Genomic DNA, 56,768 nt, shown 5'->3' with positions numbered 1-56,768 from the left:
GCTGAACAGGATCCGGTCCCACGGGGTGTCGGGGTGCTCGGCGAGCAGTTCGGCGATGCGCTTCTGCTCTGCGGGGAGGGCGATGACCTCGAAGACGCCCTCGGGGAGGGGGAGGGCGGGCTCGGCGTCGATGCCGAGGGAGACGACGTCGCCCGCGCGGGCGACGGCGGCGCCGCGGAACCCGGCGCAGTGGGTGAGGCTGCCGACCACGCCGTCGGGCCAGCCGGGGGCGCCGCGCAGGCCGGGGACGAGGGCGCGGTAGGGGAAGCCGAGGCGGCCCAGGGCGAGACGGGCACAGTGGCGGACGGTGGTGAACTCGCGCCGCCGGGAGTCGACGGCGCGGGCGATGACGGCCTCTTCCTCCGGTTCGAGCCGGGCCTGCGGCGGGTCGTCGTACGCGACCTCCACCACGACGGTCTCGGGCAGCAGTTCGCCGATCACAGGTCCCCCCTGAGTGTGTGCCGTGCGGACGGGACGAGCCTAACCCGGCCGGCCCTGGGTGCGGGGGCCGGCCGGGTGAGCGGCTGCAGAGCGGCCGGGTGTGCGGCGGGGTGTGCGGCGGGGTGTGCGGTGGGCGTGTGTGGGGCTACTCGAAGGCCGCGGCCGCCTCGCGCAGGGCCCGGGCGACCGTCTCGGGGTCGTACGGGGCGGGCTCGCCGGGAAGGTAGGTGACGGCGCGCAGCCCGCCGGTGTACCGGAAGGAGCGGTGGCGCTCGTACACCGGCCAGGAGACGGGGGACTTGCGGTCGACGCCGACGCTGATGCCCTGGAAGGGGGCCATGCCGATCAGCTGGTGGACGGGGCCGAGCCGGCCTCCCTCGGCGCCGTCGACCAGGACGCGGAACTCCCACTTGAGGTCGGCCACCGCCGTGGCCTCCAGGGTGATCCGGCGGGCGCCGGGGGCGAGCGGGCCGGCGTCGGCTTCGAAGAGGTCGCCGTACTGGTTGTAGGCGAAGCGGAGCCGGCCGTCCTCGACGTAGAGGCTGTAGCCGCCGCCCTGGTCGCCGTGGGAGACGAGGACGCCCTGGTCGTCGGCTCCGTGGGCGTCCAGCTCCACCTCGACGGCGAAGGAGCGGAACGAGATCAGGCGGGAGGAGCGGTACCGCTCCAGCTCGGGCGTGCCGGCCAGCAGGGTGACCGGGCGGCGTAGCCGGTCGGCCTCCGGGCCGCGCAGGGCGAGCGCGCCGCTCCCGTCGGCCAGCGGGAAGACGCCGTCGCGCCAGGCGGAGGCCTCCCATGCGGCGGCCAACTCCTTTACCAGGCCAGGGTGTTCGGCGCTGACGTCGCGGATCTCGGTAGGGTCGGTGCGCAGGTCGTACAGGGCCCACTCGCTGTCGTCGTAGGGTGCGCCGAAGCGGTGCAGGGTGACGAGCTTCCAGCCGTCGCGGTAGTAGCTGCGGTTGCCGGTCATCTCGCAGTACTGCTCGGGGTGGGTGGAGGCGGCGTCCGGTGTCCGCAGGACGGGGGCGAAGCTGGTGCCGTCGAGCGACTGCACCGGCTGCCCGGCGCGGTCCGACGGCCGTTCCACGCCGGCGAGTTCGAGCAGGGTGGGCAGGATGTCGGTGACGTACTGGTACTGCGGGCGGACGCCGGCGTCGCCCTCGGCGCGCGGCAGACCGGCCGGCCAGGAGAGGACGAAGGGCACCCGGACGCCGCCCGCGTAGGTCTGGCCCTTGTAGAAGCGGAACGGGGTGTTGGAGGCCATGCCCCAGCCGCGCGGGTAGTGGACCAGGCTCTGCGGGCCGCCGATCAGCCCGATCTCGCGCTCGACGTCGGGGTTCCAGTCCTCGGGCAGGCCGGGGTGGTGGACGAAGCGGCTGAAGTAGCTGCGGGTGCCCTCGGCGCCGCCCTCGCCGGTGCCGCCGTTGTCGGAGGTGAACACGATGATGGTGTTGTCGAGTTCGCCGAGCGCGGCGAGGGTGTCGGTGAGCCGGCCGAGGTTCTGGTCGACGTTGTCGACCATCGCCGCGTACACCTCCATGTAGCGGGCGTACAGCTTCTTCTGCACGTCGGTGAGTTCGTCCCACGGGCCGACGTCGTAGCCGGTCTCGCCGTTGCGCTCGGGCAGTTCGGTGCCGGGCGGGAAGTGGCCGGCGGCGAGCTGGCGGGCGAAGCGGGCGGCGCGGAGCTCGTCCCAGCCGCCGTCGTAGCGGCCCCGGTGGCGGGCGAGGTCGGCCGGTTTGGCCTGGAGCGGGCCGTGGACGGCGTTGTGCGCGAGGTAGAGGAGGAAGGGCTTCTCGGCGTCGTGTGCGCGCAGCGACTTCACCATGGCGATGGCCTGGTCGGTGATGTCGTCGGTGTAGTAGTAGTCGTCCGGGAACTCGTCGATGTCCAGGGGGCTGTTGTCGCGGACGAGTTGGTGCGGGTGGAAGAGGCTGGTGAGGCCTTCGAGGACGCCGTAGTACTGGTCGAAGCCCTTCTGCAGGGGCCAGTTGGCGCGGCTGTCGGCGGCGTTGGAGGCGGAGTCGCGGGTGAGGTGCCACTTGCCGACGGCGTAGGTGGCGTAGCCCTGGTCGTGCAGCAGTTCGGCGAGGGTGGGGATGTCGCCGGCCACCTCCATGCCGTAACCGGGGAATCCGGGGTCGGCGTTGGCCACGAAGGAGTAGCCGACCCGGTGCGGGTTGAGGCCGGTGAGCAGCGCCGCGCGGGCGGGGGAGCAGAGCGGCATGGTGTGGTAGTTGGCCAGCCTGACGCCGTCGGCCGCGAGCCGGTCGAGGGTGGGCGTGGGGATCTCGGAGCCGAACGGGCCGATGTCGCTGTAGCCCATGTCGTCGATCAGGACGACGACGATGTTGGGCGCGCCCTCGCGCGGGCGCACGCGCGCCGGCCAGGCGGGCGTGGAGGCGCCGAAGGTGCGGCCGACGGTGCCGGCGAACCCGGCGTACGGGTCGCGGCGGTGCGGGTCGTGCGGCTCGGGATCGGGCGTGCCGGTCATACGGTGCTCCGGGTGGTGAGGCGGGAGGCGGACTCCAGGCGCGGTACGGCGGCCAGGAGTTCGGCGGTGTAGGGGTCTTCGGGCGCGGTGACGACACGGTCGGCCGGGCCGGTCTCGACGATCCGGCCGCGGTGCATCACCGCGATCCGGTGGCTGACCCGGCGGACCACCGCGAGGTCGTGGGCGATGAAGAGGACGGCGAGGCCGAGTTCGCGTTGCAGGTGGGCGAGAAGCTCGATCACCTGGGCCTGGACGGAGACGTCCAGTGCGGAGACCGGCTCGTCGCAGATCAGCACGCGCGGCTCGGGCGCCAGCGCCCGGGCGATGCCGATGCGTTGGCGCTGTCCGCCGGAGAAGGAGCGCGGGTGCCGGCCGGCCATGGCGGGCTCCAGCCCGACCTGGCGGAGCAGTTCGGCGACCCGCCGCTCCCGGGCGGCGCGGTCACCGAGGCCGTGGGCGACGAGCGGTTCGGCGATGATCTGGCCGGCGGTCATCCGCGGGTTGAGCGAGGCGTACGGGTCCTGGAAGACCATCTGCACCTCGCGGCGGGCCGCGCGCTCCCCGCCGAGCCCGAACTCCTCGCCGCGGTAGCGGATCGAGCCCGACGAGGGCGCGTGCACCTGGACCAGGGCGCGCGCCAGCGTCGACTTGCCGGAGCCGGACTCGCCGACCAGCCCGAGCGTCTCGCCGGGGTGCAGCTCCAGGTCGATGCCGTCCAGGGCGGTGACCGCCCGCCGGCGCGGACCGTACGTCTTGCCCAGGCCGGTGACGGTGAGCAGTGGTTCGGACCCAGGGGTGCTGTTGGCGGCGGCACCGGAGGGCTCCTCCAGCCGTGGCACGGCGGCCAGCAGCCGCTTGGTGTAGGGGTGTCGGGGTGCGGCGAGGACGTCGGCGGTCTCGCCCTCCTCGACCACCTGGCCGCCGCGCATCACCAGGATCCGGCGGCAGGTCTGCGCGATCACGCCGAGGTCGTGGCTGATCACCACCAGCGCGGTGCCGGTCTCCCGGTTGATGCGGGCGAGCAGCCGCAGGATCTGCTGCTGGACGGTCGGGTCGAGGGCGGTGGTCGGCTCGTCGGCGACCAGCACCTCGGCCCTGTTGGCGAGCGCGAGCGCGATCATGATGCGCTGGCGCTGGCCGCCCGAGAACTGGTGCGGGTGGTCGCGCAGCCGTCCGGCGGCGGAGGGGATGCCGACCAGGTCGAGCAGCTCGACGGCCCGGGCGGCCCGTTCGGCCTTGCCCGCGCCGCCGTGCGCCCGCAGGGCCTCGTCGAGCTGCCTGCCGACGGTGAGCACCGGGTTGAGCGAGGACATCGGGTCCTGGAAGATCATCGCGATCCGCCGGCCGCGCAGCCCGCGCAGGTCGCTCTCGGGCAGCGTGGCGAGGTCCTGCCCGGCCAGCTCGACCGAGCCGCCGGTGATCCGCCCGCCGGCCGGCAGCATCCGCAGCAGTGCCAGCGCGGTGGTGGACTTGCCGGAGCCGGACTCGCCGACCAGCCCGAGGGTGGCTCCGGCGGCCACCTCGAAGCCGAGCCCGTCGACGGCCTTGGTGCCGTCGAACTCGACGGTGAGGTCACGGACGTGGAGGACGGGGCGGCTCATCGGCGGATCCCCTTGTTCAGGGCCTCGGCGATCAGGGTGAAGCCGAGGACCAGGGCGGTGGTGGCGGCCAGCGGGGCCGCCGCGAAGGTGGGGTGGGTGGAGAGGTAGGCGACGGACTGGCTGAGGATCGAGCCGAGGGTGGGCTCCGGCGGCCGGACACCGAGGCCGAGGAAGCTCATCGCGCCCTCGATGAAGACGCCGATGGAGAGGGCGACGGCGGTCTGCACGATCAGCGGGTCGGCGGCGTTGGGGACGACGTGGCGCAGCAGTACCCGCAGCCGGGAGGCGCCGCCGACCCGGGCGGCGAGCGCGTACTCGCGCTCCCGCTGGACCAGGATCCCGGCCCGCAACTGGCGCCCGAAGCCAGGGATTTCGGCGAGGCCGATGACGATGAGGACCGGCCAGCGGCCGGGGCCGAGGACGGCGGTGACGGCGAGCGCGAGGATGAGGCCGGGGAAGGCGAGCAGCAGGTCGAAGACGCGCTGCACGGTGAGGTCGGCCCAGCGGGAGGAGGCGGCGAGCAGGGCGAGGGAGCAGCCGAGGAGGGCGCCGACCGGAACGGCGCCGAAGGTGATCGCCAGGTCGGTGCCGATCCCGTGCAGCACCCGGCTGAACAGGTCGCGGCCCATGTCGTCCGTACCGAAGGGGTGTTCGGTGCTGGGGCCGGCCAGGGCGAGCGCGCTCTGGGCGTTCGGGTCGACGTCGGTGAGCAGCGGGGCGAGGAGGGCGGCGAGTGCGACCACGCCGACGAGGGCGAGGCCGGTGAGGCCGCGGCCGGTCAGCAGCCCGGCCAGGTAGCGGTTGCGGGGCCGGGCGGCGGCGTGCGGCGGGTGGGCGGTCAGCGCGGTCATCGGGTTACTCCCACCGGATCCGGGGGTCCAGCCACGCGTACACCAGGTCGGTGAGCAACTGGACGGTGACGTAGACGGCGACGATCAGCAGCAGGAGGTCCTGTACGACGGGGTAGTCGCGGCGGATCACGCCCTGCTCGATCAGCTGGCCGAGCCCGGGCCAGGCGAAGATCCGTTCCACCAGGACGGCGCCGGCGATGAGTTGGCCGATCTGCAGGCCGAGCACGGTGATCGCGGGCGGCAGCGCGTTGGGCAGCGCGTGCTGCCAGACGATCCGCCGGCGGGAGACGCCGAGCGCGGTGGCGGTGCGGACGTAGTCCTCCGCGAGGGCGCGTTCCATGCCGTCCTTGAGGTAGCGGGCGAGCACGGCGGCGCTCGGCAGGGCCAGGCAGACGGCGGGCATCAGCAGGTACTGGACGGCGAGGTCGGGCTGGTCGAGCAGCGACTCGTGGCCGCCCGCCGGCAGCAGCCCGAGGGTGACGGCGAAGAGCAGCACCAGCAGGACGCCGGTGACGAACGGCGGGACGGCCAGGACGGCGGTGGTGAAGGCGTGGACGGCGGCGGCGACCGGGCGGCGCCTGGTGGTCGCGCCGAGCACCCCCAGCGGCAGCGCGATGACGATCACCAGCAGCAGGGCGCCGAGGGTGAGTTGGATGGTGGCGCCGAGGCCGTTGCCGATCAGGTCGGCGACCTGCCCGCCGATCGCGTAGCTGGGGCCGAGGTCGCCCGTGACGAGGTGGCCGAGCCAGCCGGCGTACTGGGAGAGCAGCGGCTGGTCGAGGCCGAGCCGGGCGCGGACGGCGCCGACGGCCTCCGGCCCGGCGTCGGGACCGGCAAGCGAGGTGGCCGGGTCGCCGGGGATCAGCCGGAGGATGAGGAAGACCACGAAGGAGGCGAGGGCGAGGACGAGCAGCCCGGAGGGGAGCCGTTTGAACAGGAAGGTACGCATCGGTCAGGCCGTGAGGTAGGCGTCGTCGAGGTTGAGGTAGCCGAACTTGTTGAGGTCGGTGCCGCGGACCTTGCTGCCGGCGACCTCCACCAGCCCGGCGATGGCGAGGTCGATCACGAACTCCTCGTCCAGCAGCACGTCGGTGATCTGCTGGTAGAGGGCCCTGGCCTCGGCGCTGTCGCTGTCCGGGCGCTGCCAGGCCTTCCGGACGACGTCGGTGTAGGCGGGCGAGCCGAAGTGCGAACTGTTCCTGGCCTCGTTGAACGGGTAGGCGCTCACCGCGAGGGTGGCGGGGTGGAGTTGGGCGAAGCCGTGGCTCAGCGTCCAGAGCGCGGGCATGGACTGGGAGATGAGCTGCTTCTGCATGGTGGGCGAGTCGGTGGGCTGGAGCACCGTCTCGATGCCGACCTGCTTGAGGTCGTACTGCAGGATCTGGGCGACCGCGGTCGCGCCGGGCTCGTTGGAGTGCGCGAACGGCAGGGTGATCGTGGCCAGTCCGGCCTCCTTGAGCAGCGCCCGGGCCTTGTCCGGGTCGTGCGTGTAGCGGGTGGCGTTGGCGTCGCTGTAGGCGGGCGACGACTTGGGCCAGGGCGCGGAGGAGACGGTGCCGTAGCCGCCGAGTGCCTGCTGTACCAGCCGGTCGCGGTCCACCGCCCAGGCGATGGCCTGCCGGACGCGCCTGTCGTTCACGTGCTCGGCGGTGAGGTCGGCGCCGATGTAGTAGGCGCCGGAGCCGGTGTCGTACTGCTTGACCAGGAACTGCGGGTCGTTCTTGAGGGTGGCCACGTCCTTGCCGCGGACGGTGTAGGAGAGGTGGGTCTGGCCGGTCCTGAGCGAGGAGAGCAGCGACTCGGCCTGCGGGATGATCCGGATCTCGACCCCGTCGAGGTAGGGGCGGCCGGGGTTCCAGTACTTCTCGTTGCGGGCGAAGGTGATCGAGCTGCCGGGCTTGCGGTCGGTGAGGGTGAACGGGCCGGTGCCGACCAGCCCGGTGCCGGCGACGGCGTTCTCGACGGTGGCCGAGTCGGGGATGATCATGAATTCGAAGAGGTCGAAGAGGTTGCTGACCGGGTGGGCGAGGACGAGGGTCAGCTCGAAGTCGCCGTTCTTGCGGAAGTCGGTGACGGCTGCCGCGGTGGAACGCAGCTGGGCCGAACGGGCCGGGTTCTGCAGGTTCTTGACGGCGAACACCACGTCGTCGGCGGTGAACCTGCGGCCGCTGTGGAAGAGCACGTCCTCGCGCAGCTTGAGGGTGACGCTGGTGCCGTCGGCGCCGAGCTGCCAGGAGGTGGCCAGCTCGGGCTGCGGCCGGAGCCTGTCGTCGTATCTGGTGAGGGTGTTGAAGACCAGGCGCTGGACGAGGGTGTTGGCGCTCTGGGCGAAGAGCAGGCTCGGGGTGAAGTCGATGCCGGTGCCCACCGTGAGGACGCCGCCGCGGCGTGGGGCCGCCGGGCCGCTCGCGGCGGAGGAGGCGGTGTCCGCGGCCGAGCGGCAGGCCGCCAGCGTCAGCAGACCGGCTCCGGCGAGGCCCCCGCGCAGCAGGGCGCGGCGGGAGAGGCCGGGGGCGGAGGGAGTGGTGAACGCGGTCAAGGCGGGTCCTTCGCAGGGGTGGTGGGTTGCGGTCGTGCGGGAGGGTCGTGATGAGGGCGGTCAGAGCAGCCACCCCGGTCGGACCGGCGGTTCCTGGCGAGTGACGGGCGGGCCGGCTCAGGCCTGGAGTGAGGCCTCCAGCTCCTCGGCCGGGACGAGGCCGGCCACCTTCGGTGGCTCGACCGGCTCCAGCAGCCGGCTCGGGGCGCCGTCCACGCCCACCGGCAGGTCGCCGTCCAGGGTGATCCGGCGGACCAGGCGCGGCTCGTCGCCGTAGTCGTTGACGGCGTAGTGCTGGGTCGCCCGGTTGTCCCAGATCGCCACGTCGCCGACCTGCCACTCCCAGCGCACGGTGTTCTCCAGGCGCTCGATGTAGCGCTGGAACAGCGCGATCAGAGCCCGGCTGTCGGTGCCGGACACGCCCTGGATCCTCTGCGCGAACGCACCCAGCAGAAGGGACTTCTCGCCGGTCACCGGGTGGACGCGGACCAGCGGGTGCTCGGTCTTGAACGCGGTGGAGACGAACACCTGGCGGAACAGCCTGGCGATCTCCGCGTTGTCGGCCAGCTCGGGCTTGAGTGCCAGGCTCGCCGCATAGTCGTAGTCGTTGGTGTGAACGGCCCGCAGGCTCTCGGCCAGCACCTTCAGCGGCTGCGGGAGGTCCTGGTAGGCGGCGACGGTGTTGGCCCAGACCGTGGAGCCGCCGGCCGGCGGCAGCTCCAGTGAGCGGAGGATGGACGCCTTCGGGTAGGACGGCACGAAGGTGACGTCGGTGTGCCAGTTGTTGGCGCGCACGCCCTTGGTGGCGTCCAGCTCGAAGATGTACCGGCCGTCGGCGCTGGGCACCGTCGGGTGGCCGACCGGCTGGCCCAACAGGCGGGCGAACGCCTCGTGTTCGGCGTCGTCCAGGTGCTCCTGGCCGCGGAAGAAGAGCACCTTGTGCTCGTACAGGGCGGCCTCGACGGCGGCGACCGTCTCGGCGGGAAGGTCGCCGCCGAGGCGGACGTCGTGCACGATCGCGCCGATCCGGCCGGCGGCCGGGGTGAGGCGGAGCTCGGTGAGGGCGGTGGTCATGGCGGTACCTCGGCTTTCGCGTGATGTCGCGTGGATTCGTGGGGCTTCGAGTAGGGCTTCGGGTGGGGCGGGACAGGTGGAAGGGCGGGGGGTGCAGGCCGTGGGGAGTGGGGCAGGGTGCCGGCGTGCACGGAGTGCGCGGTGCAGCAGTGCAGCGGTGCAGCGGCTCGTGGGTTCGCGGCTTCGTGGCTTCGCGGGGAGAACGGGTGGCGCTGGACGTGAGGGCTCGGCGCCGCGCCCTGGACGGAGCCCGTCCGGCGAGCCCGTCCGTCCGGTCGGGCCGTCAGGGGCTCAGAGCTTGAGGCCTCGGAGGTTCAGCCGTTCAGCAGGTGAGCGTTTCAGCGACAACAGAGGCTGCGGCGACGGCCGCGGCAGAGGCGGGGACAGGCAGGGCACGGGACGTGGCGAACGGTGGTCATCGGCCCTCCTTCCGGCGTGCTGCGAGTGGGTTCGGCGCTCATCGTGCTGAACGCCGAGGCCCGCTGTCAATCGCCATCTTGCCTGCTGAGCAGGGGTGTTGCCGCGGTGTGGCAGCCCTGTTGCGGCCGATGGCCGGACGATGGCGGGAGTGCTTCGCGGTGCCGATCGGCCTTGTAGCGGGCCTGCCGGAGTTACTAACTCTCGGAGCGGAAGAAACCCCGGAGACGCTCCGCGGCGCTGCCGGGCACGCCCCGGGCCCGAGCGAGGGGGACGGTACCGAGTCTGGAACTGCTGCACGCCCGCGAAGGCGGCGGACCCCGGCACGGTGCCGAACGCGTGCGAGGAGGCGAGGTGCGCGATGGCGCCGGGGTCCGGCGTCACCAAGGCCGCGCCGCCGGCGCTCACCCGCACCGCCGCCGTTCGAGCGGAACCACGTAGGGTGCGGTGCAACGCCGTTGCGCCGGGATTCGTCCCGGTGGAGCGTCACCGGCACGTCTGGACCGACCCGGAGCCGAGCACGCGGCCCTGCTGCCCGCGGCCCTGCTGCCTTGAGATCCCGTTGAGATCCCGTTGACATCCCCGAGGAGAAACCCGATGCGTGCCGAACCCGTTGCCGAGACCCCGCGACTCGCCCTCGGCGAGGGCCCGCGCTGGGACGCCTCCCAGGGCCGCCTCCACTGGATCGGGATCCGCGACCGCCGCGTCCTCACCCTGGACGCGTCGAGCGGTCGGGTCGCCGTCACCGAACTCGCCGTCACCCCCGGTGCGTTGATGTTCCGCCCGGACGGCCGTCCGGTGCTGGCCACCGAACGCGGCTTCGAGCTGCTGGACCCCGCTACCGGGCGCACCGAGCTGCTCGCCCCGGTCGAGGCCGACCGGCCGGAGCGCCGGATGAACGACGGCGCCTGTGACCCGTACGGCCGCCCGGTCGCCGGCACCATGCAGCGGGCCGAGCCCTGGCAGCCCGGCCCGCTCTACCGGTTGGAGGACGACGGCGGCGCGCGGGCCGTCCTGGACGGGCTGTCCGTCCCCAACGGCCTGGCCTGGCCGGAGCCGGACCGGCTCTGGCACATCGACACCCCGACCCGCCGGATCGACCTCTACGAGTACCCCGAGCAGGGCCCGGTCGGCCGCCGGATCCGCTCGCTGGACATCTCCCACCTGCCGGGCCTGCCCGACGGCATGACCCTCGACGCGTCCGGGAACCTCTGGGTGGCGTTCTGGGACGGCGCCGCCGTCCACTGCCTCTCGCCGGAGGGACACCTGCTCGCCACCGTGGAGCTCCCGGTGCCGCGCGTGACCAGCTGTGCGTTCGGCGGCCCGGACCTGCGCACGCTCTACATCACCACCGCCCGGACCGCCGAACACCCGCTCTCCGGCGCCTTGTTCGCGCTCGGCCAGGTCTGACGCCGTCAACGGCCGCCGCTCCGGCGGGGCGGGCGGGGTCGTGGCGGGCGGAGTCGGGGCGGGCGGAGTCGGGGCGGAGTGGCGCCCGCGTGGGGCGCCTCATGTGCCGAGCAGGCGGGCGAAGTCCAGTCCGAGGCTGCCGAGGACGGGCAGCGCGCCGAGGTCGGTCACCCCGCCGACCGGGATGCTGTACCCCTGGTTGACCTCCCGCGGTGCGGCGGTGGTCGCGGCGGCCGGGATGGCGCCGGCCAGCAGGGCGGCGCCGAGGAGCGCGGCGGTGAGAGCGGTGCGAAGCGTGGGGTGCACGGGGCCTCCTGGGGTGCGGAACGTGCCCTGACAACGCGCCACCCCGTGCTGCGGTCACGTATCGTCCCGCCTTCGGCCGCGTTCGTAAAGCATCTTGCCTTGTGTTCATGACAACACATCAAAGGTCTGGACCTCGTCGGCCGGCCCGGCATAGCGTCCCTTTCCGGGAGGGTCGGACGTGCTCGAACTCCTCTGCTTCGCCGCTGAATTGGCCTGATCCGGCGAGTGTGGGGGAGGCCCCGGCCCCGCCCGTGCTCGGTATGCCGTCCGCACCAAGAATCGGAGGGGAACCCATGCGAATCGCCAACATCAGGAGTGCCCGGATCCTGGCCGGCGCGCCGCTCGCCGCCGCCGCGCTGATCGCACTGACCGCAGGCTCGGCCAGTGCCGCGATCCCGATCAACAAGCCGATGAACGGCAAGGCCACCTACTACAACGACGCCGGCTACGGCGCCTGCGGCACCCGGATCAACGCCGCCACCCAGCTGCTGGTGGCCGTCTCGCACACCTGGTGGACCACCGCCAACCCGAACAACGACCCTGTCTGCAAGGGCATTTCGGTCAAGGTGACCTACCAGGGCAAGACCGTCACCGTGCCCGTCAAGGACCAGTGTCCGTCCTGCGACTCCACCCACATCGACCTCAGCCAGCCCGCCTTCGCCCGGCTCGCGCCGCTCGACAAGGGCGTGATCACCGGCCTCACCTGGCAGTTCGTCAAGACCGGTTTCGCCGGCGAGACCATCCCGCTCTCCGCACCCGTCGAGGGCTCGACGATCGGCTAGTGTCCTGATTCCTTGATCTGTCGTTGATCGGTGCATTGGACGTCCTGGGCCGAGGCTGGCCGAACTGGTGTTGTCGGATCACGAGCGGCAGGTGCTCGGTGCCTGGGTACGGGGCTAATCCACCCCGCAAGCCCTGGCGTTGAGAGCCCGGATCGTCCTGGCGTGGGCCGAGGTCGAGCCTGACGGGCTTCCCCGTTCAGCCAGTTCGGTGGCCGTTGCCGCCGGGGTGACCACGGAGAGGTTTCCAAGTGGCGGAGCCGTTTTCTCAAGGACCGCCTGGACGGCCTCGGCGACGCACCCCGCCCCGGCCGGGTCCGGACGGTCATCGACGAGCAGGTCGCCGAACTGGTCCGGGTGACTCTGGAAACGAAGCCGAAGAACGCCACGCACTGGTCGACCCGCTCGATGGCCGAGCGGGTCGACCTGTCGCAGTCCACGGTCTCGCGGGTCTGGCGGGCGTTCGGCCTTTCACCGGCGTCACCGCACGGCCGAGTTCAAGAAGTTCCTGGGCGAAGCTGGGACCGGGAGGTGCCGGCCGGCCTGGACGTGCACCTGATCTGCGACAACCATGCAACCCACATGACCGAGACGGTCAAGAAGTGGCTGCTGGCGCACCCCGTTTCCAGCTGCATTTCACTCCGACCGGCGCGTCCTGGCTGAACCTGGTCGAGCGGTGGTTCGCCCGTCTCGCCAGTGCGGCGGCCACCACTGAATGACGACGGTTCCCCACGACGCCCTCCCCGAAAGATCAATTGGTGTGTCGTACCAGGATCGCGGAGCACAGTCAGGCTCGCCGGTCCCAGTGAGTTGCCGAGAGCGCTGAAGATACCGTCTCAAGATCGCCAGGACGGTGCCCAGGCGGAACCGGCCGGGCAAGAGCGGCCACCGGAGGGCGGCCGGGCAACGGTGACCCGGCCGTCCTCGGGGCGCCGTCCCTCGCAGCCCCTCCCGGCGGTCGCGGTGGGCGGGTACCCGCCCAGGCCCGGCGCCGGTGCCAGGCGAACCGCCGTCCGGCGTCCGCATCGGCGTGCCGAGGCGCGGGACGGCGAGCCCGCCCGGGAAGCCTGACAGGGTGCAGGGCGCGGCGGCCGGATCCTGGCAGCGTGGTGGTGGTCCGCACGGGAGGACGCGGCGTAGCGTCCCCGCAGATCACCGAACGAAAGCAGGTTCCCGTGGCCCGCAACGGCGACGACACCCCGGCCGTCAACGGCGGCGTCTCCTTCTGGTACGCGCGCAGCGGCCTGCCCGAACCCCGGCCGGCGCTGCCGGGCGACGCGGACGCCGACGTGTGCATCGTCGGCGGCGGGTACACCGGGCTGTGGGCGGCGTACTACCTGAAGAAGGCCGAGCCCGGGCTGCGGATCACCCTGCTCGAACAGCGCTTCTGCGGGTACGGCGCTTCGGGGCGCAACGGAGGCTGGCTCTACAACGGCTTCGCCGGGCGGTCCGCCTTCGCCCGCCGGTACGGGCCCGGGCCGGCCGCCGCGATGCAGCGCGCGATGGACGCCGCGGTCGGCGAGGTGGCCGACACCGCCGCCGCCGAGGGCATCGAGGCGGACATCGTCCGCGGCGGCGTCCTGGAAGTCGCCCGCACCCCCGCCCAGCTCGCCCGGCTCCAGGCCTTCGCCGCGGCCGAGGCCGCCTACGGTCCGGACCGCATCCACCTGCTGACCGGCCGCGAGACCGCCGGCCGGGTCCGTGTCGCCGGCGCGCTCGGCGGCACCTGGACGCCGTACGGCGCGCGCATCCAGCCCGCCGAACTGGCCCGCGGCCTCGCCCGGGTGGTCGGGGCGCTCGGCGTGCGCATCCACGAAGAGACGCCGGTCACGGCCGTCCACCCCGCCGGACCGGGCCGCCGCGCCCGGGCCGTCACCCCGTACGGCACCGTGACCGCCGACCACGTGCTGCGTGCCACCGAGGGTTTCACCGCCGGGCTGAGCGGCGAACGGCGCACCTGGCTGCCGATGAACTCCGCGATGATCGCCACCGAACCGCTGCCGCCCTCCTTCTGGGCCGCGGCCGGCTGGGAGGGGCGCGAAGTCCTCGGGGACTTCGCCCACGCCTACATGTACGCCCAGCGCACCGCCGACGACCGGATCGCCCTCGGCGGGCGCGGCGTCCCCTACCGCTACGGCTCGCGCACCGACTCCGACGGCACCACCCAGCCGGCCACCGTCCGCCAGCTCCGCGCGATCCTCGACAGCTTCTTCCCCGCCGCCGCCGACGCCCGGATCGACCACGCCTGGGCGGGCGTGCTCGGCGTCCCCCGCGACTGGTGCGCCACCGTCGAGCTCGACCGCGCCACCGGCCTCGGCTGGGCCGGCGGCTACGTCGGCAGCGGCGTCACCACCGCCAACCTGGCCGGCCGCACCCTGCGCGACCTCGTCCTCGGCCACGACACCGGACTCACCCGCCTGCCCTGGGTCGGCCACACCGTCCGCCGCTGGGAGCCCGAACCGCTGCGCTGGCTCGGCGTCCACGCCCTCTACGCGGCCTACCATGCCGCCGACCACCAGGAGTCCACCGGCCGCCCCACCACCTCCCCGCTCGCCCGCCTGGCGGACGCGATCTCGGGGCGCGGGTAGCGGGCGCCTGGCGTCGGCCCGTCAGTCGGGCGAGCGGGCGTCCTGCGTCGGTCGGTCGGGCGAGCGGGCGTCCTGCGTCGGTCGGTCGGGCGAGCGGGCGTCCTGCGTCGGCCCGTCAGCGGGTGGCGGTGAGGCCGTCGATCAGGGCCCGGAGCCCGTCCGCGTAGGTGTCCTCCGCGGTCAGCGGCGCCCAGCGGCCGGCGACCTGCGCCAGGCGGGGGAGCTCGTCCGGGTCGAGCTCGGCGAAGACCCGCTCGCGGTAGGTCGTACGGTCGTCGTCCGCGCGCCGCCGGGCCGCCGCCGCCCGGACCACGATCTCTCCGGCGGTGTAGTACCAGATCGCACGGTATCCGTGCACGGCCTGCTCGGGGGAGAGTCCGCAGGCGACCAGGCCGTCGACGATCTGCTCGACGAACCAGAGCGCGGACGCGGACATCAGGTCGTCGGCGGTCAGCACCTCCACGATCCAGGGGCAGGCGGCGAGCGCCTCGTGGATCGTGGTGGCGGCCGCGACGATCCGCTCGCGGGGCGGGGCGGGCAGTTCGGTCCGGCGCAGCGTCCGTGAGGCGTAGTCGTCGAGGAGCAGGACGAGCAGCTCCTCCTTGTTGCGGACGTGGTGGTAGAGCGCCATCGGCGTACTGCCGACCTCCGTGGCCAGCCGACGCATGGTCAGCCGGTGCACGCCCTCCTCGGTGACGATCCGACGGGCCGTCCCGATGACCTCCTCGCGGGAGATGCGGGGAGGGCGGCCGGGGGATCTGCGCGGTGCGGGCGGTTGCGGCATGCCCCCCATCATCCCCGAACGCGCCGACAGCCCCGGGGCGCTCGCAGTCCCGAGGCGCTGACAGTCCCCAGGGCGCCGGCGACCCGAGGCACCGACGACCCGAGGAGTCGACAACGGCGGCCGCCCGCGCTAATTTCCTTACATGTATAAAAACTTACGAGGGCACCCGGGAGCGGTGCTGGTGGCGGCTTGCGTCGCCCAGTTCGTCTTCGCCCTGGACATGTCGGTGGTCAATGTCGCCCTGCCTGCGATCCGCACCGCGCTGGGCTTCTCGGCGCTCGACCTGTCCTGGGTCGTGCACGTCTACGCGCTCACCTTCGGCGGGCTCCTGCTGCTGGGCGGCCGCGCCTGCGACCTCTACGGCCGGAGGCGGCTGCTCCTGGTCGGCCTGGCCGTCTTCGGGCTCTGCTCCCTGGCGGGCGGCCTGGCCCGCGAGCCCTGGCAGCTGGTCGCCGCCCGCGCCGGCCAGGGGCTGGGCGCCGCCGCGGCCGCGCCGGCCGCGCTCGCGCTGCTCACCACCACCTTCCCCGAAGGCCCCCGGCGGGTTCGTGCGCTCGGGGTGTGGAGCGCGGTCAACGCCGCCGGGGGAGCGCTCGGCGTACTGGCGGGCGGACTGCTCACCGAGTACGCGGGCTGGCGCTGGGTGATGCTGGTCAACCTGCCCATCGTGGCCGCTGCTCTCGCCCTGGTCCTGGCGGGCGTACCCGCCGGAGCACGGCCCGGCCGGCGCGAACGGCTGGACGTGCCCGGCGCCGTCCTGGCGACCGGCGGAGTCGGGTTGCTGGTGTTCGGTGTCGTCCGTACGGACGCCCGGGGGTGGGCCTCCCCGGCCACGGTGGCGACCCTCGCCGCCGCCGCCCTTCTCCTGGCCGCCTTCGTCCTCGTCGAATCCAGGGCGCCCGCGCCTCTGCTGCGGCTCGGCCTGCTGCGCAGCCGCTGGGTCGCCGGGGCCAACCTGCTGGTGTTCCTGGCCGCGGCCGGGCAGTTCACCGCCTTCTACCTCGTCTCCCTCTACCTGCAGCAGGTCCTGGGCCTGGGCGCTGCGGCGACCGGCGCCGCGTTCCTGCCCTTCTCGGCGGGCCTGGTGGCGGGCACCGTCGTCGCGACCCGCGTCACCGCGGCCCGCTCCCCGCGCGCCTCCCTGGTGCCCGGCGCCCTGCTGGCGGCCGCGGGCCTGGCCTGGTTCGCCTTCATCAGCCCCGACGGCGGCTTCCTCACCGACGTCCTCGGCCCGTCCCTCGTCACCAGCGTCGGCACCGGGCTGGTCCTGGCCCCGGTCGCCGCCGCCGCGACCACCGGCATCGCCCCCCACGAGGCCGGCACGGCCTCCGGTGTCCTCAACAGCTCCCGCCAACTCGGCGGCTGCGTCGGCCTGGCCGCCCTGGCCACCGTCGCCGCCCAGCGCACCGGCACGGCCACCGGCCCCGCCGCACTCAACGACGGCTACGCCCTGGGCCTGGCCGTCACCGCCGGCCTCTTCGTCCTCGCGGCGGCCGTGGCGATCGGCGTGCTCCCCGGCCGCCGGGCCGGAGCACCTGACCCGCGACCCGCCGTCCGGGCGGAGAACCGACTGGAAGGAACGCGATCATGACCACCACGACCCCCGTCGACCTGTTCGCCTCGGCGCTGCACATCCACCCCGACGGCGACGTCCGGGCCGCCGAGCGGCGGATGGTGAACGGCGACCCCGGCGCCTGGCAGATCGCGACGTTCCACGCGGAGACCGACGCCGACGTCCACGCCGACCACTGGGAGATGCACCCGGAGGCCGAGGAGGCGGTGTGCTGCCTGACCGGCGGCATCCGCCTCCACCTCCGTCCCACCGCTCCCGGCGGCGAGGAGTCCCTGGTGCGGTTGCGGGCGGGCACCGCCGCGATCGTCCCCCGAGGCCGCTGGCACCGCCTGGAGCTGGACGCCCCCAGCGACCTGATGTCGATCACCCTCCGCCACGGCACCCGCCTCGAGAGGCGCACCGGCCCTCGCTGACCGGACTACGGGCAGGCGCGGGTGCAGGCGCAGGCGCTGCCGGGCCGCCGCCGCGGTCCGTCCTCCGGGAGCCGAGGACGGCGCCCGCGCCGTTCCCGTCCTCCGCGGCGGTCGGCGCCGCTCAACCGCCCACGCGCACCACGTACTTGCCGGTCGCCCGGCCGGCGGCCATGGCGTCGTGGGCGGCGGGGACGTCGGCGAGGCCGGCCAGCTCGGTGACGGGCAGGGCGAGCCGGCCGTCGGCGAGCAGGCCGACGACCCGGGCGATGGCCCGGCCCAGTCGCTCGGGGGCGGTGGCGGCCAGGCCGCGGTGGCTGAAGCCGGTGACGGTGAGGTTGCCGGCGAGCAGCCGGCCGACCGGGGGCAGCGCGCCGATGTCGCCGCCGCCCGCGTTGCCGAACAGGACGATCCGGCCGCCCACCGCGGCCAGGTCGAGGTCCAGCTCCAGGGCCTCGGTGCCCAGCGGGTCGAGGACGAGGTCGACGCCCCGCCCGCCGGTGGCCTCCCGGACGGCCTCGCGGAGCCGCTCGTCACGGGCGTACGCGTGGTGGTAGCCGGACGCCTCGGCGGCCGCGGCCTTCTCGGGGCGCCCCACGGTGCCGATCAGCAGGCCGCCGCCGAGCAGCGGCACGAGCTGGGCGATCGCGCTGCCGATCCCGCCGCCCGCCGAGTGCACGAGGACGGTGTCCCCGGCGGTGAAGCGGCCCGCGTCGGTCAGTAGCAGCATGGCGGTGGCCAGGCCGAGCGGGGCGGCCGCGGCCTCGCTCAGTGCGAGCCCGTCCGGTACCGGCACGGTCAGGGCGGCCTCGGTGACGACCACCTCGGCGAGGCCGCCGCCGGGCGGCGCGGCGACCACCCGGTCGCCCACCTCCAGCCCGGTGACCCCTTCGCCCACGGCCCGGACCGTGCCGGCGACCTCCTTGCCCGGCAGGTACGGCCAGCCGGAGTCGTAGGCGGTGTCGCCGCGACGGGTCATCACGTCGACGAAGTTCAGCCCGGCGTAGGCGACGTCGACGGTCACCTGGCCGGGGCCGGGGTGCGGCGCCCCGACCTCCTGGATCTGCGAGTTCTCGGCTCCACCGGGTGCGGTCATCACCAGTGCGCGCATGTCGGGCCCCTCAGCTACGATGTTCGACGAATGACGAAATTGCTGTGTGACATTGGTAGCACGCAATTTCGATGATTGTCGAACATGACTGACAGGGAGGGCCGTCCGTGCCCCGCAGCAGCACCCGGCGCAAGGCGCCGCTCGCGCACCCCGAGACCGGGGAGATCGACCTGTTCGACGTGCTGCACGCGCTCGCCGACCCCACCCGGATGACCATCGTGCGCGTCCTGCGCGCCGAAACCGAACGCGCCTGCGGCACCTTCCCGGTCGACGTCGCGCCCTCGACCCTCAGTCACCACTTCAAGGTGCTGCGCGAGTCCGGCGTGGTCCGCCAGCGCGAGGAGGCCAACCGCCGCCTGACCGCCCTGCGCGCCGCCGACCTGGAGCAGCGCTTCCCCGGCCTCCTCGACACCGTCCTCGCCGCCCACGCCCGCACCGAGGCCGGTGCCGGCTAGGGCGATCGCCGCAAGTCCGGCCCGGTCTCCCGGTCCGGGCGTTCCCGCGTCGAGCCGGATCCGTCGGCCGTCCGGGCGTGCCCGCTGGCAGGCCGGGCCGCCGCCCCGCACGGCGGTGCCCGAAGGCCGGACGGCGGAGGGGCGGGGTGCGTGCGCGGGATGCGGGCGGTACTGGTGGGGCTGATGCTGCTCGGTCTCGGGGTCCCGGCCGGGGCGGCCGGCGCCGTGCGGGGTGGGCGGTCGTGGTGGTGGACCAGGCCTCGCGGAACGTCCTCGTGCTGCAGAGCGCCGAGGAGCTGATGGCCTACCAGCGGCCGGACCGGCTGCCGGTGGTGTGGTCGTGGAGCGCGGACCGGGCGCCGGACCTCGCCGACCTCGCCCCGGCCCACAGCTGGGCGCTGCCCGACGAGGAGAAGAGCCGCACGAGCCGGCACCGGGCGGCTGCTGACCGCGGCCCCCGACCGTGCCGGGCCCTGTTCCTGGTGCACCTCGGTGGTCACCTTCCACTGCCCTGACGGCGTCCGCGTCCTGTCCGGCACGCACCTGTACAAGGCGCGTCGGTGGGCCAGTTGGACGGGCTGACCCGCGGGGCCCGGCCGGTCCCGTGGTGACGCCGGGTGACGGGCTGGGAGGCATTCGGATGATGCGGCAGATTTTATGCCCCCGCAAACTACTCCAATGGTGGGCAGTTTCCCGTGGGCATCCGTAATCCTGTGACGGCGTGGCCGGGCTGGGATAGCGTCCGTTCCACCGGGGGGTTGCGCGATCCGCGCCTGAACCGCTCCGGTGTATTCGAACGCATCAGACAATGCAGTATATTTTCGGGAGAAAACCGTGCGCAATTGCCTTTCGGAAATCCGGTCGGACGCCGTCGACGAGCTGCGGCTCGCCGTGGACTCCCTCGCGGCGTTCCCGGCCCGGGGCGGGGCCGGCGGCGTCGACGTGGACGTTCCCGACCGCCTGGCCGCGGTGGCCGAGCTCTGCCGCGCCGTGGACGGGGTGCTCGACAGCCTGGTCGTCCAGGCCGCCGCCGAGGCCGCGGAGGAGGGGTGGACCGCCGCCCGGATGGCTTCGGAACACGCCGTCTACTACGCCAGGTTGCAGCGGGCGCTGCTGCCCGCCGGGGCTGGCGGCCAGGGCGACGCCGGGCTGAAGAAGCAGTGAGCGCGCCGCACCCAAACGCGCATGTCCTGACCTGTCCCACCCGGTGGAGCGACGTCGACGAGAACGGGCACATCAACAACGCCCGGCTGGTCTCCTATGTCCAGGAGGGGATCTACGACCTCTTCCGCCACCACGCGGTCGCCGTCCGGGAATCCCTTTTCCCGTCCGGATTCCTGATCGCGCGCCATGAGATCGATTACCTGGAGCAGCTCCACCACGCGTCGGAACCATTGCTGGTCCGGCTGACCGTGGCACGGCTGGGCCGCAGTTCCGCGCATGTCGAGGTGAATGTCTGCCGCGATCCGCTGACGTATATGCGGGCGCGCACCGTGGTGGTCGCGCGGGACCGGGACTCCGGTCGTTCCCGCCAACTCAGCCAGTCCGAGCGCCGGTTTCTCGAGGCGTTCGTGCCGGGCGGGGCCGCGGCCGATCCGCTGCCTACGGCGCCGCCCCAGCGGGTGCCGGTGAAGGCCTCGCGCGCCACGGTCACGGCACACCGGCCGCGCAGACGCTGCCGCGCCTCGGCGCGCTGACGGCGTCCTGCCGGCACCGACGAAGCTGCCGGCAGCAGGGGAAGCAACGACACGGAGAGCGGCCACGGCACGGACAGCGGCAACGGAGCCGCCGGCTGTGGCCCACCGACGCCGGCCCGGGCACGCCGGTACCCGGGCCCCGCCCGGGACGCGCCGCCGCTGGTCGCCGGCCCGGCGGAGCTCCGCCGTCCGGTCGCCGAGGGCGTCGTCCGGGCGGCGCGCTCGGAGCGGCGCCCCGCGACGACCTGCCCGGCCCGGCCGCCCCCACCCGGCTCCGCGGCCGGTGAACCCCGGGGCGGCCGGCAAGGTCAGTGGCCGGTGGTGGCACGGAACAGGTCCGCGCCGGCGCCGGTGAGGTGGACGGGGCCGCCGGTGGGGCGCAGGTAGGCGGCCCGGCCCGGGCGCAGGTCCAGCCGGCGGCCGTCGGGGCCGTGGAGTCGGGCGTGGCCGGCGGTGCAGACGAGGATCTGCGGGGCCGCGGGCAGGTCGACCCCCCGGTGGGGGTGCCGGTGGGGCGGAGGCGGGAGAGGCGGAACTCGGCGGCGGGGGAGGGGAACACCTCCTCGACCGGGTCGGCGGCCGGTCCGGCCGTGAGGACGCGGGGTTCGCCGGTGCGGAACGTCGTCACCGCCAGCAGGCCGTCCACGTCGAGGTGTTGGGCGGTGAGGCCGCCGCGCAGCACGTTGTCCGAGTTGGCCATCAACTCGACGCCCACGCCGTGCAGATAGGCGTGCGGCACCCCGGCGTCGAGGAAGAGGGCCTGGCCGCCCCGGAGCCGGACGTGGTTGAGCAGCAGGGCCGCGACCAGTCCCGGGTCACCGGGGTAGTCGCGGGCGGCCCGCGCGTACGCGGCGCAGGCCCCGGCGAACGGCCCGCCGTCGGCGGCGACCCGCCGCAGTGCCTCGGTGACGGCGGCGAGGTCGGCCGGGCCGGGGCGGACGTCGTCCAGGACGTGCCGCAGCAGCGCGGGCAGCACCTCGCCGGCGGGCCGGTGGCGCAGCGCGGCGGCCCAGGGGGCGAGCAGCGGGACGGCCGGCTCGGACAGCAGACGGGCGGTGGCGGCGGCCGGGCGGAACCCACAGAGGGCCTCGAAGTCGCCGAGGGCACAGATGAGTTCGGGTTTGTGGCCGCGGTCGCGGAAGGTGCGGCACGGGGCGTCGAGCGGGATGCCGCGGGCCTCCTCGGTGGCGTGGCCGGCCTCGGCCTGCGCGCGGGTGGGGTGGACCTGGATCGAGAGGCACGATCGGCGGCCAACACCTTGAAGAGGAACGGCAGTCCCGGGCCGAAGCGCCGCATGGTGCCGGCCCCGAGCTCGGCCTCGGGGTCCTCGGCGATCAGTTCGTCCAGTGGGCGCGGCCCGTCGCCGTCGTCGAGCAGGGACGGCGCCGACGGGTGGGCGCCCATCCAGAGTTCGGCCTGCGGCTCGCGGGTGGGCGGGGTGCCGGTGAGGGCGGGGACGGCGGTGGCGGAGCCCCAGGGGTAGGCGCGGACCGGATTGGCGAGCAGCGCGAACGGGGGACGGCGCGTGTGGGCATGGGCGGCTCTCTCGTGACAGGCGCTATCGGCAGAGGGCCGCCGCGCCGATCAGGCCCGCGTCGGTGCCGAGTTCGGCCCGGCGCACGTCGAGGCCGCGGATGTAGGGCAGGGCGGCGTACCGGTCGAGGTGGCGGGCGAGCGGGTCGAACAGGGCGGGGCCGGACTCGGCGACCCCGCCGCCGATCACCACCCGGTCGAGGTCGACCAGGGCGGCGGTGGCGGCGATCCCGGCGGCCAGGGCCTGGGCGGCCCGGTCGAAGGAGGCCAGCGCGACCGGGTCGCCGGCCAGCGCGTCGGCCGCGACGGCGCGCGCCGAGCGGTCCTCGCCGGACGGCCGCCAGCCCCGGGCGAGGGCCCGCCGCGCGATGGCCGTGCCGCTGGCGAGGCCCTCCAGGCAGCCGCGAGAGCCGCACGGGCACGGGTCGCCGTCGAGGTCGACGGTGATGTGGCCGAGGTGGCCGGCGTTGCCGCTGGGGCCGGGGCGGACGGCGCCGTCCAGGACCAGTCCGGCGCCGACGCCGGTGGAGACGACCAGGCAGAGCGCGTTGTCGGCGTCCCGGGCAGCGCCGCGCCAGTGCTCGGCGGCGGCCATGGCGACACCGTCCCCGGCCAGCGCCACCGGCGCCCCGGCCCCCGCCACGGCGGGGTGGGCGGCGACCTCGGCGACCAGCGGGAACGACCGCCAGCCGGGGATGTTGACCGGGCTCACCGTGCCGCCGGCGAGGTCCACCGGCCCGGCGCTGCCGATGCCGACGGCGGTCACCGCGGACCACCCCGGCGCCGCGGCCAGGTGGTCCAGCACCCGGTGCACGACGGCCAGCACGGCCGCGCCGGACTCCCCGGCGGGGGTGGGCAGCTGGACCCGGTGGGAGAGCCCCCCGTGCCGGTCGACGAGCGCTCCGGCGATCTTCGTCCCGCCGATGTCGACGGCGGCGAACAGCGGGCGAGCGGACGGGGAGACGGTCATCGCGGGAGGCTCCAGAACGAGAAGCGGGGGGTGAGCGCCCCCGCCCGGGCAAGCGGGGGCAGTCGAGCAGCGTACGTCAGGCGGACGCGGGCGTCAGCCGCAGTGTGACCAGCTCGAACGGCCGCAGCGCCAGCACCACGCCGTCCCCGTCCCCCGTGACCTCGCCGCGGGCGTCGGCCCACGGCCGCTCCAGCAGGTCGCAGGGCACCGCCCCAGGCCAGCGGGAACGAGGCGGCGAGTCGGCCGGCCCCGGTCGGGTCGGTGACGGTGTTGCGGTAGCACGGGTCCACGTCCCAGGCGTCCCAGATGTTCGGGAAGTCCGGGTGCAGCTGGAGTAGGTTGGCGCGGGCGTAGCCGCCGCAGGCCCCGAGACGGCGATCACGGTCGCGGTGTCGGCGGCGGCCATCAGTGCCTGCCCGGACAACCCGCCGCCCTCGCGGGTGAGTTGGTCGGACCAGGGCAGGCGCAGCACGGCGTGCTGCGCCCCGGTCTCGGTGACGGTGAGGCCGAGGGCCTGCGCCCAGGGGGCGAAGTCGTCGTTGAGGATCTGCTCCGCCTCAGCGGTGGTGAGGGTCGTCCGGCCATTCGGGCGAGGGCCGAACGGAAGTGCCACCGCCATCATCTGACATGACTTGTCAATGAAATTGAACGCGATTGGCATGATCCTGCAGAATCGCCATCAAGTGTGCGGGCGGGGCGCAATCCGGTGAGATGCTGCCCAAGTGGTGAAGCCGGGTCTTTTCGGATAGGCCTTTGTTCGTAGAGTTTCCTTCAGGTAACGTCGTGACGGACGGGTCGGGTGCAACCAGGGGGATTTCTCGTGCAGTTGATGCAATTGGTGCATCTGCAGGCCTGCCTGCGCGGGGGTGTCGATTCCGGCGAAATTCGGACATCTCCGCTCTCTCTTCTTGCCATCCTCTTCCGTCGTCGAACCAATCGGGATTGACATAAAGAAAAGAGCGCATGGGCGTGAATCCGGGAAATGGCTGGTCTCTGTTGCCGGTGGTGGCGCTGCGGCACGCGGGCTTTCCCGTTGAGCTGCTGGAAGCACTCTCCGAACAAGACGCAGGGCTGGAGGCCGCGGCATTGCGCAAGGCCGCCGAAAGGGCCGCCGAGGCAGGCTCGGCACTGCTGGAGAAGCTGCGCGGAACGGCAGTACCGGCGGGGGTCGGTTCCCGGATCGGGATGCTTGCCGCGCTGCCCGAGAGTGTGCCGCACGCCCAGGAGTACGAGCGGGCGCGGGCCGAGCTGGTCGACCGGTGGGAGCGGTACGAGACCGCGCACCGGGACCGGCTGGAGGCCGGATGGCGGTACGTGGCCGCGGAGTTCCGCGCCGACGCGGCGCTCCGCGAGGTGCTGCTGCTCTCCAACGACGCCCACTTCCCTCGGTTCGCCGCCTGGTTGGACGAGCACCGCGACGGCGCGCGCTTCGGCAAGGCCGACCGCCGGATGGCCGACCTGCTGGTGCGCTACCTCCAGCGGGTGACCACCAAGAACGAGACCACCGCCCACTTCGGGCCGATCGCCACCGGTCGGCTGGTGCCCGGCGCGGCCTGCGTGAGCTGGACCGACACCGGCGCGCCGGAGCGCAGGGTCCACGCCGCGCACTGGGCGGCCGAGGCGCTCGCCGAGGTGCTCGGACGCCATCCCGACCTGCGCGGCCTGGTCCGCCCCCGCCGCCGTCCGCTGGCCTTCGCCGAGGCCGGACGGCTCGCCCTCTACGCCCCCACGACGGCCACCGGCTTCCTCGCCGACTGGCGCTTCGAACGGACCGCCGACGAACGGCTGACCGAGCGGCAGCAGTGGCTGCTGGAGCGCTGCGACGGGGTCCGCCAGCTCGCCGAGCTTCGCCGCGAGTGGCCCTTCGGCCCGTCCGCAGACACATCCGACGGCGTATCCGAAGGCGTACCCGAAGCCGGGACCGAAAGCGGAAGCGATGGCGGGTTCGACGAGTGTCTTGCCGACCTCGCCCGGCGGGACTGGCTGGTGGACCGGTTCGAGATCCCGATCGGTGCCGCCGATCCGCTCCGCGTGCTGCGCGAGGCGCTGCCCGATCCGGGCCACTCGCCTGCTGTCGACGAGGCACACCGGCTGGTCGCCTCGCTGGAGCAGCGGCTCGCCGCGTTCTCTGCGGCCGGACCGGCCGAGCGCCCCGCCGCGCTGGCGGCCGTCAAGGAGGAGTTCACCGCCGTCACCGGCCTCGCCGCCAACCGCCGCTCGGGACGGCACTACGCGGACCGCGCGGTCTTCTACGAGGAGGGCCACAGCCGCGTGGCCGACCTGACCATCGGCGACGAGATGCAGCGGCTGCTCGCCGAGGAGTTCGCTCCGGTCTACGACCTGATCCTGGCCGGCCCCCGGCTCCGGATGCGCCGCGAGCGGGAGATCCTCGCCCGCTGGGCCACCGACCGCTTCGGGGCCGAACGCCCCGTACCGCTCGGCGAGTTCTACGCCGGGTACTTCGATGACCGGGACGCCCTGCTCGCCTCGTGCGATGCGGTGGATCGCGACCTCCTCGCGCTGGACGACGACATCACCGCCGCGCTGCTGGCGGACGCCCGTCCCGGGGCCCGGGCGATCGAGGTGACCCCACACATCCTGACCGCGCTGGCCGCGGCCCGGCCCGGCGACCCGGCCGTGGTGTGCAACCCGGACGTGCTGCTCGCCGCCGCGAGTGCGGCCGACCTCGCGGCCGGCCGGCTGACGGCCGTGCTCGGCGAGTGCCATGCGGTGCGCGAGCTCCTGTCGCACGCCAGCTACGCGCCGCTGCTGGCCGAACGGGCGCCGGACCTCGGCCGGTTGGTGCACGAGGCCTACCAGCGGATGCTCGGACCGGACGAGGTGCTCTGCGACCTGGTCCGCTCCCACCCGAACAAGACCGGTGCCCAACTGCTGCTTCCCATCCCCGATGTGGAGATCACGGGCCGCTCCGGCAAACCCCGCGGGCAGGTGCTCCAGCCCCAGCAGCTGTACCTGCTGGTTCGCGAGGGACGGATCGAGCTGCGGGCTGACGGGCTGGAGCAGCGGCTGCGCCCGCTCTCGGTGCCCGCCGGTGGGCAGAGCATCCGGCAGGACCCGCTCGCACCGCTCGGATTCCCGCGCCACTACGGCGGGGTCAGCCTGCGCGCCCGCCACCGGGACCACGTGCCCAGGATCAACTGCGGCCGGATCGTGCTGCGGCGCGAGAGCTGGCGGGTCCCGGCCACTGCACTCCGCGGCGCCCGGCCGTTCCCGGGCGCCGGTGACAGCGACGCGGCGGACTTCCACGCCGTCCAGGGGCTCCGGGACCGGCTGGGCCTGCCCCGGCACCTGTTCGCCAAGGTGCCGGGCGAGCCGAAGCCGCTCTACCTCGATCTGGACGCGCCGCTGCTGGTCCGTCAGCTGTGCCGCGCGGTCGGATCCGCCGTCACCGAGGTCGAGCTCAGCGAGATGCTGCCCGGCCCCGACCAGCTCTGGCTGGAGCTCGACGGCCGGGGCCACACCGCGGAGTTCCGGTACGCCGTGTTCTCCCGACCGGAAGGGCGGTGACCGCCGTGGACGCAACGACCCGAGGCCCGGGCAGCAGGGTGTGGGCCTACGTCGGGCGGGACCGGGGTCGGCTCACCCGGCTGGCCCTGGTCGCCCTGGCGATGGCCCTGGTGAGCGCGTCCGCGCCGGTGCTGATCGCGCAGGGCCCCGGCTACGGCCTGCGCTCGACCACCGGCGGGAACCTGCTCGCCGCCGGGGTGATCGCCGGCGGTGTGGCGGTCTGGGCGCTCAACCGGTGGCGGGCCTACCTGACCAAGCGCCTGGTGGCCGACGCCGTCCTGGAGCTGCGGCTCGACGCGCTGCGCTCGGCGCTCGGCCAGGACCTGGAGTACTACGACCGCAACGACCGGGCGGAGATCACCAGCCGGATCACCAACGACCTGGAGTCCTTCGGCGAGGCGGCGTTCAACCTGCTGGAGCTGCTGCAGCAACTGCTGGTCGTGGTGCTGCTGGTGCCGCTGATGTTCTTCCTGGAATGGCGCCTCACGCTGGCGACCCTGCTCGGCGGTGTGCTGATCGCCTGGACCACCCGCAGGTTCGGCCGGGTCACCCGCGGACGGGCCGGCCGCGCGGCGGCGGCGACGGGGGAGCTGACCGCGGCCATCGCGGAGAGCACCTCGGCGCTGGCCACCGTCCGGGCCTTCGGCTGCGAGGAGCCGCTGATCTCGGCCGCGGCCGGGCTCAACTCCCGTCTGTTCGAGGCCAACCGGCGGTCCGACGGTTTCGCTGCGCTGCTCCAGCCGCTGCTCTCGGTGATCAGCGGGGCGATCATGGCGATGCTGGTGTTCGCCGGCGGCCTGATGGTCGAGGACGCGGTGCTCACCGTCTCCGCCTGGTACCTGTTCGTCCTGGCCACCGACCGGGTCGCCTGGCTGCTGGGCTCGACCGGCGCCCTGGACGGCCAGGCGCAGACGGCGCTCGCCGCCGCCGAGCGGGTCTTCGAACTGATCGACGCGCGGGTCCAGGACACCGCGGCGGCCGAGCCCCCAGCGCCGGCCAAGGGCGAGATCCGGGTGACCGACCTCAGCCTGACCTACTCCTCCGGCAACCAGGCGCTGTGCGGCCTCTCGCTGGAGGTGCCGGCCGGCTGCCACCTCGGGCTGGTCGGGCCCTCGGGCTCCGGCAAGTCGAGCCTATTGAAGGTGCTGGCCCGGATGCAGTCCGCTACCGGAGGCACCGTCCACCTGGACGGCCGTCCGCTCGCCTCGATCCCGGAGGCCGAACTGCGCCGCGGGGTGGCCTACGTGCCGCAGCAGCCGCAGCTGTTCGACGGCACGCTCGCGGACAACCTCCGGCTGGCCGCCCCCGATGCGACCGACGAGGAGCTGACCCGGCTGGTCGCCGAAGCAGGACTGACCGACTGGCTCGCCGCCCTTCCGCGGGGGCTCGACACCCCGGTCGGACCGCGCGGCGCGCAGCTCTCCCACGGCGAGCGCCAGATCGTCTGCCTGATACGGGCGTTGGCCAAGAAGCCGATCCTCGTCCTGCTCGACGAGCCGACCGCCAACGTGGACGCGGCCACCGACGAGCACCTCCAGACCGCGTTGCGAACCCTGCTTGCCGGAGTCACCTGCGTCATGATCGCGCATCGCCTGAACACCGTCCGAAGCGTCGACCGGATCGCCGTCCTGCGCGAGGGACGGATCACCGAGAGCGGCACGCACGCCGAACTGCTCGCCGCCGCCGGGGAGTACGCGGCGCTGTACGAGGACTTCGCGTACGCCTCCGCCGACACCCGCACCGCACCGGTCGGCGGTGGCCCGTGCTGACCACCGAACAGGTCCGCTGGCTCGCCGCGCGACTGCGGGCCTCCCGGCTGCCGCTGCTGCTGGTCCTGGCGGGCGGCGTCGTGACCGCGTTCCTCGCGGTGGTGGCCTCCTGGGCGACCGGCATGGCGCTCGACGAGGCGCTCAAGCGCGGTGTCGGTGCCGGGCCGCTGCTCGCCCTCGGCGGGACGCTGCTGGCCAGTCAGCTGATCCGCGCCCTGGTGCTCTACCTGCGTCAGCTGGCGAGCATCCGGCTGGGCACCGCGCTCGAGCGGGACCTGCGGTCCGAGCTCGTCACCGGCGTGCTCACCGACGCCCGCCCCGGCGACCGGGGTGTCCGGCTGTCGACGCTGATCAGCGACGTCCGCGCGGTCCGGTACATGATCACGCCGGGGGTCGACGTCGGCGTGGCGGCCTGCGCCTTCGTGGTCGTGGTGCTGGGCTCCGCCGTGATCTGGTCGCCGCAACTCGTGCTGGCGCCGGCGCTCTACGCGATCGGCTTCGCGTGGGTGTCGGTCCGGATGCTGCGCGGCATCAGCCGTGCCGCGCGGACCACCCGGGCCCAGTCGGCCGACATGACCGAGCGGGTCACCGAGGCGCTGCAGAACATCGAGGCGGTCCGCGACGCGGGCGGTCCGGACGCCGTCTGGGGCCGGCTGCGGGCCGCCGCCTCCGCCCACCGCGACGCCGTCGTCGGCCAGGGCCGCGAGGAGCGACGCACCCCGCTCTTCCTGCTGCTCGGCGTGGTGCAGGGGATCGGCTTCGCCCACGCCTTGCTGCTGGCCAGGGACGGCCGCCTCACCGTCGGCGACATGGTCGGCTACCACAGCCTTCTGCTGCTGCTGGGCGGCCCGACCTTCTCGGCCGGGGCGGCCTTCCCGGCCCTCGCCAACGGACTCGCCGCCATCGCGCGGATCCACCAGCTGTTCACGGGCCTGCGGCCCGCGGACGACGGGTCGTTCCGGCCGGACGCGGACGTGCCGCAGCTGGAGGCGGTGGACGCGGTCCCCGCCGAGGGACGGCAGCTGCCGCCGCGGATCTCGGTGACCCTCCCGCCGCGCTCGCTGGCGGTGGTCACCGGGCCCACCGGCTCGGGAAAGTCGACCCTGCTGCAGATGCTGGCCGGAGTCGAGGCCCCGGCCGCCGGCTCGGTGCGGATCGGCGGCGTGGACGCCACCGAGTGGCGCCGGGAAGACCTCGCGCGTCGAGTGGTCCTGGTCGCCGAGCACGACGCACTGTTCTCCATGAGCCTGGCCGAGAACATCGGCCTCGGGCGGCTCGGCGCCGAGGGGGAGGAGATCCGCGCCGCGGCCGGGCAGGCCGGCGTCGCCGAGTTCGTCCCCGCGCTGGCCGACGGCTGGGACGCCCGGCTCGGCACCGGCGGGGCGGCGCTCTCCGGCGGGCAGCGCCAGCGCGTCGCGCTCTCCCGGGCCCTGCTCTCCAGGGCCGACGTCCTGCTGCTCGACGACCCGTTCAGCGCGCTGGACGCCGGCGTGGCACGCCGGCTCGCGGCCGAACTGATCGAGGTCGCCCGGCACCGCACCGTCGTGGTCGTCTCGGACCGCGCGGACCTGCGCGCCCGGGCCAGCCACGTCCTGCATCTCGACGATTCCCAACTGACCGTACACATCCCTGAGCTCCGAGGAGCCTGACATGCCGCACGCCATCTCGCAGATCGCCGAACTCTTCATCTGGCCGCACGCGGGCTGCAACCACCGCTGCATCTCCTGCGACATCTGGCAGGACAAGTCCCGCCGGGAGCTGTCCGCCGAGGACATCGAACGCTGGGCCGAGGACTGGGAGCGGCTCGGCGTCAAGGAGGTGATCCTGACCGGCGGTGAGCCGTTGATGCACCGCGACCTGTCGGCGGTCGCCAAGCCGCTGCGCGAGCGCGGCATCCCGCTGGTGCTGCTCTCCACCGGCCTGCTGCTCAAGAAGCATGCCAAGCAGGTCGTCGAGGACTACGAGGTGGTGCTGGTCAGCCTCGACGGTCCGCCCGAGGTGCACGACAGCGTCCGCCGGGTGCCTCGCGCCTTCGACCACCTGAAGGCCGGCCTGGACGCCCTGCGCGAGCTGCGGCCCGACATCCGCGTCGCCGCCCGCTGCACCGTGCACCGCCACAACTACCGGCACCTGGCCGAGACGGTCCGCGCCGCGCGGGAACTCGGCGTCAACCGGCTCAGCTTCATCCCCGCCGACGTCACCAGCGAGGCCTTCAACCGGGCCGGCGGCTGGGACGCCGACCGGCAGGGCGACCTGGTCGTCCCGGCTGACGAACTCTCGGAGCTCGAAGCCGAGTTGGAGCGGATGTTCACCGAGTGTGCCGACGAGTTCGACGGCGGGATCGTCAAGGAGACCCCGGACTACGTCCGCACCTACATCCTCCAGTACTACGAGGGCTTCCACCGCCGCGCCGAGTACCCGGCCGTCACCTGCAACCTGCCCTGGGCCTCCGCCGTCGTCGAGGTGGACGGCACCGTGCGGCCGTGCTTCTTCCAGGAGGCCTACGGCAACCTGCACGAGACCGGCAGCCTGGACGCGGTGATCAACTCCCCGCAGGCCGTGCGCTGGCGCTCCGAGCTGGACGTCGCCAACGACCCGACCTGCCGCCGCTGCGTCTGCTTCAACACCCTTGAGGTGCCGGAGGGGGTCGGCCCGCAGTGAGCATCGTCACCGACCGGCCCACCGCCACCGCCCGCACCACCGTGGACCTGCACCTGCACAGCACGGTCTCGGACGGCGACGACACCCCGGCCGCCCTCGCACGCGCCTGTGTCGCGGCCGGGCTGAAGGCGGTCGCGATCACCGACCACGACAGCATGGCCGGCTACCAGGAGTTCCGCGCCGTCGCGGAGCCCGCCGGGCTGACCGTCGTCCCGGGCGCCGAGATCACGGCCCACTGGGAAGGCCAGGAGATCCACTGCCTCGGCTACTTCGTCAAGCCGGCAGACCAGGCCTTCCAGGCCCGTCTCGCCGGGGTGCGCGGGGCCGAAGTCGCCTGGTGGCGCACCTGGTTCGAGCAGGCCGGCGCTCTCGGCGTGGACATCGACTGGTCGGTGGCGGCTGAGCGCTTCGGCGCGGACCGAGTCGCCTTCCTCGGCGACTACCTCGACCTCTTCCTCGCCGCGGCCGACCCCGACCCTCGCTTCGCGAGCTACGAACAGGGAGGCCACCACCGCGAGTTCATCACCGACTGGTGCAAGGCCGGGAAGCCGCTGCACGTCCCCGCGCCCCGGCGACCGCCACTGGCCGAGGTGGTCGGCTGGATCCGGGAGGCCGGCGGCGCCGCCGTGCTCGCCCACCCCGGACGGATCACCGACGACCCGCAGCAGGCGCTCGCCGAGCTGCCCGGACTCGGCGTGACTGGCCTGGAGGCCTGGACCACCTGGCACGACCCGGCGGACACCCGGCGCGTGGTGGCGGCCTGCGAGGCGCTGGGCCTGGTGCCCACCCAGGGCTCCGACTTCCACGGCGGCCGGCTCAAGCCCTGGTCGCCCGCGCCCGGACTCGTCCCGGAGGCCGCACCCGACCCGCTCGCCCTGCTGGACCGCCTCCGCCGGGCCAGCGCCTGAACCGGCCCGTCCCGCCCTATGGACGGCCCGGCCGCCCAGACACCGTGAACCACCCCAGGAACCAAGGGAGAAGCCCCAGATGAGCACACGGCCGCACCATGGCCGGCCCGCCGACGGTTGGCGGCTGCTGCCCGCGTTCGCGCTCCGCCAGTCCGGCTTCGGCTTCGAACTGCTGGAGCCGTACGCGGAGCCGGACGCCGTCGCCGAGGCCGGGCGGATGGCGGACACCCGCAGGGAGCTCGACCGGCTGATACCCGCACTCAAGGAGCTGATCCGCCAGGCCCGCCCGGCGGACAGCGGCGGCTGCTCCTCGGCCGTCGCCACCAAGCGCCCGCTCTCCGCCCAACGGCTCGCCCTGCTGGAGGAACTGCTCGCGCCGGAGGACCTGCGCACCCTGCACGCCTACCAGCGGGCCGCCACTGGGCTGGCCGACAGTTGGCTGAAGTGGGAGCAGGCCCACGAGGAGCGCCTGAAGGCCGCCAAGGCGACGCTTCGCGAGGCCTTCCGTACCGACCCGCTGCTGCGTGATGCGCTGCTGCTCTCCAACGAGGCCGGCTACCAGCTGTTCGCCGAGTGGCTGGACGGCCCCGAGGGAGTCGCCGGGCCGCGCGGCAGGAAGATGACGGACCTGCTGATCCGCTACCTCCAGCGGGTCACCACCAAGAACGAGACCGCCTCCCACTTCGGCCCGCTCAGCGTCGGCCGGTTCGACCGCGACCTGCACGGCGTCGACTGGGCGCAGGCGCCGCTGCGCCGGCGGGTCTTCCTGGCGGCCTGGGCGGCCGAGAAGCTGGCCGGCGCGCTGAGCCGCGACCCCGCCCTGGCCGGCCAGGTGCGCCCGCGCCGCCGCCCCTGGGCCTTCGAGCGCGAAGGCGCCGTCACCCTCTATGAGTTCACCACCGAGGACGGCTTCTCCGCGGACTGGCAGTTCCGCGACCGCCCGGCGGTGGCCCTCTCCGCCGAGGAACTCGCCGTCTTCCGGCGCTGCGACGGCAGCACCACTCTGGCCCGACTGCGCGAGGAGCTCGGCGCCGGAGTCGACGCCGCGCTCACCTCGCTGGTCGAACGGGAGCTCGTGGTCGCCCGCTTCGAGGTGCCGGTCGGCGTCACCGAGCCGTTGGAGGCGTTGCGCGAGCAGGTCGGCGAGGCCGCCGCCGTCGAACGGATGGCCGCCGACCTCGCCGCGATCCCCGTCGCCGAGCCGACCGACCGCCCCGCGGCGATCGAGCGGCTCAAGTCCACCTTCGTCGAGACCACCGGCAGCGCCGCCAACCGCGGCACCGGCCTGCACTACGCGGACCGCAGCGTCTTCTACGAGGAGTGCCACGGCCCGGTCGGGGACGTGAGGCTCGGCGCCGACCTCGCGGAGCTGATCGAGGACGAGCTCGCACCCGTCTACGCCCTGGCCCTGGCCGTGCCCCGGCTGCGGATCCTGCGCGAGGGCGAGGCGCTCAGCCGCTGGGCCGCGCAGCGCTTCGGCAGCGACACCGCCGTCCCGCTGGACCGGTTCTACGCCGCCTACTTCGAGGACCGCCCGGCCCTGCTCCGCGAGTGCGACCGGATCGACGCCGAACTAGACGGACTCGACGCCGAGTTGACTGATCTTCTGCTCGGCGACGCCGACCCGGCGATCGCCGAGATCGAGGTCGCCCCCGAGCGGCTGCGTGCCTTCCTGGCTCGCTGCCCCGACGGTCCGCCCGCCCTGCTCAACCCCGATGTGATGCTCGCCGCCGAGAACACCGAAGCGCTCGCCCGGGGCGAGTACCTCGCCATCGTGGGTGACTGCCACGGCACCCGGGAGCTGCTCAGCCACTCCTCCTTCGCGCCGCTGATGGCCGAGGAGTACGCCGGCTTCACCGAGGACGTCACCGCCGCCTACCGCGAACTGGTCGACGAGGACGAGGTGCTGTGCGACCTCGCCCGCGTCCACCCCGACAAGACGGCCTCCCGGGCGCCGCTCGACATGGTCGACGTCGAGGTGTTCGGCCGCTCCAGCCGCCTGCGCGAGCAGGTCGTCCAGCCCTCCGCGATGTACCTCAAGGTCAGTGGCGGACGGCTGGGCCTGTATGCGGAGGGCGTGACCGGCCGGCTGCGGCTGCTCGCCCCGCCGTCGGGCGGTCCCAGCATCAGGCTCGACCCGCTCGCCCCGTTCGCCTTCCCGCGGCGGCTCGGCGGTCTGCTGCTCCAGGCCGACCACCACGCCCACGTGCCGCGGATCCGCACCGGCCGGACCGTCCTCCAGCGCCGGCTGTGGCGGATCCCGGTCGCCGAGCTGGCCGGCCTCGGCGCCGACGGCTCCCGCCGCAAGGGCAACGCGGCCGAGTTCTTCGCCGCCTGCGAGCTGCGCGCCCGGCACGGGCTGCCGCGGCACGCGTTCGTCAAGTTCGACTCCGAACCCAAGCCGCTGTACGTGGACTTCGAGGCGCCGCTGCTCGTCCGGCAGATGTTCCGCCTCGCCCACGGCGACACCGGCCTGGCCACCTTCAGCGAGATGCTGCCCGGCCCGGACCAGCTGTGGCTGCGTCGCGACGGTCTGAGCTACACCAGCGAGCTGCGCTGCTCCGTCTTCACCACCGTTTCTGAGCCGACCGTTCCCGAGCCGACCGTTCCCGAGCCGATCAGGGAGAGCTGACATGACCTTCGACTACCGCGTCGCCAACCTCGGCCTGGCCGAGGAGGGCCGGATCGCCATCCGGCTCGCGGAGAACGAGATGCCCGGCCTGATGGCCGTCCGCCGGGAGTACGGCCCGAGCAAGCCGCTCGCGGGCGTCCGGATAGCCGGCTCGCTCGGCATGACCGTCGAGACCGCCGTCCTGATCGAGACCCTCATCGAGCTCGGCGCGGACGTCCGCTGGGCGACCTGCAACGTGCTGTCGACCATGGACCACGCGGCCGCCGCCATCGTGGCCGGCCCGGCGGGCAGCGCCGACGACCCGCAGGGCATCCCGGTCTTCGCCTGGATGGACATGACCCTCGACGAGTACTGGTGGGCCCACTCCCGGGCCCTCCAGTGGCCCGACGGCAGCGGCCCCGACCTCATCCAGGACGACGGCGGCGACGCCACCCGGCTGCTGCACGAGTCGGTGAAGCACGAGAAGAACGGAACCGCGCCCGACCCCGCCACCGCCCACGACGCCGAGCGCGCCGCGCTGCTGCGGTTCATCGCCGCCTCGATGGCCGAGGACGGCGGCCGCTGGACCGGCATCGCGGCGAGTGTGCGCGGCGTCGCCGAGGAGACCACCACCGGCGTGCGCGCGCTGCGGCGCCTCGCCGACTCCGGGGAGCTGATGTTCCCCGGCATCAACGTCAACGACGCGGTGACCAAGTCCAAGCTGGACAACATCTACGGCTGCCGGCACTCCCTGATCGACGGTCTGAACCGGGCCACCGACCGGCTGATCAGCGGCCGGGTCGGCGTCGTCGTCGGCTACGGCGACGTCGGCAAGGGCTGCGCCTCGGCGCTGTCCGGGATCGGCGCCCGGGTGATCGTGGTGGAGGTCGACCCGATCTGTGCACTACAGGCCGCCCTCGACGGCTACCAGGTGACCACCCTGGAGGAGGCCGCGCCGATCGGCGACGTCTTCATCACGGCCGCCGCCAACCGCGAGGTGATCCGCCCCGAGCACATGGCCCGGATGAAGCACCTCGCCATCCTCGGCAACATGGGCCACAGCGACGTCGAGGTCGACGTGGCCGGGCTGGCCCAGGTCCCCGGCGTGCGCAAGCGGGAGCTGAAGGCCCAGGTCGACGAGTGGATCTGGCCCGACGGCCGTTCCCTGCTCGTCCTCTCCGACGGCCGCGACCTCAACTTCGGCAACGCCACCGGCCATCCGGCCTTCGTCATGTCGGCCTCGTTCACCAACCAGGCGCTCGCCCTGCTGGAACTCGCCGGGAACCGCGGCGAGTACCCGATCGGTGTGCACCTGTTGCCCCGGGCCGTGGACGAGCAGGTGGCCCGGCTTCACCTCGACGCGCTGGGCGTCAAGCTCGCCGTCCTGACGCCACGTCAGGCCGAGTACGCGGGCGTGCCGGTGGAGGGCCCGTACAAGCGCGACGACTACCGGTACTGAACCCGGGCCGGGCCACCGAATCCTACGGACCGTCAGGACACAACCTTGCACATTCAACTCCTCGATCACCACGGCGACGGGGCGGTGTCCCGGGTGGCAGCCGCGCTCGCCGCGGCCGGGCACGGCGCGGGGGCCGCCTCGGGGCCGGACCTCGTGGTCCTGCTCACCGGCGAGCCCGCCCCGACCGAGGGCATGGCCCGCGCGGCGGCCGCCGCGCGGGTGGCGCACCCGGGGGTGCCGCTGCTCGTGGCCGGACCGGCCGCCGGCCTCGACCCGCAGGCGGTCCGGCAGGCGGTGGGCGCCGACGGCGCTCTTCCCGGCAACCCGGTGGCGTCGATCCCCTGGCTGGCCGACGCGTACGCGGCCGACCCCGAGGTGCTGGCGGCGGACGAACTCGGCCGGATCCGGCCGCTGTTCGGCCGCTGGGACGCCACCGCGCAGCGCGACGCGGAGCGCGAGCACGCGGCAGTCGAGGAGATCGCCGCCGAGGCGGCGCACCGGCTCGGGCTCTCTGGACCCCAACCTGTGGGCGAGGGTCTGGAGTTCGTCGTCTTCCGGGCGCAGAGCAGAGAGGCGGGCGAGGTCGCCCTGCGGGTGCCACGCCTGCCGGTGAGCCACTACACCGGCCGGCCGCCCTACACCACCCGGCAGGCGCTGGAGCAGGAGCGGATCATCGCGGCCCACCTGCACGCCCGGGGGCTGCCGGTGGCCGAGCCGCTGGCCGTCGTGCCGACCGCGACGGCCCCCGTGCTGGCCTCCCGCTTCCTGCCCGGAGCGGGCACGGTGCCGGCCTCTGACCGGATCGGTGCACTGCTGGCCCGGCTGCACCAGGAGACCCCGCCGCCCGGCATCCGGCCGCTCGACCACGACGGCTGGCCGATCGACGTGAACATCGCCCGCCGGGTCACCGCCCGCTGGGCCTGGCTGGCCGAGCGCGTCGCCGACCTGCCCGAACTTCCACCCCTGGAACGGATGCTGGAGCTGCTGGAGCCGATCGCAGAGCAGCCCCGGCTGCTCCACCTCGATGTCCGCGGCAGCAACATGGCGGCCGCGGGCGACGAGGTCGGCGGACTCTTCGACTGGGGCTGCGCGATGATCGGCCACCCGGCCCTGGAGCTCGCCCGGGTGGCCGAGAACGCCGAACTGCCCGAGAACGGGCTGGACATTGAGGCTCTGCTGGCCGGCTACCGCAAGGTCGCCCCGCTCCCCGAGGTGGACAGTGCGGTGGAGGCCGTGCTCCGGCTGGACGGCGTGACGATGCTCTGCGTCGTCTTCGGCACCGGCGATGTCGACCATGAACGCCTGGCGATGCTCGTGGAGCGGGCCAGGACTCTCGCAAAGGACGTGAAGTGAGCCAGGATGCCCCCGCGCCGCTCAGCGGCCGCGTCAACGCCGGACCCAGTGCGATGTGGCACGAGGAGGTGCTCGGCCCGCACTTCCAGTACGAGTTGGCCAACCTGCTGCCCTGGTACCGGGCGATCGAGAAGGTGCTGGCCGTCGAGTACCAGCGGCTCGGCGTGCTCACCGCGGCCGAGTCCAGCCGGCTGGGCCGGGCCCTGGAGACCGTCACCGCCGACCGGCTGGTGGCGGACCCGGCGGCCAACATGTCGGACATCAGCTTCGCGCTGGAGCGGCACGTCGAGCAGGAGCTGGCCGAGTCCGTCCCGGCCTGGCACGTCGACCGCAGCCGCAACGACCTCCAGGCCTGCGCCCAACTGATGTTCGGGCGGCAGGAACTGGCCGTCACCGCCGACCGGCTGCTGGCCTTCGGCCGGGCCGTCCACCGGCTGGCCGAGTCCACCCGCGAGCTGCCGATGCCCGGCTACACGCACTTCCAGGCCGCGCAGATCATCACCCCCGGCTACTACCTCGCCGCCGTCTCGGAGCAGGTGCTGCACACCCTGCGGCGGCTGCTCGCGACCTACGACGGCCTCGACGCCTGCCCGCTCGGGGCGGGGGCGATGGCCGGCCAGGAACTGGCCTGGGACCGCGACCGGATGGCCCGGCTGCTGGGCTTCCGCCAGGCCCAGCCCGTCGCACTCACCGCCGTCGCCTCGCGCGGCTGGGTCGCCGAGGTGACGGCCGAGCTCGGGCTGCTGGGCGTCGCGCTCAGCCGCTTCACCACCGACCTGCTCACCTGGGGCAGCAGCGACCTCGGCTTCATCGATCTGCCCGACGAGCTCTGCGGCATCTCCTCCGCGATGCCGCAGAAGAAGAACTTCCCGGTGCTGGAGCGGATCCGGGGCCGCACGGCGCACCTGACCAGCTACCACCTCGACGCGGTGCTCGGCCAGCGCAACACCCCGTACACCAACCTGGTCGAGGTCGGCAAGGAGGCCGGAGCCAACCTGGCCACCGCCTTCGGGACGCTGCGCAGCGTGCTGCGGCTGTTCACCGAGGTCGTCGAGCGGCTGGGCTTCCGGGCCGACCGGATGCGGGCCGCCTGCGAGCGCGAGTACCTGGGCGGCTTCAGCCTCGCCAACGCGCTGACCGTCGACGAGAGCGTGCCCTGGCGCCGGGCGCAGGTGGTGGCCGGGGCGTACATCGTCGCCGCGATGGCGGCGGGCCTGCCCCCGGCCCGGCCCGACGCGGATCTGCTGCGGAAGGTCGCGGCCGAGCACGGCTTCACCCTCGCCGATCCGGCCAAGGTGCTCACAGCGATCCAGGACGTCGACGCGGGGCTGCGCCGCCTGGCGTCCAGCGGCTCCGCGCACCCGGACGCGACGCTGGCCGTGCTCGACGCCCAGCGGGGCGAGTACCGGCGTCTGGAGGAGGAGTTGGCGAGCAGGGCGAACCGAGTGACGGCCGGTCTGCGGGAGACGGACGGCCTGCTGGGGATCGGCCGATGAGCCGGGTGCTGCCGGGCGACTCCCTTCTCCACCCGGCCCGCCCGGCCGGGCCCGTGGGGACGGGCGCGGCCTTCGGCACCTTCGGCGAACTGCTGCAGGGCGTGCTGCCGGACGGCAGCGCCTTCCTGGTCACCCTGCCCATCGACGGCTGGAGCCGGGCAAGATTCGAGCTCCGCGAGGACCTCGTCGAGATCCTGGTCCGGCCCGACAACAAGGACAAGGCCCGGGCGGTGGCCCGCCTGGTGCTCGACGCCGTCGGCCACCGCGGCGGCGGGGTCCTGGAGTTGGCGAGCGAGCTGGCCGAGGGCAAGGGCCTGGCCAGCTCCTCCGCCGACCTGGTGGCCACCGTCCGGGCGGTGGCCGAGGCGGCCGGCGTCGGCTTCGGCCCCGCCGAGATCGAGGAGTTTCTGCGCGGGATAGAGCCCTCCGACGGGGTGATGTACGACGAGGTCGTGGCCTTCCACCACCGGGAGGTGCGGCTGCGCCAACGCCTCGGCCGGCTACCCGCGTTGGCGATCGTGGCGCACGACGAGGGCGGCCAGGTGGACACGGTGAGCCACAATCGGATCCCGCTCCGGCACGGCCCGGCCGAACGGGCCGAGTACGCCAGGCTGCTGGAGCAACTGGGGGAGGCCGTCGCGGTCGGTGACCTGGCGACCGTCGGGCGGGTCTCCACCCGCAGCGCGGAGCTGAACTCCGCGGTGCGGGCCCGGCAGGACCTCGCCCCGATGCGCCTCGCCTGCCAGGAGACCGACGGAGTCGGCCTGGTACTCGCACACAGCGGCACCATGCTCGGCGTCGCCTTCGACGCCGACGACCCCGAACTGGCCCGGAAGACCGAGTACATACGCGCGGTGTGCGTACCACTGCCCGGCACGACGGCGGTCTTCCGCTCGCTCGGCCGCGGCGGCGTGTGGCCCACCGGCACCGATGGGAGGGAAGAGCCGTGATCTACGACAGCATGCACGAGGTGATCGGGCGCACTCCGCTCGTCCGCCTGCGGATGGACGCTCCGCCCGGCGTCGAGGTGTTCGCCAAGCTGGAGTTGGCCAATCCGTTCGCGATGAAGGACCGGGTGGCACGCCACATCATCCTGAGCGCCCGCCGCCGCGGCGTGCTCCGCCCAGGCGCGCCGATCGTGGAGAGCTCCTCCGGCACGATGGCCCTCGGGGTCGCCCTGGTCGGCCGCTCTCTGGACCACGAGGTGCACATCGTCACCGATCCGAGGATCGACTCGGTGACCCTCGCCAAACTGCGCGCGCTGGGCTGCTCCCTGCACATCGTCACCGAGATGTCCGAGCAGGGCTGGCAGGGTGCCCGGCTGGAGCGGCTGGACCAGCTGATGCGCGAACTCCCCGGCGCCTTCTGGCCGCAGCAGTACAGCAACCCCGACAACCCGGGCGCCTACCGGCAATTGGCCGAGGAACTCCGCGAGGACCTGGGCCGGGTCGACGTGCTGGTCGGCGCCGTCGGCTCCGGCGGCTCGCTGTGCGGCTCGGCCCGCGCCCTGCGGCGCGGCCAGCCGGACCTGTGGGTGGTGGGTGTGGACTGCGTGGGCAGTGTGTTGTTCGACCAGCCGGACGAGCCGAGGCGGCTGCAGAGCGGGCTTGGCAACAGCCTGCACCCCAAGAACCTCGACCGGCGGGTGGTCGACGAGGTGCACTGGCTGAACGACCGCGAGGCCTTCGAGGCGGCCGCCGCACTCGCCGTGGAGCAGCAGATCTTCGCCGGCAACACGGCCGGATCGGTGTACCGGGTGCTCGGTGACGTGGCCGCCCGGGCGCAGCCGGGAGCCCGGATCGTCGGGATCTTCCCCGACCGCGGCGACCGCTACGCCGAGACGGTGCACAGCCCGGAGTACTGGGCCGAGAAGGGGCTGGGCGAGCTGGAGGCGGCGGCCGCGCCGACTGCGGTGGACTACGGGACCCCGGTGCGGTCGTGGTCCCGGGCGATGGCCAAGAGCGCCGTCGACGGCGACCGCTACCTGCTGTTCGTCGAGTCCAACACCACCGGCACCGGGATGATGGCGCTGCGCTCCGCCGCCGAGCTCGACCTGCGTCCGGTGCTGCTGACCGGCGCTCCCGAGCGCTACGCGGGCTTGGAGGAGACCGGCTGCGAGATCCTGCGCTGCGACACCAACGTGCTCCATGCGCTGCAGGACGCGATCCAGGGGCGGTTCGCCCGCGAGGAGATCGCCGGTGTCACCACGACCAGCGACTTCTACGTCCCGGCCGTCGCGGAGATCGCCGACTGGCTCGGGTTGCCCGGCAACCCGGCACAGGCGGTCACGGCCTGCCGCAACAAGGCGCTGCTGCGCGAGGCGCTGGACCGGGCGGGTGTGCGCCAGCCCCGGTACGCGATCGTCCGGGACGCGGCCGAGGCGGACGATGCCGTGGCGGCCGTGGGGCTGCCCTGCGTGGTGAAGCCGGCCGACGACTCGGCCTCCAACAACGTACTGCTGTGCACCTCGGCGGAGCAGGTGCGGGCGCACGCGGAGCTGATCCTGGCGATCCACACCAACGTCCGCGGGATGCCGACGGCCCGGACGGTGCTGGTCGAGGAGTTCGTGGACGCCCCCGAGTTCAGCGTGGAGATGTTCAGCAGCGGTGGACGGGCCTCGTGCGTGGGCATCACCGCCAAGCAGGTCGGCGGCTCGCCGTACTTCGTGGAGCACCGCCACCTCTTCCCCGCCGCGCTGCCCGAGGCCTCGGCCGGGGCGCTCACGGCGGCCGTGGCCGCCGCGCTGGCCGCCTGCGGCATCGAGGAGGGCCCGACCCACACCGAGGTGCGGCTGACGGCCGAGGGGCCGGCGATCATCGAGATCAACCCGCGGCTGGCCGGCGGCATGATCCCCGAGCTGGTCCGGCTGGCCACCGGCGTCGACCTGCTGGAGCAGCAGCTGCGGGCCGCGGTCGGCCTGCGGCCGCAGCTTGAGCCGAGCCGGGAGGGGCATGCGGGGATCCAGTTCCTGCTGGCCGGCCGGGAGGGTGTGCTGACGGCCGTGCAGGGTGAGGCGGAGGCGGCGCTCGTCCCCGGGGTGACGCAGGTGCGGGTGACCGCACGGGTGGGCGACACCGTCCGTCCGGCGCGCAGCGCCTACGACCGCCTCGGGCATGTGATCGTGCGCGCCGACGAGTCCGCGGCCGTGACTCCCGTGCTGGACGCCGCCACGGCGGCGGTGCGGCTGGTGGTCTGACCGCCGCAAAGCGGCGCCGACCCCTGGCGGGACGAGACAACTTTGGTGGAGATCGTCCGGGCCTGGGATGTGCCCCTGTCCGCAGACTTGCTGGAGGAGTTGGAGCTCTGTGCGAGCGAGGTGCGCCGGGTGAGCGAGCGGCTGCGGGTCGAGGTGGCGGATCCCGGTCCGGCTCTCGAACGGAGTACGGCGGACCCGGACGCGACCAGCGGACGTGGGCTGATCCTGGTCGAGGCACTGGCCGACGCCTGGGGCTGGCACCCGGCGCAGTCAGGCAGGGTCGTGTGGTTCGAATTCCTGGAATCCTGCGAGGCGCCGTGCCCCACGCATGAGTGGGGCACGGCGCAGGACCTCCGCTCCCTACGGTCGGTGGCGTGACGAGCCCGGGACCGCCCGGTTCACGCCGTCCGTCACCGATGGGGCACGGGGAAGCCGGCGGAGCGGAGTTTGGCCTCGGTGAGGGCGGTCAGGCGGGCCGAGACCGGCGCCTGGTCCTCGCGGTGGTTGTTGATCAGCTTGTACTGAGCGGAGGCCCTGCTCCAGGCCCGCAGGCTGGTGGGATCGCCCAGCAGTGCGGGGTTGGCGAGGTAGTGGTCGGCCATGGCGGTCGCGAGTTCCTCGATCCTCGGGTCGTCCGGTTCCCAGGTCTCGGCCTCCCAGCCCCGCTTGGTCAGCTCGATCGACTCGGGGTCGTCGAGCCGGTGTTCGAGTTGGGTGAGGAAGCCGTCGAAGCCCTCCGGCACCAGTGCCCGGGCGAGCACCAGGGCCTCGCGTTGCGCGGCCACGTAGTCGGGGCCGAAGCCGAGGCCGGGCATCCGGTCCAGGATCGCGCAGGCGCGGTCGGGCAGCAGGGCCCGGTCGCCCTCGGCGAGGCGGTGCAGCATGTCGCGGCGCGCGATCAGTTCTGCGATCCGCTCGGTCAGCCGCCGTTCGACGTCGGCGAGGGTGGCGGTGAACTGCTCGGCTTCGGCGTCGAGGAGGGGCCCGATCTCGGCCAGCGGCACGCCGGCGGCGGCCATCGTCCGGACCTGCACCAGCCGTAGCAGCTCGTCCGATCCGTAGCGCCGGTAGCCGGAGCTGTCGCGGTCCGGCTCCTTGACCAGGCCGAGCCGATGGTAGTGCCGCACCGTCTTCACCGTGACGCCGGTGAACGCCGCCGCCTGCCCGATCGTGACTCCGTTCATCATCTGCTCAGCTTGCCTTGTGTTCGGGGCCGGTGTGGCCCCGGGGCCCTTCCTGTCCGGTGTATGACGGGTGTTCAGTCCACCGGCCAGGTCTTGTCCGGTCGATCACGTGCGGAGCCAGATGGCCAGCGCCGCTGCCATCCGGCTCCGCACCGAGGAGGCCGGGGACGCGCTTGCCGTTCGTTGCCTCCAGTGCAGTGAGGTTCTTCAGTTGTTGTCCACCCGCTCCGGCGGCGGAACAAGTCTCATCCCACGAATGCATCGACCTGGTCCACGAGTGGCTGGAGCCAGTCGCGGAGTCGCGGAGCGGGCCACTCGGCTGCCTGCGGGGCCTCCGGTCTCAGCCCTGGTCTGCGGTTGTAGGCCGTTGGTCGACGGCGTAGGTCGTCTGCACGAAGCCGGCGCCGAGCGCGCGGGTCTCGCGGTGGGTGAGGTCGATGTCGTGGTCCAGGTGGCCGAACAGGGGAATGCCCGCGCCCAGAAGGACCGGGGCGGTGGTGATGATGAGTTCGTCGAGGATGCCCTCACGCAGGAACGTCTGGACCATCTGTCCGCCGTCCACGTACACGTTCTTCGCGCCCTCGGTGGTCAGGCTTTCCAGGAGTGCGGCCAGGCTGCGGTGGACGGTGACGTTCGCGTCCTGCGTTGTCAGCCGGGTGCTCAGGACGGCCACGCGCTTGCCTTCGTAGGGCCAGAAACCGAAGGTGAGGATCTTCTCGTAGGTGTTGCGGCCCATCACCAGTGTGTCGATGCCGGCCATGAACGCGTCGTACCCCATGTCACCGGCGTGCGCGCCACGCTCGTTGAGCCAGTCGATATCGCCATCCGGGCGGGCGATGAACCCGTCCAGGCTTGTGCCGATGTAGACCAGGGTACGGAAGGCGCGCCCAGGGGCTTCGGGGGTGGTGGCGGCAGTCATGAGGGTCTGGCTCCTTGCCGAGTAGGAGAAAACGGAGGTCATGGGGTGAGGCGGTGGGGGGAGAGAACGGCGTCCAGGGCGGCACGCTGCCGTTCGGCGAGGGTGCCTTGCCGGTCGACCGCCCAGAGCACGGCGGCGCCCGTCGTCGTGGCGTGCACCGTTGCGGCCAGGGTGGTGGTGTCCGTGTCCGGCCGCAGTTCGCGCGCGTCCTTGGCGTGATCCAGCAGCTCGCCGATCCAGTGGGACTGCGCCCGCTGGGACGCGAGGGCGCAGTCACGGAACTGCGGGTCATCCAGATCCGCGCACAGGAAGGCGAGATGGTTGGCGAACGCCTCGGGGCTGGTGGCCGCCGCCCAGGTTTCGATGACCAGTGCCGCGAGCGCCGCCAGCGGGGAGTCGTGTTCGGCGCGAACACCCTCGTACAGCGCGTTGGCATCGTTCGCCGTGTGCTCGGCCAGCGCCAGCAGCAGACCACGCTTGGACCCGAACCGCTGCACCAACGTGCCGGGCACCAATCCGACCTCCCGTGCCAGCAGGGCCAGTGTCAGCTTTGCCGGGCCCGTGCGGCCCATCACGTCCACCGCCGCCCGCAAGATCGCCGCGTCATCGATACCTCTTGGGCGCCCTGCCACCGTCCACGCCTCCGATTAATAAATGCCTGTTCGTTTATTAAAGCGGGGAGGGGCACGCAGGGCAACCCGTCAGGCAGTGGTGATCTGTCGGGTCGGGGCTGAGGAGGCGCTACCGGCCCGTCCCGGCCTGCCCGCCGCAGAACACCTCGGTGACGAGCCGCCGTTGGGCGTTCTGGAACGCTGCCGCTATGGACACGTCGGCGTCGTCCACGTAGTTCAGCCCGGCCGTGAGGGTCGTGCTGCCGTCGGGTGTGCCGTACATCAGCGATGCCGAGCCGATGGTGGCACCGTTATGGTGGAAGACGGTGCCGCCGGGGCCCGTGTCCTGCGCGAACACGCCCAGGCCGTAGCCGATCGTCGCCTCCGGCGTGCGCATCTCGGCCAGCAGCTCGGCCGGCAGGAGCCTGCCGCCCATCAGCGCGGAGAAGTACGTGTGCAGGTCCTTGGTGGTGGAGATCATGTCACCACCGCCCCCGACCCAGGAGGGGTTGTGGCGGGTGACGTCGATCGTCCTCTCCTGCCCGGCGTCCTCGTAGAGGTAGTAGCTGCGGTGGTGCGGCTCGGGGACCTCCGGCGAGGTGCCCGGTGCCACGGTGCCGGTCATCCCCAGCGGTCCGAGGACCAGCCGCTGCAGCTCCTCGGCGAACGAGCGGCCGGTGACCTTCTCGATCACCAGTCGGGCCAGCACGTAGTTGGTGTTGGCGTAGCTCCAGCCCGCCCCCGGCGCGAACCGCGCCGGCTTGGACAGCGACAGCCGTACCAGCTCCTCGGGCAGGTAGGTCTTGAACCTGTTGCCCACCCACTCCTCGCCCCGCCAGGGAACCCCCGGCGCGAACGTCCCGTCCTCGTGGAGCTCGCCGGTGTGGTTGAAGATCCCGCTGGTGTGCTGCAGCAGCATCCGCACGGTGATCCGACGGTCGAGCCCGAACCCGGGCAGGTAGTCGTCGGCCGGGGTGTCCAGGCCGATCCTGCCCTCGGCCACCAGCATGAGCACCGAGGTCGCGATGAAGTTCTTGGTGGTGCTGCCGGTGCGGAAGTGACCGTCGGTCAGCGGCTCGGCGCTCCCGCCCAGCTCGCGCGCCCCGGCGCTGCCGACCCACTCGCCCCGCTCGTCGTTCACCCGCAGCTGTACCCCGACGAAGCCGGACGCGACGATCTCCTCGATCGCCTGCCGCAGCTCCGGACGATCCTGGCCGTGGCCGGAAGAGGTGATGGACATGGTGCTCCTTCGCATCTGTGGTGCCCGACTCGGCGTCGGGCGTTGCGACGAGCTTTCACCCTGACCCAGGGTCAACCTCAACCGTGCTCCGGATCACAGCTTTTGGGAGGGGTCTTCGGCGTGAGCGGTGGGAGGTGCCGTGACCGCCGCCGGCCGGCGACAGACGTGGCCGGCCGGCCCGCCGAGCAGGTTGCTCGGCGGGCCGGCGGGGTTCGCGGTGTGCGTCACGCCCAGGGGTCGGTGAACGACCGGCCGGGGACCGGCTTGGCGATGAGGGCGATGGCGGTGAAGAAGTTGACCTGGCCGATGGCGACGGTCAGGGTGGTCAGCGCCGTCGGGTCGTAGTGCTCGGCGACCTGCGCATACAGCTCGTCGGACACCCGCTCACCGTGTGCCGACGGCTGGAGGACGGCCTCCACCAGGGCCAGGGCTGCGCGCTCGGGGCCGGTGAAGTACGGCGATTCCTGCCAGGACGACACCGAGGTGATCCGCTCCTCCGTCTCCCCGGCCTTGCGGAGGAAACCGGTGTGCAGGACGGTCAGGTAGGTGTTGCCGGCGATCTGGCCGGCCCGCAGCTGGACCAGGCTGATCGTGGTGCGCGGCACCGAGCCGTTGCCGGTGGCCTTGAACAGGGCCGCCGAGACCTCGGCCAGCTCGGGCACGAGCTGGACGGGGTCCTGCTCCTGCCGCGGGCGCATCGGGATCTCGGTGGTGATCGAACGGGTTTCCATCGCCGTGTTCCTCTCGGGTTTCACGTTGCTGTCACCGGTCCGACGGATCGCGGCGATGGATTGTGACGGCGGCGGTCACGGAATGTGCGACACCTGGTAGTGGGCGATGGACCAGCCGTCGATGGAGCGGCGTAGCAGGGTGCTGAGATGGACGGTGAGAGTGGGGCGGTCGGTGAAGGCGAAGTCGACGCTCAGGTACCCGAGGAGGAGGTCGGGGGCTAGCCGGCGGGTTTCCAGGATGCGGTAGGCGGCCGTCATCCCGAGGGGCTGGGAGTCGTAGTACTCGGCGATGCCCGGCCGTCCGACGCTGTACGGGTGCAGGCCCTGGAAGATCGCGTCCTCGCTGAAACAGGCCGCGACCTGCTCGGGCTCGTGCGCGTCGACGGCGGCTTTCCAGGCGTCCAGTACCTCGCGCAGGACGGCTTCGTCGCTCATCGGGTCCATCTCGCGCCGGGGGTCGCTCGGGTGCGGCGCCAACGGGGTGACGGTGTCGTGCCGCCACACCCGCAGCGGCATCGACGCGAGTACCTGCTCCAGCCGCTCCGCGTCGGGTGCGCTGAACAGCCCCCACGAGCGCCACTCGCCGGGTGCCAGGGGAGGCCGCCAGAGCCGCAACAGACTGCCCTGGTCGGCCAGTTCGCCTGCCCTGGCGGCCTCCCGGGCCCGGATGTCCGTCACCGCCTCCTCCGATGTGCCGTCGGGGACGGTGGTCACCATGTCGACCAGGAACTCCATGGGGATCCTTTCGTTCGTGTGACTCGGAGTATCGGCGGCCCCGGCGACCGGATCCGGAACGGCGCGCCGCGTACTGCGGGGCGGCGTGGGGCGGGCTCGCCAACCGGGCCCGCGCAGCCGGCAGCCGGTCCGGTGGACGGCCGCGATCGGCTCCGGGGCCGCCGAACCGTCGGCGTGGGGCGGCCGCAGGCCGTCACCGTCCGGGGCCGGGCGGTGCGACTACGGGTTGCCGCGCCGGCTCGCGCAGTGTGCTGGGCGAGCCCGTGGGCGTCGCCGGCAGTATCGTCGGTTGCATCGGGAATCGTCTCGGCCCCATGACTGCATCCGGCTCCCCGGGTTGCGTCAGGGGGAGGAGGTGGGATCGGTGGCGCACTCCTCCAACAGCCCGGCCCCGCCGGTCGCGCCTGGTGCGACCGGCTCGGGCGCGGGCGAGAAGGGGCTCAAGACCGGTGCGCTCGGTCTCGTCTCCTCGGTGGCCATCGGCCTGGCCTCGACAGCCCCCGCCTACAGCCTTGCCGCGACGCTCGGCATCATCGTGGTCGGCGTGGGGCTCCAGGCCCCGATCATCACCATCCTGGCGTTCGTCCCGATGCTGCTGATCGCCTACGCCTACAAGGAGCTCAACGCCTCCGACCCGGACTGCGGCACCACCTTCACCTGGGCCGCCCGGGCCTTCGGGCCGCGGACCGGGTGGATGGGCGGCTGGGGCATCGTCATCGCCGACATCATCGTCATGGCCAACCTGGCCCAGATCGCCGGCGTCTACGGGTTCCGGTTGGTCGGCCTCGACTCGCTGGCCGACAGCACCCTGTGGACCTCGATCGCGGGCGTCGTCTGGATCATCGTGATGACGGCGATCTGCTACGTGGGCATCGAGCTCTCCGCGGCCCTGCAGCGCTGGCTGCTCTCCGTGGAGGTGGTGATGCTGGTCGTGCTGTCGATCACCGCCCTGGTCAAGTCCTACGGCAGTAGTGCGCCCGCCACGGCGACCCATGTCAGCGCCTCCTGGTTCAACCCGTTCAACGTGGCCTCGACCGGTGCCTTCACCGCCGGCATGCTCGCCGCGGTGTTCATCTACTGGGGCTGGGACACGGCCGTCTCGGTGAACGAGGAGACCGCCGACGCGAAGCGCACGCCCGGGCGTGCGGCGGTCATCTCCACGGTGTTGCTCCTGCTCATCTACACCCTGGTGTCCACCTCGGCGCTGGCGTTCGCCGGCGTCGGCACGGAGGGCATCGGGCTGGGCAACGAGGAAAACTCCGGCGACGTGCTGTCCGGCCTCGGTGATGCGGTCTTCGGGACGGCGGGGTTCGGCGGGTTCCTCAGCAAGCTGCTGATCTTCATGGTGCTGACCTCCGCCGCCGCCTCAACCCAGACCACCATCCTGCCCACGGCCCGCACCACGTTCTCGATGGCCACGCACAAGGCCATCCCGGAGCAGTTCGGCCGCGTGCACCCCCGCCACCTCACCCCGACCTGGTCGACCGTGGGCATGGGCCTGGCGTCGATCGCCTTCTACGTCCTGCTGACCGCGATCAGCGGCAACGTGCTGGCCGACTCCATCGCCTCGGTGGGGCTCGGCATCGCCTTCTACTACGGCCTGACCGGGTTCGCCTGCGTCTGGTACTACCGGCGGGTCCTGACCAGGAGCGTCAAGGACTTCGTCCTCAAGGGGATCTTCCCGTTCCTCGGCGGCGTGATGCTGCTCTACTTCTTCTGCTACGGGGCCTTCGACGTCTACGCGGACCCTGACTACGGCGCGACCTCGATCGATCTGCCGCTGATCGGGAACACCGGCGGCGTGACCGTGATCGGCATCGGTGCCCTGGTGCTGGGCGCCGTCCTGATGCTCGTCCAGTGGGCAGTCCAGGGCTCCTGGTTCCGCCACCCCGACGTCCCGGTGAGCGCCGCCGACCCGGCGGACGCACCGTAGGGCCACAGCGCCGTACCGAAGCCGCAGCGTCGTACAGCGCCGCACAACCGCGCAGCGCCGACGCACCCCGCTGCGCCGGCCTGCCGCAGGCAGCGCCGGCCGCCTACCGCTGCGCCCCGGCCTCCAGGTTGTGGGTCATCCGCTCCAGGACGGTGACGGCGGTGCGGTACTCCTCCGGGGAGATGCCGGCCGTCGAGCGGGTGCGGAAGGCGTCGACGCGTGCGGCGACCTCGGTGAGGCGGGCGCGGCCGTCGGCGGTCAGGGCGAGCCGGGCCGGTTCCGGGCGGGCCGCCCAGCCGTCGGCGAGGACCTGCTCGACGGCGGCGGTCAGGGCGTCGGCGCCGGCGTTGGCGGCGAGCACGGTGAGGACGTCGGCGTCGGTGGCCTGCGGGTCGTCCTCGACGACGTTGAGGACCTGCCAGGCGAGCCGGGTGAGGCCGAACTCGGCCAGCATGGCGTTCATGTGGCCGGTGAGGGCCTGGTCGGTGCGGTTGAGCCAGTAGCCGATGGGCTTCATGTGCTTGCTCCTGACGGGGCCGGGGCGGGTCGGTTCAGTGCGCGGCGGTGAAGGCCGCGGCGTTCTCGCGCGCCCACTGGCGGTAGGTGCGGGCGGGGCGGCCGAGGAGGGTCTCGGTGGTGTCGGCGATGGCGGCGGGCCCGTGGTCGGCGGCCTGCCAGAGGTCGAGCAGCGAGGAGACCATCGGCGCGGGCATGTGGCGGCCCATCTGCTGCTCCGCCTCGGCGCGGGTGATCCGCTCGACCGGGATCTCGCGGCCGAGGGTGTCGGCGAGGACGGCGAGCTGCTCACGGAAGGTGAGTGACTCGGCGCCGGTGAGGGTGACGGCGCGGCCGGTGAGGGGGTCGCCGGCCAGGGAGCCGCCGGTGGGGGCGGCGCCGGTCAGGGCGGCGACGGCGATGTCGGCGATGTCCTCGGGGTGGATGGGTGCGATGTGCGCGTCGGGGTAGGCGAGCTGGACGGGCATCGCGTTGCCGATGAACCAGGCCCAGCCGAGGGAGTTGCTGGCGAAGGCGTCCGGGCGCAGGAAGGTGCAGGTGAGGCCGGAGCCGGCGAGGGCGCGCTCGACTTCGAGGCTGTGGCTCGCCAGCGGGTCGTTCTCGGCGTCGGGGCCGAGGACGGAGGACGAGGAGAGCAACACGACGTGCTCGACGCCGGCGGCCTCGGCGGCCTCGATCAGCTCATGGATGCCGGCGGGCTGCGGATAGAGGAAGACCCGGCGGACGCCGCGCAGGGCGGAGGCGAAGGTGTCGGGCCGGTCGAGGGCGAGTTCGGCGACCTCGACGCCGGCCGGGACGGTCAGGTCGGCGGGGTTGGCGCTGGCGGCGCGGACGGTGTGGCCGGCGGCGTGCAGGCGGTCGAGGACGGCCCGGCCGACCTTGCCGCGGGCGCCGGTGATGAGGACGGTCATGGGGGCTCCACTCGGTTCGTTCAGTGCTGTAGACATATGCATGCTGCCATGCATGCAATTTCACGTCAACACATGTCTTCGACGGGTCATCCATCCGGATACGATGGCGGGCATGACGAAGCACGAACCGAAGACGGCCGACGAACTGCTCGACGCCGTCGGCCCCGCGTTCGGGAAGCTGCGGCGCTCCTCCCTCCTGGAGGTCGAGAACCCGATCTCCCAGAAGGACCTCAGCCGCACCCTGGTGCTGAACATCGTCCTGGAGGCCGAGCAGAACGAGGCTCGTGAGGTCACCGTCGGCGGGGTGGCCGAGCACCTCGGCGTCGACCCGTCGGTGGCCAGCCGCATGGTGACCGACTCCATCACCGCCGGCTACCTGATCCGCGCCGCCTCCCAACAGGACGGCCGCCGCACCGTCCTCCACCTCAGCCCCGCCGGCCGGGAGCTGATGGCGCGCTTCCGCCGGCACCAGCGCGCCGCCTTCGAGCAGGTCACCGACGGGTGGACCGAGCAGGAGCGCCTGGAGTTCGCCCGGCTCATGCTCAAGTACGTCGCCGCCCAGGAGGGCCTGCGCCACCGGGCCCCGGGCGGCCGGGACGCCGGTCGCTGAGCCGCCCGGGACCCGGCGGGACAGGGCCGGCACCGACCGTTGGGCCGTCGCCCAGGCCGCGCCGCTGCGCACCGGCGCCGCGACGTCGGGCACCTCCACCACCCCGTCCACCGTGGTCGCCTTCCCCTGACCCCGGTCCGTGACGCCGCCCCGGCCGATGCCCACCCGGGCACGGCCGGGGCTCTGCTCAGGTCAGCACCGCAGGGGTCGGCCCGTCCGGGCGGACGGTGATGCTGTAGGCGGCGCCGGCGGGGACGCTCAGGAGGCGCGGTGTGTACGCCGGCAGGAGGAGTTCCAGCACGGCCGTGGTCTCGCGCACGGCGAACTGGGTGCCCAGGCAGGCGCGGGCGCCGAGGCCGAAGGGGTAGTAGGCGCCGAGGTGCGCCGGGCGGGCGCCGGGGGTGGTGAAGCGGGCGGGGTCGAAGCGCTCGGGGTCGGGCCAGAGCGTCGGGTCACGGTGGGTGAGGTAGGGGGAGACCAGCAGGTCGGTGCCGGCCTCGATGCGGTGGCCGGCCAGGGTGTCGGCCTCGGTGGCGTGCCGGGGGAGGATCCAGGCGGACGGGTAGAGCCGGAGCGTCTCGCTGACCAGCGCCTGGATCGCCTCCCGCCGCTCGGGCGAGCCCTCGGGGCCGGCCGCCAGCGCCCGGGTGCGGGCCTCGGGGTGGCGGTCGAGGAGGAGGAAGAGCCAGGTCAGCGTGGTGGCGGTGGTCTCGTGGCCGGCCACCAGCAGGGTGACCAGCTCGTCCCGGATCAGTGTGTCGGTGTACTCGGGGCGCTCCTCGCCGGCGTCCAGCAGCACGCGCAGCAGGCCGTCGCCGTCCGGGTCGCGGCGGGCGGCGTCGATCGCGGCGTGCGCGACGGCGTCGATCCGGGCCAGGTCCTCGGCGACCGCGTCCCGGGCGTCGCCGCCGTCCGCGGGCAGCGTCGGCAGTGCGGCCACCACCCGGGCCACGGCGGCGAGTTCGCGGTCGGTCCGGTCGTCCAGCGGGCGGCCGGTGAGGGCGCGCCAGATGGTGTCCAGCGCGAAGTGCCGCATCTCCTCGCCCACGTCGAACTGCTCCCCGGTACGGGCGTACCCGGCCCAGCGGTCGGCGGCGTGGCGGGCGGCCTCGGCGATCCGCTGCTCGTAGCGGCGCATCCCCGTGCCGGTGAACTGCGACTGCAGCATGCGCCGTTGGCGCCTCCAGGCGTCGCCGGTCGCGGAGAGGACGCCCTCGCCGGCCAGCATCCGCGCCCGGTGCGAGCGCTTCACGTAGCGCTCGGGGTGGCGGCCGAGCACGTGCTGGACGGCCTCCGGGTCGGTGACCACGACGGTCGGCTCCGGTCTGAGCCGGAACGCGGCGACACCGCCCAGCTGCCGGTGCGCCCGAGCCAGCAGCTCGACCAGGTCGGCCTGCTCGTCCCGCCACTGCGCGACGGCCTCGGGTGCCAACTCGGGCACCGGGTGCGGGGCCGGGCTCGGGACGGGGACGGGGACGGGGACGGGGTGGGCTTCGGTGGCCACGGGGGGTCTCCTCTGGCGAATGGACCGACCACTCGGACGGGTGCTGCGAGCATCTGACTGTACGTCAACGCATGGTCACCGGTCAGGCCGTGCCCCGAGGCCGGCCCACTACTCCGGGCGGGGGACCAGACAGGGGCGGGGCGGGGCAATGCCACCCGGGCGGCGGACAGCCACGACGTGTGCGAACGGGTACCGTTCGGCGAGGCCGCCCCGGCCCCTCACCGATGCTCGCCCACCGACGGGAGAAACGCATGCCCGGGACTCAGCCCAACACGCCCCGTCCTCGCCTCGGCAGACCGGCCCGGTGGCTGGCGGCCGCTCTGCTGCTGCCGGCACTGGCCGCCTGCGGCGGAGGCGGTGGCTCCGGGTCCGGGACGGCGAGCTCGGCGGCCGGCGCCGCCGAGCCGGCGGACACGCCCCCGGCGGAGGGCTCGGGTCAGCAGCCCCAGGACAAGCGGACGCAGGCGGGCGGCAACCAGGGCGGATTCAGCGGAGCGGGCAACGTGTCGGCGAGCGCCACGGGAATCTGGCCGACGGCCAATCTGACGCTCACGAGTTCGGTGACGAGCACCTTCACCGCCGAGGTGACCCAGGTGAACAACTGTGCCGGCGGCGCGAAGTCCTCGGGATCGACGAGCGTGGAGTTCACAGGAGGCACGGCAAGCGCCACGGTCAACCTTCCCGGCCCGAAGCCCACCTCCGCGGGGTCCAAGGTCTGCTTCACCCTGACCGCGGGCGGAAAGAGCCAGTCGGTTCAAGCCTCGGGCGGGCTGGCAGTGCAGCACGATACCGAGAACGGGGGTGGCCAGAACGGCGGAGGCAATGAGAACGGGGGCCAGAACGGCGGGGGCGGTGAGAACGGCGGCAACGAGAACGGGGGCAGCTCGGCGGGCACCAGTGCCGGCAACGCGTCGGCGGGCAGCGGGAGCACGCCCTGAGCCCTGCGGAGGAGGAGCCGCCCGCCGCCGGGCCCGCCGCCGACCCCACCGCCGGGCCCGCCGCAACGGCCGAGCAGTCCGGGCCGCCTGAGCAGCCCGAGCCGCCTGCCCCCGAGCCGCCTGAGCAGCCCGCCGGTCGCTCGTGGAGCGGCTGGCTCGGCCTGATCGCGTCCTGGGTCGGGCCGACCACCCTCATCACCGCGCTGCTGTTCTTCTTCGGCTTCGCCTACACCGACTCGCTCTACCACTACTTCGGCCTGGACGCCGCGACGATCGGCTTCGGCACCCAGGACCTCCTGCTCCGCAGCTCGCCCGCGCTGTACCTCCCGGCCGGGGCGCTGCTCTGCGGCGCCCTGCTGGCCGCGCTCGCGTACCACCTGGCGACCCGCGCCGTCCGGACCGGCACGGACGGCCGGCGCGCCGTCCGCCGGGCCTGCGGGGCCGTCGCGGTGCTGGTCGTCCCGCTGGTGGTGCTCGGCTTCCTGGCCGGGTTCGAGATGATCGACGCGGGACCGATGGGCACCCCGCTGCTGCTCGGCGGCGCGCTCCTGCTGGTCGTGCTGGCCCGGCTGCTCGCCGTCCGCACCACCGGCGCCCCCTACCCGCTCACCGGCGAGCGGGCGGCGCTCGGCATCAGCACGGCGCTCATCGTGCTCTGTTCGTTCTGGGCCGCCGGCGGCTTCGCCCACCAGAAGGGGGAGGGGGACGCAGAGCGGCTGGCCGGCAACCTGGCGCTGCGCCCGGCCGTCGTCCTCGACACCACCGAGCGGCTCTACCTCCAGTGGCCCGGGGTGGACGAGCGGGCGCTGCCGGACGCCGGCGCGGGGCAGCGGTTCCGCTACCGCTACCGGGGGCTGCGGCTGCTGGCGCAGGCGAACAACCGGATGTTCCTGATCCCACGCGACTGGACGTGGGATCAGGGCAATGTGCTGATCCTCCCGGTGGACGCCAACGTCCGGATCGTCTTCCACCCGGGCTGACGCGCGGTCACCCGTGCCGTCCCGTCCGCGGGCGGCCGGTGCCCGCGCGCGGACGCGGCTGCGCCGCGGCTCGTCCCCCTCGACGAACCGCGGCCCAGCCCATCCCGTTCCGCCGCAGCGGATCCGTCCGCTCAGACCCGCTGCCAGAGGGCCGGGACGATGTCGGGCTCCCAGCCGACCTGGGCGGTGTGGCCCTGGATGCAGCGGTAGCCGAGGCCGTTCCAGGTGACGACGTCACCGGCCTTGTAGGTGGTGCCCGGCTTCCAGGTGCCGCCCGGGTTGCCCGGGTCGGTGCCGACCACCAGCGAGTAGGTGGTGCTGTGGGTGGCCGAGCCGGTGCCGGTCACGGTGAGGGTGTAGGTGCCGGCCGCGGTGCCCGAGCCGACCGCGACGGAGAGCGTCGCGGAGGAGCCGGACTGCACCGAGGACGGGCTGACGGTGGCCGTGACGCCGGCCGGGGCGCCCGAGACGGAGAGGTTCACCGTCTGGGCCGAGCCGGACGTGGTGGCCGTGGAGACGGTCGCGCCGGCCGAGCCGCCCGGAGTGGTGGTGCCGGTGGCCGGGTTCACCGCGACCGAGAAGTCGTCGGCCGGGACGGGGCCGCTGCCGACCGAGGTCTTCCAGACGGTGTACGCGACGCCGTCGGCGCTGCGGTCCAGCGCGGTGGCGTTGATGTTGCCGGTGGTGTCGCACGCCGAGTGGTAGCAGGAGTCGTACGCCCGGCCCGCGGTGCCGCCCCACTTCGCCGCCTGCGCCGCGGTCTTGGTGTCGCTGGCGCCGGCCGCGTAGCCGGAGGTGGGGATGCCGGCCTGCTGGAAGGAGTAGTCGTCGGAGCGCCCCTGACCCTCGACGTTCTCCTCGGGCTGGACGCCCAGGGAGTCCCAGTAGGCCTTCATCGGCGCCGAGGCGGTGGAGCCGAGGTTGTTGATGAAGTAGCCGGCGTTGGGCGAGCCGACCATGTCGAAGTTGTAGTAGCCCTTGACGGCGCTGCGCTGGCCGGAGCTCAGCCGGCTCACGTAGTACTGCGAGCCCTGCAGGCCCTGCTCCTCACCGGTCCACCAGGCGAACCGGACGTGCCGGGTCAGGGCGGGGTTCTGCTGGGCGAGGGTGAGCGCGTTCTCCAGCAGGACGGCGGAGCCGGAGCCGTTGTCGTTGATGCCCGGGCCGGCGCCGACGCTGTCCAGGTGGGCGCCGAGCATGGTGACCTGGTCGGCGGGGCCGCCGGGCCAGTCGGCGATCAGGTTGTTGGACTGGTAGGTGCAGGAGGTGCAGGTCTGCTCGCTGACGGTGTAGCCGACCGCCTGGAGCTTGCCCTTGATGTAGGCGAGCGACTGGCTGTGCCCGGTGGTGCCGGCCCGGCGGTTGCCGCCGTTCTGCGAGGCGATGGTGTTCAGCTGGGCGAGGTGCGCCTGCACGTTGGCGACGCTGATGTCGGGCGTGGTGGGGCCGGGGGTGCCGCCGCCCACCGTCAGCGTGTACTGCGCGGTGTGTGTGGCGGATCCGGTGCCGGTCACCGTGAGGACGTAGGTGCCGGGGGTGGTGGAGGCGGAGGCCGAGACGTTCAGTGTCGCGGAGGAGCCGGCCTGCACGGACGACGGGCTGACCGAGGCGGTGACGCCCGCCGGGGCGCCGGAGACGGCCAGGTTGACGGTCTGCGCACTGCCCGAGGTGACCGTGGTGCCGACCGTGGCGGTGGTGGACGCGCCGGGCTGGACGGAGCCGCCGGCCGGGTTCAGGGCCAGCGAGTAGTCGTTGGTGCCGGACGGCGTGCACGTCGGCTCACCGCTCTGGGCGGGCACGCTGATCGCGTCCCAGGCCGCCTTGGTCCGGCCGAAGGAGGTGCAGGTCGGGTCGAGGTTCTTGGCGGCGGTCAGGGTGGCGACCCGGTACTTCTTGTAGGTCATGCCGCTGGTCTTGAGCAGCATGCCGCCGTAGAAGATCC

At 73.3% G+C, this 56,768-nt stretch carries 47 protein-coding genes and 3 pseudogenes (2 of these 50 cut by a window edge); 25 read left to right on the top strand and 25 right to left on the bottom strand.

Annotated elements, in window-relative coordinates:
• The 7 genes from ACZ3YO_RS22495 to ACZ3YO_RS22465 all read right to left on the bottom strand — a co-directional run.
• On the bottom strand, positions 1–441 hold the 5' portion of the coding sequence (locus tag ACZ3YO_RS22495; protein ID WP_465571998.1) for a 4'-phosphopantetheinyl transferase family protein. Its footprint begins 213 nt before the window's first position; 441 of the gene's 654 nt are visible here — the first part of the coding sequence; the start codon lies at positions 439–441; the stop codon falls past the left edge of the window.
• 145 nt (positions 442–586) lie between these two features.
• Positions 587–2,935, bottom strand: a complete 2,349-nt coding sequence (locus tag ACZ3YO_RS22490) for an arylsulfatase (RefSeq protein ID WP_465571995.1) — start codon at positions 2,933–2,935, stop codon at positions 587–589.
• A complete protein-coding gene (locus ACZ3YO_RS22485) occupies positions 2,932–4,536 on the bottom strand; it encodes an ABC transporter ATP-binding protein (protein WP_465571992.1) in 1,605 nt (534 codons plus the stop codon). The genes ACZ3YO_RS22490 and ACZ3YO_RS22485 overlap by 4 nt, the downstream gene beginning before the upstream one ends.
• Positions 4,533–5,387, bottom strand: coding sequence for an ABC transporter permease (locus ACZ3YO_RS22480; protein ID WP_465571989.1), 855 nt, complete (start codon positions 5,385–5,387; stop codon positions 4,533–4,535). The genes ACZ3YO_RS22485 and ACZ3YO_RS22480 overlap by 4 nt, the downstream gene beginning before the upstream one ends.
• A gap of 4 nt (positions 5,388–5,391) precedes the next feature.
• Positions 5,392–6,336: an ABC transporter permease gene (locus tag ACZ3YO_RS22475; protein WP_465571986.1), complete on the bottom strand. Its 945-nt coding sequence runs from the start codon at positions 6,334–6,336 to the stop codon at positions 5,392–5,394.
• Positions 6,337–6,339: 3 nt separating this feature from the next.
• A complete protein-coding gene (locus ACZ3YO_RS22470) occupies positions 6,340–7,926 on the bottom strand; it encodes an ABC transporter substrate-binding protein (protein ID WP_465571983.1) in 1,587 nt (528 codons plus the stop codon).
• Positions 7,927–8,043: 117 nt separating this feature from the next.
• Complete coding sequence (locus ACZ3YO_RS22465; protein ID WP_465571980.1) at positions 8,044–9,000, bottom strand: TauD/TfdA dioxygenase family protein; 957 nt, start codon at positions 8,998–9,000, stop codon at positions 8,044–8,046.
• A gap of 1,014 nt (positions 9,001–10,014) precedes the next feature.
• Here ACZ3YO_RS22465 and ACZ3YO_RS22460 point away from each other — a divergent pair.
• Positions 10,015–10,827 carry an SMP-30/gluconolactonase/LRE family protein gene (locus ACZ3YO_RS22460; protein WP_465571977.1) on the top strand — a complete coding sequence of 271 codons (813 nt, stop codon included), beginning with the start codon at positions 10,015–10,017 and terminating at the stop codon, positions 10,825–10,827.
• A 99-nt stretch (positions 10,828–10,926) separates the two neighbouring features.
• On the opposite strand, the gene ACZ3YO_RS22455 is transcribed toward ACZ3YO_RS22460, so the two are convergent.
• Positions 10,927–11,133 (bottom strand): hypothetical protein, encoded by a 207-nt coding sequence (locus ACZ3YO_RS22455; RefSeq protein WP_465571974.1) that lies wholly within the window; start codon positions 11,131–11,133, stop codon positions 10,927–10,929.
• Positions 11,134–11,426: 293 nt separating this feature from the next.
• Here ACZ3YO_RS22455 and ACZ3YO_RS22450 point away from each other — a divergent pair, with 293 nt between their 5' ends.
• From ACZ3YO_RS22450 to ACZ3YO_RS22440, 3 genes and pseudogenes are all read left to right on the top strand, one after another.
• Complete coding sequence (locus tag ACZ3YO_RS22450) at positions 11,427–11,915, top strand: cysteine/serine endopeptidase inhibitor (RefSeq protein WP_465571972.1); 489 nt, start codon at positions 11,427–11,429, stop codon at positions 11,913–11,915.
• Positions 11,916–12,149: 234 nt separating this feature from the next.
• A pseudogene (locus tag ACZ3YO_RS22445) lies at positions 12,150–12,610 on the top strand (helix-turn-helix domain-containing protein); the annotation flags it as partial.
• A 477-nt stretch (positions 12,611–13,087) separates the two neighbouring features.
• Positions 13,088–14,500 carry an NAD(P)/FAD-dependent oxidoreductase gene (locus ACZ3YO_RS22440; protein ID WP_465571969.1) on the top strand — a complete coding sequence of 471 codons (1,413 nt, stop codon included), beginning with the start codon at positions 13,088–13,090 and terminating at the stop codon, positions 14,498–14,500.
• Between the two features lie 115 nt (positions 14,501–14,615).
• On the opposite strand, the gene ACZ3YO_RS22435 is transcribed toward ACZ3YO_RS22440, so the two are convergent.
• Positions 14,616–15,284 carry a TetR/AcrR family transcriptional regulator gene (locus tag ACZ3YO_RS22435; RefSeq protein WP_465571967.1) on the bottom strand — a complete coding sequence of 223 codons (669 nt, stop codon included), beginning with the start codon at positions 15,282–15,284 and terminating at the stop codon, positions 14,616–14,618.
• A 142-nt stretch (positions 15,285–15,426) separates the two neighbouring features.
• On the opposite strand from ACZ3YO_RS22435, the gene ACZ3YO_RS22430 reads away from it, so the two are divergent.
• Together ACZ3YO_RS22430 and ACZ3YO_RS22425 are read left to right on the top strand one after the other, a co-directional pair.
• The gene (locus ACZ3YO_RS22430; RefSeq protein WP_465571964.1) at positions 15,427–16,875 is read left to right on the top strand and encodes an MFS transporter; all 1,449 of its coding nucleotides are present in this window, start codon (positions 15,427–15,429) and stop codon (positions 16,873–16,875) included.
• On the top strand, positions 16,872–17,270 hold the full coding sequence (locus ACZ3YO_RS22425) for a cupin (protein WP_465571962.1): 399 nt from the start codon (positions 16,872–16,874) through the stop codon (positions 17,268–17,270). The genes ACZ3YO_RS22430 and ACZ3YO_RS22425 overlap by 4 nt, the downstream gene beginning before the upstream one ends.
• Before the next feature lie 121 nt (positions 17,271–17,391).
• Here the strand turns inward: ACZ3YO_RS22425 and ACZ3YO_RS22420 are convergent, their stop codons facing one another.
• Positions 17,392–18,378 carry a quinone oxidoreductase family protein gene (locus ACZ3YO_RS22420; protein WP_465571960.1) on the bottom strand — a complete coding sequence of 329 codons (987 nt, stop codon included), beginning with the start codon at positions 18,376–18,378 and terminating at the stop codon, positions 17,392–17,394.
• Between the two features lie 107 nt (positions 18,379–18,485).
• Between ACZ3YO_RS22420 and ACZ3YO_RS22415 the strand changes: the two genes are divergently transcribed.
• From ACZ3YO_RS22415 to ACZ3YO_RS22400, 4 genes are all read left to right on the top strand, one after another.
• Positions 18,486–18,833, top strand: coding sequence for an ArsR/SmtB family transcription factor (locus tag ACZ3YO_RS22415; protein WP_465571957.1), 348 nt, complete (start codon positions 18,486–18,488; stop codon positions 18,831–18,833).
• 242 nt (positions 18,834–19,075) lie between these two features.
• Positions 19,076–19,348, top strand: a complete 273-nt coding sequence (locus ACZ3YO_RS22410; RefSeq protein ID WP_465571954.1) for a hypothetical protein — start codon at positions 19,076–19,078, stop codon at positions 19,346–19,348.
• A gap of 319 nt (positions 19,349–19,667) precedes the next feature.
• Positions 19,668–19,997 carry a hypothetical protein gene (locus ACZ3YO_RS22405; protein ID WP_465571952.1) on the top strand — a complete coding sequence of 110 codons (330 nt, stop codon included), beginning with the start codon at positions 19,668–19,670 and terminating at the stop codon, positions 19,995–19,997.
• Positions 19,994–20,530 carry an acyl-CoA thioesterase gene (locus ACZ3YO_RS22400; RefSeq protein WP_465571949.1) on the top strand — a complete coding sequence of 179 codons (537 nt, stop codon included), beginning with the start codon at positions 19,994–19,996 and terminating at the stop codon, positions 20,528–20,530. The genes ACZ3YO_RS22405 and ACZ3YO_RS22400 overlap by 4 nt, the downstream gene beginning before the upstream one ends.
• A 308-nt stretch (positions 20,531–20,838) precedes the next feature.
• On the opposite strand, the pseudogene manA reads toward ACZ3YO_RS22400, so the two are convergent.
• From manA to ACZ3YO_RS22385, 3 genes and pseudogenes are all read right to left on the bottom strand, one after another.
• Positions 20,839–22,036: pseudogene (manA, locus tag ACZ3YO_RS22395) on the bottom strand (mannose-6-phosphate isomerase, class I).
• A 52-nt stretch (positions 22,037–22,088) separates the two neighbouring features.
• Positions 22,089–23,033 carry an ROK family protein gene (locus ACZ3YO_RS22390; protein WP_465571946.1) on the bottom strand — a complete coding sequence of 315 codons (945 nt, stop codon included), beginning with the start codon at positions 23,031–23,033 and terminating at the stop codon, positions 22,089–22,091.
• A 76-nt stretch (positions 23,034–23,109) separates the two neighbouring features.
• The gene (locus ACZ3YO_RS22385; RefSeq protein WP_465571944.1) at positions 23,110–23,646 is read right to left on the bottom strand and encodes a PaaI family thioesterase; all 537 of its coding nucleotides are present in this window, start codon (positions 23,644–23,646) and stop codon (positions 23,110–23,112) included.
• A 350-nt stretch (positions 23,647–23,996) separates the two neighbouring features.
• Between ACZ3YO_RS22385 and ACZ3YO_RS22380 the strand changes: the two genes are divergently transcribed.
• The 12 genes from ACZ3YO_RS22380 to ACZ3YO_RS22325 all read left to right on the top strand — a co-directional run bounded on the left by ACZ3YO_RS22380 (position 23,997) and on the right by ACZ3YO_RS22325 (position 42,392).
• Positions 23,997–26,561: a lantibiotic dehydratase gene (locus tag ACZ3YO_RS22380; protein WP_465571942.1), complete on the top strand. Its 2,565-nt coding sequence runs from the start codon at positions 23,997–23,999 to the stop codon at positions 26,559–26,561.
• A gap of 5 nt (positions 26,562–26,566) precedes the next feature.
• Positions 26,567–28,330, top strand: a complete 1,764-nt coding sequence (locus ACZ3YO_RS22375; protein WP_465571939.1) for an ABC transporter ATP-binding protein — start codon at positions 26,567–26,569, stop codon at positions 28,328–28,330.
• Positions 28,324–29,979 (top strand): ATP-binding cassette domain-containing protein, encoded by a 1,656-nt coding sequence (locus tag ACZ3YO_RS22370; RefSeq protein ID WP_465571937.1) that lies wholly within the window; start codon positions 28,324–28,326, stop codon positions 29,977–29,979. Before ACZ3YO_RS22375 ends, ACZ3YO_RS22370 begins: the two co-directional genes overlap by 7 nt.
• A 1-nt stretch (position 29,980) precedes the next feature.
• Positions 29,981–30,991, top strand: a complete 1,011-nt coding sequence (locus ACZ3YO_RS22365; RefSeq protein WP_465571934.1) for a radical SAM protein — start codon at positions 29,981–29,983, stop codon at positions 30,989–30,991.
• Positions 30,988–31,899 (top strand): PHP domain-containing protein, encoded by a 912-nt coding sequence (locus tag ACZ3YO_RS22360; RefSeq protein ID WP_465571931.1) that lies wholly within the window; start codon positions 30,988–30,990, stop codon positions 31,897–31,899. Before ACZ3YO_RS22365 ends, ACZ3YO_RS22360 begins: the two co-directional genes overlap by 4 nt.
• 79 nt (positions 31,900–31,978) lie before the next feature.
• The gene (locus tag ACZ3YO_RS22355) at positions 31,979–34,531 is read left to right on the top strand and encodes a lantibiotic dehydratase (protein ID WP_465571929.1); all 2,553 of its coding nucleotides are present in this window, start codon (positions 31,979–31,981) and stop codon (positions 34,529–34,531) included.
• Between the two features lies 1 nt (position 34,532).
• Complete coding sequence (gene ahcY, locus ACZ3YO_RS22350) at positions 34,533–35,969, top strand: adenosylhomocysteinase (protein ID WP_465571926.1); 1,437 nt, start codon at positions 34,533–34,535, stop codon at positions 35,967–35,969.
• A 45-nt stretch (positions 35,970–36,014) separates the two neighbouring features.
• On the top strand, positions 36,015–37,322 hold the full coding sequence (locus ACZ3YO_RS22345; protein WP_465571923.1) for a phosphotransferase enzyme family protein: 1,308 nt from the start codon (positions 36,015–36,017) through the stop codon (positions 37,320–37,322).
• Complete coding sequence (locus tag ACZ3YO_RS22340; RefSeq protein WP_465571920.1) at positions 37,319–38,818, top strand: lyase family protein; 1,500 nt, start codon at positions 37,319–37,321, stop codon at positions 38,816–38,818. The genes ACZ3YO_RS22345 and ACZ3YO_RS22340 overlap by 4 nt, the downstream gene beginning before the upstream one ends.
• Entirely contained in the window at positions 38,815–39,768 is a 954-nt protein-coding gene (locus tag ACZ3YO_RS22335; protein WP_465571917.1) for a GHMP family kinase ATP-binding protein, read from the top strand. Before ACZ3YO_RS22340 ends, ACZ3YO_RS22335 begins: the two co-directional genes overlap by 4 nt.
• Positions 39,765–42,014: a pyridoxal-phosphate dependent enzyme gene (locus ACZ3YO_RS22330; RefSeq protein WP_465571914.1), complete on the top strand. Its 2,250-nt coding sequence runs from the start codon at positions 39,765–39,767 to the stop codon at positions 42,012–42,014. Before ACZ3YO_RS22335 ends, ACZ3YO_RS22330 begins: the two co-directional genes overlap by 4 nt.
• A gap of 45 nt (positions 42,015–42,059) precedes the next feature.
• Positions 42,060–42,392, top strand: a complete 333-nt coding sequence (locus ACZ3YO_RS22325) for an ATP-binding protein (protein ID WP_465571911.1) — start codon at positions 42,060–42,062, stop codon at positions 42,390–42,392.
• Between the two features lie 32 nt (positions 42,393–42,424).
• Here ACZ3YO_RS22325 and ACZ3YO_RS22320 read toward each other — a convergent pair whose 3' ends face one another.
• The 7 genes and pseudogenes from ACZ3YO_RS22320 to ACZ3YO_RS22290 all read right to left on the bottom strand — a co-directional run.
• Complete coding sequence (locus ACZ3YO_RS22320) at positions 42,425–43,201, bottom strand: MerR family transcriptional regulator (RefSeq protein ID WP_465571908.1); 777 nt, start codon at positions 43,199–43,201, stop codon at positions 42,425–42,427.
• 337 nt (positions 43,202–43,538) lie between these two features.
• On the bottom strand, positions 43,539–44,117 hold the full coding sequence (locus ACZ3YO_RS22315) for a dihydrofolate reductase family protein (protein WP_465571905.1): 579 nt from the start codon (positions 44,115–44,117) through the stop codon (positions 43,539–43,541).
• A gap of 38 nt (positions 44,118–44,155) precedes the next feature.
• Positions 44,156–44,749 (bottom strand): TetR/AcrR family transcriptional regulator, encoded by a 594-nt coding sequence (locus tag ACZ3YO_RS22310; protein WP_465571903.1) that lies wholly within the window; start codon positions 44,747–44,749, stop codon positions 44,156–44,158.
• Positions 44,750–44,858: 109 nt separating this feature from the next.
• Complete coding sequence (locus ACZ3YO_RS22305) at positions 44,859–45,968, bottom strand: serine hydrolase domain-containing protein (RefSeq protein ID WP_465571901.1); 1,110 nt, start codon at positions 45,966–45,968, stop codon at positions 44,859–44,861.
• 224 nt (positions 45,969–46,192) lie between these two features.
• Positions 46,193–46,699, bottom strand: a complete 507-nt coding sequence (locus ACZ3YO_RS22300) for a carboxymuconolactone decarboxylase family protein (protein WP_465571898.1) — start codon at positions 46,697–46,699, stop codon at positions 46,193–46,195.
• A gap of 75 nt (positions 46,700–46,774) precedes the next feature.
• Complete coding sequence (locus ACZ3YO_RS22295) at positions 46,775–47,143, bottom strand: SgcJ/EcaC family oxidoreductase (protein ID WP_465572185.1); 369 nt, start codon at positions 47,141–47,143, stop codon at positions 46,775–46,777.
• Between the two features lie 24 nt (positions 47,144–47,167).
• Positions 47,168–47,434: pseudogene (locus tag ACZ3YO_RS22290) on the bottom strand (muconolactone Delta-isomerase family protein); the annotation flags it as partial.
• A 364-nt stretch (positions 47,435–47,798) separates the two neighbouring features.
• On the opposite strand from ACZ3YO_RS22290, the gene ACZ3YO_RS22285 reads away from it, so the two are divergent.
• Positions 47,799–49,367, top strand: a complete 1,569-nt coding sequence (locus ACZ3YO_RS22285; RefSeq protein ID WP_396321059.1) for an APC family permease — start codon at positions 47,799–47,801, stop codon at positions 49,365–49,367.
• A gap of 103 nt (positions 49,368–49,470) precedes the next feature.
• Here the strand turns inward: ACZ3YO_RS22285 and ACZ3YO_RS22280 are convergent, their stop codons facing one another.
• Positions 49,471–49,884, bottom strand: coding sequence for a MarR family winged helix-turn-helix transcriptional regulator (locus tag ACZ3YO_RS22280; RefSeq protein WP_465571894.1), 414 nt, complete (start codon positions 49,882–49,884; stop codon positions 49,471–49,473).
• A gap of 34 nt (positions 49,885–49,918) precedes the next feature.
• Positions 49,919–50,794 (bottom strand): NAD(P)H-binding protein, encoded by an 876-nt coding sequence (locus ACZ3YO_RS22275; protein ID WP_465571891.1) that lies wholly within the window; start codon positions 50,792–50,794, stop codon positions 49,919–49,921.
• Between the two features lie 112 nt (positions 50,795–50,906).
• Here ACZ3YO_RS22275 and ACZ3YO_RS22270 point away from each other — a divergent pair, with 112 nt between their 5' ends.
• The gene (locus ACZ3YO_RS22270) at positions 50,907–51,404 is read left to right on the top strand and encodes a MarR family winged helix-turn-helix transcriptional regulator (protein WP_465571888.1); all 498 of its coding nucleotides are present in this window, start codon (positions 50,907–50,909) and stop codon (positions 51,402–51,404) included.
• Positions 51,405–51,591: 187 nt separating this feature from the next.
• Here ACZ3YO_RS22270 and ACZ3YO_RS22265 read toward each other — a convergent pair whose 3' ends face one another.
• Positions 51,592–52,908: a cytochrome P450 gene (locus ACZ3YO_RS22265; protein ID WP_465571886.1), complete on the bottom strand. Its 1,317-nt coding sequence runs from the start codon at positions 52,906–52,908 to the stop codon at positions 51,592–51,594.
• A 436-nt stretch (positions 52,909–53,344) separates the two neighbouring features.
• On the bottom strand, positions 53,345–53,557 hold the full coding sequence (locus ACZ3YO_RS22260) for a hypothetical protein (protein ID WP_465571883.1): 213 nt from the start codon (positions 53,555–53,557) through the stop codon (positions 53,345–53,347).
• Positions 53,558–54,295: 738 nt separating this feature from the next.
• On the opposite strand from ACZ3YO_RS22260, the gene ACZ3YO_RS22255 reads away from it, so the two are divergent.
• Entirely contained in the window at positions 54,296–54,826 is a 531-nt protein-coding gene (locus ACZ3YO_RS22255) for a hypothetical protein (protein ID WP_465571880.1), read from the top strand.
• 131 nt (positions 54,827–54,957) lie between these two features.
• Here the strand turns inward: ACZ3YO_RS22255 and ACZ3YO_RS22250 are convergent, their stop codons facing one another.
• Positions 54,958–56,768, bottom strand: the 3' portion of a protein-coding gene (locus tag ACZ3YO_RS22250) for a M28 family peptidase (protein WP_465571878.1). The gene runs 1,399 nt beyond the window's last position; only the last 1,811 of its 3,210 coding nucleotides appear in the window; its start codon lies beyond the right edge, outside the window; its stop codon occupies positions 54,958–54,960.

The organism is Kitasatospora sp. NPDC022785 (genome assembly GCF_055561295.1).
Note: the sequence above shows the minus strand (reverse complement) of the source record. Positions and strands in the feature narration are given on the sequence as shown.

What these genes read in the sequence shown, in the direction of transcription:
- ACZ3YO_RS22490 (WP_465571995.1), bottom strand. Translation starts at nt 2,935, where the DNA reads ATGACCGGCACGCCCGATCCCGAGCCGCACGACCCGCACCGCCGCGAC.
- ACZ3YO_RS22485 (WP_465571992.1), bottom strand. Translation starts at nt 4,536, where the DNA reads ATGAGCCGCCCCGTCCTCCACGTCCGTGACCTCACCGTCGAGTTCGAC.
- ACZ3YO_RS22480 (WP_465571989.1), bottom strand. Translation starts at nt 5,387, where the DNA reads ATGACCGCGCTGACCGCCCACCCGCCGCACGCCGCCGCCCGGCCCCGC.
- ACZ3YO_RS22475 (WP_465571986.1), bottom strand. Translation starts at nt 6,336, where the DNA reads ATGCGTACCTTCCTGTTCAAACGGCTCCCCTCCGGGCTGCTCGTCCTC.
- ACZ3YO_RS22465 (WP_465571980.1), bottom strand. Translation starts at nt 9,000, where the DNA reads ATGACCACCGCCCTCACCGAGCTCCGCCTCACCCCGGCCGCCGGCCGG.
- ACZ3YO_RS22460 (WP_465571977.1), top strand. Translation starts at nt 10,015, where the DNA reads ATGCGTGCCGAACCCGTTGCCGAGACCCCGCGACTCGCCCTCGGCGAG.
- ACZ3YO_RS22450 (WP_465571972.1), top strand. Translation starts at nt 11,427, where the DNA reads ATGCGAATCGCCAACATCAGGAGTGCCCGGATCCTGGCCGGCGCGCCG.
- ACZ3YO_RS22435 (WP_465571967.1), bottom strand. Translation starts at nt 15,284, where the DNA reads ATGCCGCAACCGCCCGCACCGCGCAGATCCCCCGGCCGCCCTCCCCGC.
- ACZ3YO_RS22430 (WP_465571964.1), top strand. Translation starts at nt 15,427, where the DNA reads ATGTATAAAAACTTACGAGGGCACCCGGGAGCGGTGCTGGTGGCGGCT.
- ACZ3YO_RS22425 (WP_465571962.1), top strand. Translation starts at nt 16,872, where the DNA reads ATGACCACCACGACCCCCGTCGACCTGTTCGCCTCGGCGCTGCACATC.
- ACZ3YO_RS22420 (WP_465571960.1), bottom strand. Translation starts at nt 18,378, where the DNA reads ATGCGCGCACTGGTGATGACCGCACCCGGTGGAGCCGAGAACTCGCAG.
- ACZ3YO_RS22390 (WP_465571946.1), bottom strand. Translation starts at nt 23,033, where the DNA reads ATGACCGTCTCCCCGTCCGCTCGCCCGCTGTTCGCCGCCGTCGACATC.
- ACZ3YO_RS22380 (WP_465571942.1), top strand. Translation starts at nt 23,997, where the DNA reads ATGGGCGTGAATCCGGGAAATGGCTGGTCTCTGTTGCCGGTGGTGGCG.
- ACZ3YO_RS22365 (WP_465571934.1), top strand. Translation starts at nt 29,981, where the DNA reads ATGCCGCACGCCATCTCGCAGATCGCCGAACTCTTCATCTGGCCGCAC.
- ACZ3YO_RS22355 (WP_465571929.1), top strand. Translation starts at nt 31,979, where the DNA reads ATGAGCACACGGCCGCACCATGGCCGGCCCGCCGACGGTTGGCGGCTG.
- ahcY (WP_465571926.1), top strand. Translation starts at nt 34,533, where the DNA reads ATGACCTTCGACTACCGCGTCGCCAACCTCGGCCTGGCCGAGGAGGGC.
- ACZ3YO_RS22335 (WP_465571917.1), top strand. Translation starts at nt 38,815, where the DNA reads ATGAGCCGGGTGCTGCCGGGCGACTCCCTTCTCCACCCGGCCCGCCCG.
- ACZ3YO_RS22320 (WP_465571908.1), bottom strand. Translation starts at nt 43,201, where the DNA reads ATGATGAACGGAGTCACGATCGGGCAGGCGGCGGCGTTCACCGGCGTC.
- ACZ3YO_RS22315 (WP_465571905.1), bottom strand. Translation starts at nt 44,117, where the DNA reads ATGACTGCCGCCACCACCCCCGAAGCCCCTGGGCGCGCCTTCCGTACC.
- ACZ3YO_RS22305 (WP_465571901.1), bottom strand. Translation starts at nt 45,968, where the DNA reads ATGTCCATCACCTCTTCCGGCCACGGCCAGGATCGTCCGGAGCTGCGG.
- ACZ3YO_RS22300 (WP_465571898.1), bottom strand. Translation starts at nt 46,699, where the DNA reads ATGGAAACCCGTTCGATCACCACCGAGATCCCGATGCGCCCGCGGCAG.
- ACZ3YO_RS22295 (WP_465572185.1), bottom strand. Translation starts at nt 47,143, where the DNA reads ATGGACCCGATGAGCGACGAAGCCGTCCTGCGCGAGGTACTGGACGCC.
- ACZ3YO_RS22280 (WP_465571894.1), bottom strand. Translation starts at nt 49,884, where the DNA reads ATGAAGCCCATCGGCTACTGGCTCAACCGCACCGACCAGGCCCTCACC.
- ACZ3YO_RS22275 (WP_465571891.1), bottom strand. Translation starts at nt 50,794, where the DNA reads ATGACCGTCCTCATCACCGGCGCCCGCGGCAAGGTCGGCCGGGCCGTC.
- ACZ3YO_RS22270 (WP_465571888.1), top strand. Translation starts at nt 50,907, where the DNA reads ATGACGAAGCACGAACCGAAGACGGCCGACGAACTGCTCGACGCCGTC.